The sequence below is a fragment of the Erwinia sp. HDF1-3R genome (assembly GCF_039621855.1).
Lineage (GTDB): Bacteria > Pseudomonadota > Gammaproteobacteria > Enterobacterales > Enterobacteriaceae > Erwinia.
The window spans coordinates 2873393-2931063 of the sequence record NZ_CP155071.1 but is presented as its reverse complement, the minus strand read 5'-3'; the positions used below and the strand labels follow the sequence as shown (position 1 = coordinate 2931063).

Genomic DNA, 57671 nt, shown 5'->3' with positions numbered 1-57671 from the left:
ATTTTCCACTACCTTGCTATTCCTGAAAATAGTTGATAAAAATAACCCTTGGCAGTAAGAAGGATTGAAAGTATGCGTGCGTATGGAAATGTATTATTCTCTTTTTATTCTGAAAACCTATTTTTTAAAAAAGGACTATATGAATTATTAGATGAAGTGCATTCATTATCAAACTATAGCGATAGCACAAAAAAGATCCTTAATTATGGTATTTCAAGTGATTACTATTGGATTGATATTGTTGTATTGTCATCGAAGAGTATTTTTGAGAAGCTGCCACAAAGGGAAACATCATTGGGTGATGATAGCACGGGCGTAATTGTCTTTTGCTCTGAGAACATGAAACATGTTGTCAAAGGGATAAGCGGTTACGAGAATGCAATATTTTTCACCGATAATCTGAATTTAGTAGAAGTCAAAAGAGTCTTAAGTAATATCATCTTTGGTGGCAGTAATAACCGGAGAGGGATTTTTGAGAAGACTAAGTTCGATCAGCTGACAGATAGAGAAAAACTGGTATCAGTGCTTTTAAAAAAGGGCATGAGCCATAAAGAGATAAGCAAGCTCACCGGGATTAATGTTAAAACGGTAAGCTCACACTTACGCTCTGCTATGTCAAAGTATAAAGTCAATAATGTTTTAGAGTATTGGGCGAAGCTCCTATACATTAATGATGTAAACTGTAGTTAGCTAAGACGCTTATCCTGATTAATATCATAGAAAGCAATCATCACTTACTCACCTAAGGATGATTGCTTCTATAAGAAGCCATTACCCGCCTAAGCGGAAAATCGCAGTAGCCTCCCCTAAAACTCCTCCATTCTGGCGCCGCTGTCATGTCATGTCATGTCATGTCATACCGGATGTCACTGTTCCCTGTTGTTGCTCAACGGATTATCGCAACGCCGATAAGAAAAGCCTCTCTTCTAAAGACGTTAACCGCTACGGGTCTTCTGCGCGAAATGTCTCACATGGGGTCGTGATGACTCGCCCTTTACCCAGATGACGGCCGGTGAACACCTGTTAGCCCGGGCAAAATGCTTTTTCCTGGAAACATACCCGCTGTTTGCTTATTACACAAATTTACAAATATTTTAAATAGCTTCAATGAGGAAATATCCTATACCACCTGATTCTACGATAAACGAAATGTCCTAATTTAAGATAAGCCTCATGCCTGAATATAATGATAACGACCCGCTGGTGGCTCTCTCGATCTTTGAAATATCCTAAAGCCACGGTTCTGTCAGAATATTATCATATAAGAAGATTCTGACACGTATTTAATGGGTATGCGGAACCCCCTCTGGTGCCCCGTTGCTATCAACTTGCACGTAAAGTATTATTTTTTCGATCTCGCGAATCTACTGTGGTTTTGTGTTTTCATCAGAAGCGCATTCAACCCGAACGGAATTTTCGAGAGTGTTCATTTTTACTAAATTTGATTTATCAGACGAATAAAAGGGAAATTCACTATGTCTATTTCAATTTTTAAAACAGCACCTGTTGCCTGTTTATTTTTGGCCGCGGCTGGCACGGCTACAGCGGCAAATAACGCACAGATTACAATCACGGCAAACGTTGTTGCCGCAACCTGTGATGTTTCCCTGTCAACCAATAACCTGGATTTAGGCAACTTCACACCATCGCAATTTACCACTGTCGCAGTACCGGTCACTTCCAGCGTAAAAAAATTCACTGTTGGTATCAATAACTGTGAAACGCCAAAAGCGGCCTCGGACACTGCCAGCCTGGTCGTCTCTGGTCAGACATTGGGTGGGAACGCGAATATGTTCAACAGCACCGGAACCAATACAGGGATCATGATTAGCCAAACGAATGCGCCAACAACATATCTCAATAACGGCGACAAAATCCTGATAGCCACCGCCGCAAGCAGCGACCCTTCTTCAGCCGATCTGAATGGTAAAACATTAAGCTTGCAGGCTGGCCTGGCGTCAACATCCACTACTGCGGATATCGGTGCGGTAAATGCACCCGTCCTGTTCAGCTTCGCTTATAACTGATTAGCTGAGCATTTTTACTTTTCAATACGCCATTTTATTGATTCTGAAGCGGGTTTAACGGCTCGCTTTTTTACTCTGGAGTTAAGTATGACACGCTATATTTGCTTCTGCTCAGCAAGCGCGATACTCCTTTTATCGGCAACGGTAGCCCAGGCTGAAGGCTTTGGCATCAACGCAACGCGCCTGATCTACCCTGAAAATGAAAAAAGCATTAGCGTTACGCTACGTAACACCATGAGGAACAGTCCTTATCTTGTACAGACGAACGTGAGTGCTGAACAAAGTAAAATGGTCGCGGCACCCTTTATTGTCACTCCGCCATTATTTCGATTAGAGCCGCAAAGCACCAATCAGGTTCGTATCACTTTTAAGGGAAGCGCGCTCCCTCAGGATCGCGAATCCGTTTTCTATTTTAACGCTGCCGGCATACCAGCCAGTTCTTCACCCGCGAAAGAACAGCAAACGGCAGGAGTACGGGGCATGGCTCAGTTCGGTGTCGGCAACATAATTAAGCTTTTTTACCGTCCTGATGGTTTAAAGGTGACATCGGCGGAAGCACAGAAAAATCTCATTTTCTCCAGAGACCTGAAGGGTCTTAGAGTAAGTAATGAATCACCCTACTTTGTCAGTTTTGCCAGTATGAAAATTGCAGGAAGAGGGGTGGCGCTTGATACCCCACAGCAAAAAATGATTGCCCCATTTAGCAGTTATGTTTATCCAACATCAGCTAAATCCGGAGATATATCCTGGGAGACGATTAATGATGTTGGGGGTATCGGTGCGCATACAGGACGTTTTTAAAATAAAATGGATATCTGGTCTGTTTCTTATCCTGTCAGTCATTTATATGCCACCCGCTGTAGCGGTTACCTTAAATTTCTCCGCAATTCTGACGGACGGGACCTGTGAAATTAGCGTAAATAAGAGTGTGCTTTCATTAGGCGACGTGTCGGCATCGCAGCTAAAAGCCAATAAAATGGTTGCGGCACAACCCTTTCAGCTGAATATCCAGAATTGCGTGTCGGTTAGTGCAAGCACCGCCTTCTCAATTAAGGTTTCAGGAACGGGACGTCTTCAGGATGGCAAGTGGTTATTTGGAAATAGCAACGGTGCTGAAAATGGCCCAGGGATTATGCTGGTTCAAAGTAGTACCTTGCCTGATTATTCAAATTCAGAGATACGCGATGGAAGTACGATTGCATTTGGTGAAAAAGGGATCACGCCACCCGACCAAAGTCTGACGTTTTATGCCGGAGTGAGCTGCGGCGGCAATACGGGGTGTGCAACGGTGACCCCGGGAACGGTATCTGCAACCGTCATGTTTGATCTCGAGTATCGCTGAGAGAATGAAAATGTTAACTATCACAAGAATAATATTTATCAGTGCTCTTTTTTTGTCTGTTAGCACGAAAACCAGCGCTCAGCAGAACGGGATCAGTCTGAGCCAGACGCGAGTGGTATTTACGGAGGGGGAAAAAGCGCAGACATTGACCGTCTATAACCGTGGCGCCAAAAGTTACCTCATTCAAACACGGGTCTATAACGATAAAAACAGGCTAAAGGCTGCTCCATTCATTGTCACGCCTCCGCTATCTTTACTCGAAGGCGACAGCCAGCAAATACTACGGCTGGTCAAACAAGACGGGGCGTTACCTTCAGATAGAGAGTCTGTATTTTATTTATCGGTTCTGGCAGTGCCCTCCCACACCGAAGATGAAAACCGGGACAAGGGTAACGCTAAGGTATCTGTGGGGTTCAGGTTTGCTGTGAAGTTATTCTATCGCCCCGAAAGATTAGCATCATCCTCTATTCAGGATGAATGTAATCTGAATATTACAGGGAACAGGAAGGGATATTTTATTAATAACCCAACGCCTTATTATCAGACATTGGGTATGCTTTCAGTCAATAACAGAGCGGTGAATCTTGATGATGTGTCGGCAATGATAGCTCCCCACGGTCATCAGCAATATCAATTTAAGGAAAAAGTTCAAACGCTTAAATGGAACATCATTAACGACTATGGTGGGTTTTCGAAAACGTGCGAAATAACAATCTGATGAGCTGCTATTTAAAAATGATTAATTTTCCTTTAAGTCGATGGGTAATAACTGCATTAGTCATCTTCTTTATGAGCATTTCTGCGAGGGCTAAAGCCTATACTGAATCCGGGAGCAATGGCATCTCATTCTATGTCCTGCGAGTTATCTACCCGCAGGTAGAAAAAAAAGGCGTGACACTTAAGGCGGAAAATAAAACTGACTCGCCATTTCTTTTTCAGTCGTTTATCCGACCCGTGGATCCGAATACCGGGGGTGTTGACCTTAATTATAGTGGAGAATCAACGATGCCATTTATTGTCACGCCTCCGCTCGCACGATTAGAACCCCACCAGACGTTAGATTTGCGCATTCGCCGGAACGATCAGCCTCTTCCGACCGATCGTGAATCTGTTTTTTATATTTCAATGAAAGCCATTCCTGCCCAGGAGAGATCCCTGAAGGATGGTCAGTTAGTCATGACGGTGGTGACGAATATGAAAATATTCTATCGCCCGGAAGGCCTGAAGAAAAGAGCGGTAGCCGATGTGGCGGATAGACTGACATTTGATTTTGATGGAAATACGCTTATCGCGTCTAACCTGACACCCTATTGGTTAACATTTTCTACGCTTCAGGTTGGACGTTTTTCTCTGGATAAACAGGCGCTACGTATGATGGTTCCGCCTTATGGAAAGCAGCGATACCCCCTGCCTGTAAATACAAGAGGGGATATATCCTGGCAGTTGATCGATGAAGACGGATGGAGCACCCCTTCCAGGGTTCGATCGATGTTGCCCTCGCAATAATCATACAAATCACAAGTCAGACGTGGACATTGTAATAATGAATAAAAACCATTTACATCTTGCTTTATCACCAACACTGGTGGTTTTGGTGATGTCATCCAGGATATTATCAGCTGATGCAAAAGATTACTTTGATCCTAATTTATTAGCCATTAATGGCGCACCCTCCGGCGTGGTTGATTTGAGCGCATTTGAGCAACCAGGACAGATCCCACCGGGAAGGTATATGGTTAATGTGTATGTTAACCAAAATGACTATGGGCAGCACAACATTCAATTTTCAAAAGGAGAGAGAGGGGAAGTTTACCCGGAGTTAACCCCCGAGTTTCTTGATAAAATCGGTGTTAACCTGAATGCTATATCAAATATCGCGCATTTATCGAAAGATAAAAAAATTGGAAATGTACAGGATGTTATTCCTGAATCGAGGGTTAAGTTTGACTTTCCACAGCAGAGACTCGATATAAGCATACCGCAAATAGTTATGCAGCCGAAGGCAAGAGGATATGTGGATCCCAGCCTTTGGGACGAAGGTGTGCCCGCAATTTTGATGAATTATACATTAAATGGCGGTAGAAATTGGCAATCAGGCCAGCATAGCTCTTCAGGCAGTGAACAAACGAATTTATTCGCTAACGTTACTGGCGGACTGAACTGGGATGCATGGCGTCTGCGTAGTGATATGACCTATACCTATAATGATAATAATACAAAGGGTTATAATAATACCAGCCAACAGAAAACGCGTTTTAATAACACTGACTTACAACGCGACTTGCAGGCCTTACGCTCAGAATTTTTAGTGGGTGAGAGCAATGCAGGTAACGATATCTTCGACAGCATTCCATTCAAAGGAATCAAAGTTAATTCCAGTGAGGATATGCTTCCTACCAGTCTGAGAGGCTTTGCTCCACTCATCACCGGCATTGCGCAGAGTAATGCCCGGGTCACCGTGACCCAAAACGGCAACGTAGTCTATCAGACCTTTGTTCCACCCGGCCCCTTTCGAATTGACGATCTCTACCAAACGGGCCAGGGGGGCGATTTGACGGTAAAAATTACCGAGGCTGATGGCAGTGTCCGCACGCAAACAGTAGCATTCTCTTCTTTGCCCTTAATGCAACGTCCTGGCGGCTATAAATATGAGGTGACCACCGGTCGTTATAACGGTGGGATCACTCATGACTCAAGAGAAGCAGATTTTGTTCTGGCCACATTAATCTATGGCCTTCCATACGATATTACCTTGTATGGAGGCAGCCTGTTCGCTAAAGACTACAACTCTTTTGTTTTCGGCAGTGGCCTGTCGCTGGGGGTATTAGGTGCCTTATCTGCTGATATTACCACCTCTAAAACACAATTTCAGAGTCAGGATCCCAGTAAGAGTGGGAATTCATACCGCGTTCGTTATTCGAAGAGTTTATTAGAAACAGGGACGTCTGTTGATTTAACCGCTTATCGCTATTCTACGAAAAATTATTACAGCTTTGCTGATTATAATAACACCGGTTATCAGCTTAATGATGACCAGGTTCCCTGGGCCATGGGCAGGCAGCGCTCAAACTTCCAGATTCATGTCAGCCAACAACTGGGAGACTACGGTGCGGTCTATTTATCCGGATCCCGAAATGACTATTGGGAAAATACGCAGGTCAATAATACGCTTTCTGCTGGCTATACCAGCAGATTCAAAGGCGTAAACTATAGTGTTGCCTACACAATTGATCGCATTAAGGGCGACGGTAACTGGCCTCAGAACCGTCAGCTTGCTTTTAACATGCAGGTGCCGCTGAGCTTATTCAGCCCTACGTCACTGGCGAGTCAGAGTTATGCAAGTTACCAGATGACACATAATAACCAGGGCCAGGTGCAGCAGCAGGCCGGGATAAATGGCACGGCCTTGGATAATCGCTTCTCCTATAACGTCATGCAGGGATGGTCGAACACAAAAAATAATAATAACAGCAGCACGCTCAATCTGGGATATCAAGGCAGTCAGGGCGCTGTCAACATGGGCTATGGTTATAGTGATCAATATCGATCTCTGAATATGAGCGCGAACGGTGGAGTAGTGGTTCATCCCCATGGCGTCACCTTCAGTCAGACTCTCGGAAGCGCTGTCGCTATTGTGGAAGCCCCCGAGGCGGCAGGAACCAGCGTGATGAGCGGTAACGTCGAGACCAATTCACGTGGTTACGCCATCGTTCCTTATCTGTCAAATTATCAGCGCAATACTATCAGCCTCAATCCCGCTACGCTGCCTGATGACGTCGATATCACCCAATCGAGTCTGGATGTATATCCGACTAAAGGTGCCGTGGTGATGGCCAAATTTGCAACACGAGTCGGTTCTCAGGCGCTTATCACCCTCAGCAAGAATGGAACATATCTGCCATTTGGTACCCTGGTCAGCGTTGATAGCGGATCGGAAAATAATACGGGAATAGTCGGGGATGCGGGCCAGGTGTATTTAAGCGGTTTGTCCGAGTCCGGGCATTTGACGGCCAAATGGGGCCAGAGTCAATCTCAACAGTGCCAGGCGAAATACAGCCTGAAAGGGCAGCCTGCACCTTCTTCAAATAATCCGATCAGATCCCTAAATGTGCAATGTGAAACGCATTAATGGTCCGCGGGTGGCGTGATTTAAAAAATAGAGTAAATGGGAAAATGTATTATGCAGAATAAATTATTTTATTTCTTCGCGCTGAGCTTAGCGTTGACGGTACCTAAATATTGTGCGGCCGAGACGATTACAATAGGAAAAGGATCGGGTGTACTGTGGGAGGGCCTGCCGTTTAATGTCACCCTAAGTGGTGCAATGACTCACGCATCATTAGGTTCCGCGTATGGTTTAATGAATATTGGCAACAGTAACACGAAATGTATGTCATCTACCGACTTGACGACGATTGCAGGCTATAAAGCGTTACAAATAGCCCCCGGGGTAGGGCTTATTCCAAGGGCCACGGGGCAGGCCACTTACACGGCCTATGACGGTTCGACAAAAAGTTTCACCGGGACCATCGGCCTGCCTGAAACCCGGGGTGGGAACAGTGGAGAACTGACCTCGCCAAACGGCTATGAGTGGTGTTTACCGCCCAGCATGACCTCTGGGGGTAATTTTTATAGCGCCTCCGGCTCCCGCGTTGTCAATATAACAGGAACCTGGGTTTTAGTTGCAGATGGGACTCAGACATCATCGAACGTTGCCATACCCACCATGTGGGCCTCGAGTTTCTCTGTACTCCGGACAGGGGATCGCTATCAGTCAATATCACCTGCCAGTTTGGATTTACGTATAAGTACCATAGAGTGCTCAGTTAATACCCCTACCGTGATTAACTTTGGCACGGTCACCCGTAACTTAACGGCAAATACTGAACTCGGTATACAAACTAATTCATTCAATGTTACGTGCACGCAAAAATCAAGTCTGGTGACTGCAAATATCTCGGTTCAATTTCGCCCATTAACCAGCTTATATGAGGGTTCAAAAAATCGGTTAGCGTTAGCGCAGGGCGGCGGCTACATCACGGGAGAGATCCCCGGGGTCACGGACAGTGGAACATGCAACGCAAACTCAGGCATTAATTTTAATAATGAAGCCATTAAGATTGGAAGAATGCCTATGCAATTTATAAACACGTTTAATAATCAAATCACCTGGCGTTTATGTTCTGGCGGTAACGCGCTTCCTTCTGGCGCCGTGTCTGCCTCCACGGAAATGCTTGTTACCTTCAACTAAGGATACTGCCATGTCGTTAGAGGTCATACGGCATGGTGGACTCTGACGTGTCTCGTCATTTCCGCTGTTGCAGCCGGTTATTTCTGGCTATGACGGGATCCGCCCTGGCATGACCGGACGGACAGGCCGGTGCCGGCAGGGCTGCGATTGCAGAGTCGCGCTGACGGGGGGGCGACAAAGGCCCGGACGCGGGCCGGGGTATTCGATCCACCGACAAAAACAGCGTGCACATCTTCGGCGTAGCCGGGATTGAAGTCCTGCAGGATCGGCACGAGCCTACCTGAGGGCGTTTAGCGGGTTGAAGCTGATACCAGTCTGACGCTTATCCGTCTCCCAGATAGCGGGCAATTTTTAGCTATATCCCTTACACCCTGAACCCCCACCACGTGAGAAAAATCTTAATTCTTAAAATTCAAAAATCTGATTTCCGCATCACGTATCAATTTTGTAAAAATTAAGAGTGGAAAGAATAATATTTAAAGCAAAAAGAGCCTTCCCTGCTTTTTAAATAATATATTTTTTTGGGGGTTCATTGTGATGAATTACATCAACTTAGAATAAAAATCATGCTTGTTTTTTCGCCTTTCACGGTTTGGGTTTATTTTTGTAAAAGCGCTTATGGGTTTCTCACTGCAATTTTCCGTACCCGGTCCGTATCAGATGGAAATTGCAGACGGCAAAGCGGTTTTTTTGTAACGGGCTACACTTCATTCTGGCTTAAATGTTTTTGAGGCTCTTTTTTAAACCCTTTATTACTGGGTCTGGTATGACAATTAACACCCTTGAAGACTTATTTAACCGTGGTTTATCGGGCAGTTATAGTGCCGCATAGAATGCCTGGAACCACTGGTTATGTTTCGGAGAATCCTGGGATAGCCAGTTATGCCTCACCCATAGCTGACCTTAACAGGTAGGTGATCTTATGAGTATGCGTAGTGTTGAGCAAATACCCGTGCAGGAATGAGTAAAGTCACACTGTTACCTGGTCCATCTTCCAGATGTGAGGGTGCAGTTTACGATCCGACCGTAAACGCCGGGTGTTGAAGCGAAAAAATAACTAAACCTACCGGCGGCAGTTCAGCCACCTTTCCGATTACCCGTTCGCCTTATACGGAGTGAGCTATGTTCAGACATGTGAAGCAACTGCAATATACCGTACGTGTGGCAGGCCCCAATCCTGGCCTGGCCAATCTTTTACTTGAACAGTTTGGTGGCCCTCAGGGCGAGCTGGCAGCGGCCTGTCGGTACTTCACTCAGGGACTGGGTGATGAAGACCCGGGACGGAAGGATCTGCTGATGGATATTGCTACTGAAGAACTGAGTCACCTTGAAATAATCGGTTCTCTGGTGGGAATGCTGAATAAAGGCGTCAAGGGTGAACTGGCCGAAGGTACCGAGAAGGAAGGGGACCTGTACCGCTCCATTACCGGCGCCGGAAACGACAGTCATCTGACGTCGCTGCTGTATGGCGGAGGACCCGCCTTAACCAATTCGGCTGGCGTTCCCTGGACTGCGGCTTACATTGATACTATTGGTGAGGTGACAGCTGACCTTCGCTCCAATATTGCCGCCGAGGCGCGGGCTAAAATACTTTATGAACGCCTGATCAACATGACAGACGATCCGGGCGTGAAGGATGCCCTGGGATTCCTTATGACGCGTGAAGTCGCACATCAGATTTCGTTTGAAAAAGCGCTGTACTCCATTCAGAACAACTTCCCACCGGGTAAGCTTCCACCCATTGAGAAGTACGCCACCCTGTATTACGACATGTCCGAAGGTGGGGAAGTAAGAGGCAGCTGGAATTCAGACGAGAACTTTGACTATGTTACCAACCCTACGCCGGCTGTAGACGGCGGCGACGGAACAGCCAGCGTTCAGCTTCCGGCAAAACAGCAGGCGGCTCTTGACGATCTGGCCAAACGAACGGCTTCCGACCGGGAGGTAAATCCGGTAACGGGAACGGACATAGGAGCCGTCCCGCCCATTGAAAACGCAACAACAGCGTCTCGTAAACCAAAAAAATAGACGTAAAAGTGATTATACGTTGCCTGCACTCCGGGCCGTTTTTTCCAGTATCAGCTCTGGAGCGGCCCCCAGGCAGAGAGCCTGCTCAACGCCAGGTTTGTCGGTAACCTCATACAGGACAGGATTAATATGAAAGCTCTGACTTATCACGGTCCGCACAAAGTCAGCGTGGATACCATGCCTGACCCGGTGCTTACGGCATCTGACGATATTATTCTTCGCGTGACCGCTACGGCTATCTGCGGTTCTGACCTCCACCTTTATCACGGAAAAATCCCGGGTACTCACCACGGAGATATTTTTGGCCATGAATTCATGGGCGAGGTGGTTGAAGCCGGCTCAGCAGTGACGGCCGTCAAAAAGGGCGACCGGGTGGTTGTGCCATTCGTGATTGCCTGCGGCGACTGCTTTTTTTGTCATCTCAATCAGTTTGCGGCCTGTGAGAATACCAACAGCGGGCAGGGGGCTGCGCTTAATCGTAAAAATATCACGCCTCCGGCCGCGCTTTTTGGCTACAGCGACCTGTATGGCGGGATACCCGGCGGTCAGGCTGAATATGTCCGTGTGCCAAAAGCCAACACCGGCCCGTTTAAGGTGCCCGATACGCTGTCGGATGAGAAAGTCCTGTTTTTGTCAGACATCCTGCCAACGGCGTGGCAGGCGGTGAAGAATGCCCAGGTAAAAAAAGGCTCAAGCGTGGCCATTTATGGTGCGGGACCGGTGGGACTTCTGAGCGCAGCCTGTGCCAGGCTGGAAGGCGCAGAACAGATATTTATCATCGACCATAATGATTACCGGCTGGCTTTTGCCCGTGACCGCTATGGCGTTATCCCCGTAAACTTCGACAGGAATGACGATCCGGCCGCGTGGATCATTGAAAATACTGTCGGCAAACGGGGTGTGGACGCCGTAATAGATGCGGTGGGATTCGAAGCGAAAGGCAGTCTGACTGAAACGGTGATGACCTCCCTTAAAATTGAGGGCAGCAGCGGGAAAGTACTGCGCCAGTGCATAGCGGCCGTTCGCCGTGGTGGTATTGTCAGTGTGCCGGGAGTCTATGCCGGCTTTATTCACAGTTTTATGTTTGGCGATGCATTCGATAAGGGCCTGACCTTTAAAATGGGCCAGACGCATGTGCATGCTTATCTGCCTGACCTGTTGGCGCTGATAGAACAGGGGCACCTGAAACCAGAAGAAATTGTCACCCATCATCTGCCACTTGAGGAAGCGGCACGCGGGTATGAAATTTTTGCAAAACGGCAGGAGGAGTGCAGAAAAGTCATCCTGGTGCCGGGGATGTCTCCCTCACAGGCGACGCTCTGATAACCGATTGCGCCTCCGCCTCTTCGGGGATGAAGGGAGAAAAGGGGCCTGAACGCCTGCTTTTTGAATACCCAGGCTTTCAGGTTGCTGATTTTTACAAAAAGCACGGCGGGAAGGAGTTTTTCCAGGTTTTCTTCCTGAACGAAATGCCGCTACTTTCATGCGATTGCCGCAGGTCGCCATGCTGCACCAGCGGCGGCGGTGAGATTTACTAAGATCGTGGAACAGCCCGGTGGAGTTAGCAAAGGTATTCCTGGCCCAGGCAGACGTTGGCGCTTTAGGTCACAAGACTTTAGGGTAAATTAACGTAAGTAGCTTCAGCTTGGATCTATTCTCACCCACAGAGCGGTATATCCTCAACGTGAATGGCACAATCCAAACGCCCCATCGGGAAAGGTTCCATATGTATATGACAATGAAATACTATCAGCAGAGGATTTATCGTATTACTACGTAAAGCATCCAAAGAGGTTAGGGATATGGATTTAGAAACTGAGCGTCTCAAATTGGAACCATACCATCCTTCACATTATGAGGGCTTGAGAATCATGGAAGGCGATCCTCAAATTATGCGTTATATCAGCAATGGTAAAGTTAAGACACCTGATGAAACATGGGATGGTATCAATCGTGTCATGCAACGCTGGGAAACATATGGCTTTTCCTGGTGGGCAATCAGAGAAAAAATGTCAGGTATGGTTGTTGGGGCAGCCTGCTTACAGCACTTAGCCAATGTAGAGGGCGCCCCCTTAGAGATCGGCTGGCGCCTGATTGCAGACTATCATGGCAACGGGTATGCAACAGAGGCCGCGAGAGCAATCATTGAATTTGCTGCCGGGCACGTTGGTGCGACGTACTTAGTTGCGGTCGCCGACCCCAAAAATAGCGCATCACAACGTGTAATGCAGCGGCTGGGTATGACTTTTAAAGCCATTGAGCAACATTATGATGTGCCATGCGTGGTTTATGAATTACAACTTCATAGGGGGGAGCAAAGTAATGGCCAATCTACTTAAGCGTCAGGAGTGATCTGCCGACGTAATAACCCGAAACTTGTGCATTTCATGTGTTTGCTTGTCGTTGATAGCGGACGTATGTCAGCCTTACTGTTTCTCAGCAATAAATATATAACCCGGCATTTAGGCAAATACCGGGGATAGTCACACCGGCAGTTTAGCAATACTCACCAGCCACTCCCTGACTATGCTTTCCTCTTCAGGGGACATCCCCATGAGCAGATCGGTTTCTGATGATCTGACTGCCTTTTTACTCCTGAAGAGCGTGTCATGACCTGAATCAGTCAGTTCAATGACCTGAATTCTCCCATGCTCTTCATGCGGGTGTCGGCAAATCATTCCATCCCGTTCAAGGTTTGCGACAATGACGCTCATCGTTTGGGGTGTCAGCAACGACAAACGAGCCAGTTCTGCGCCGGAGGCTCCCGGATAGGCTGCGAGCATAGTCATCACCGAAAACTGAGGCAGTGTTAGCCCCGTTTGCTTCAGAGCGTTTTCCATTCTCATCCTGTGGACAGCATGAGCCTGTCGTAGCAGATAGCCTATATGGCCTTTCTTACCCCGCTTTCCCTCACCCGGCACGGGTATCGACATATTGTGCGATCCTGCCTTGCGCATCTCAGCTAAACGGTTGTGCGTTCTGCATTCAGTATCATCTTAATGTGGCGCGTAAAGCGGGTTTGGCTTCTGCCAAAATTGATCTGGTCGCAGCATGGCGTGATGCTGGCATCTACTCTGCGCGCGAGCGTGCCGCTCTGGCATGGACGGAAGCACTCACGCTGATGTCTCAGCGACACGTGCCGGACTCACTCTATGAAGATGTCCAGGCCACCTTTACACATCAGGAAACAGTCTTCCTGACGTCAGGATTAGAGGCACACTGCCTGCACGCCAGGTTATCAATTAACTCTACATGTATATATCATCTTTAGACCCGCAAACGCGAAGCAGCACGCCAATAGCGCGTCAAGCCCGCGGCGGATACGACGATAAAATGCGCCCATGACTGCTGTAGAAAACAGCAACGCATAGCCGCAGAATACCACCACGCAAATAGCCGCACAGCCGAAGATGATCATGGGTAAAGTAGAAGCTGACAGGTCCGGTTTGAGCGCAACGGACATGATTGCCACCCAGGTGAGGATGGCTTTGGGATTGCCAACGTGCATCAGGATACCCTGACGGAAAAGTTTACCATACGCGACTCTCTCATCGCCGGCCTCAAATTCAGTCACACCAGAGCGGGACAGCGCGGATTTACCCGATTTAAATGCCAGCCATAACAGATACAAACCCCCACCGATTTTTAACACGATGAGTAACTCGGCAAAGGTCGCCAGTACCGTTAGCACGCCGCAGGTCGCCAGCAATGCCCACAGCATGGAACCGCCAATAATACCACCCGCGAGCGCCAATGCAGCGCTACGGCCCTTTTTCATTGCCGTACCCATAATAGCCATATTACTTGGCCCAGGGCTGGCAGTTGCGACAAAGTAAGTGGTGTAAATCAGGATTAATTCGTGCGAAATCGCCATATTTTCCTCTGCCAGCGGGTGGTGAGGAAAAGCGCTCCCAACCCCGCGGTGACTTGCCGCAATACTTTCAACAAAGTCCAGTCCAGGTCGCAGGACTGCGTGCTCACCGAACGACCTGTTTACTTATCTGCTGGCATGCCTGGTAACATCTATAGCTTATAGCTTATAGCTTATAGCTTATAGCTTATAGCTTTTGGGCGGACTTCAGGTGCTGCTCAACGACCGGCAGGTGCGCGTCGGCCAGGGCCTTCACATCCGGATCCTTAATCTTCCTGGCGTCACTCTTCAGCGTCGACAGCACCATCTTATGGTCCTTAGTGCCGGCATTTTCCATATACACTTTGTCAAATGTGGCGCCGCTTTGTTTTTCCAGCCTGGCGGCCATGGCCTTGTGACTGGCGTCCGGCTCAGTCGGCAGTGCCACGCCTTTTTGCTGAGCAACTGCCTGTACTTTGGTCAGAGCACCACCATGGTCATCGACCATTTGCTGAGCGAATGCTTTAACTTCGCTGCCGTGGGCTTTGCTCAGCGCGATTTTGGCGGCGGCGACTTCATTGATATCGGCCTGCGCCATGTCCTTCAACGCCTTTTCGTCACCGGAGCTAAGCCTGGCGCTCGTACCGCTCTGACTGGCGGCGCTATTCTGCGCGGCGCTCGTCGGCGTCTGGGCTTGCACGCCGACAGCGCAGAACATGGCTGCCACTGCCGAAACGGTTAGCAGCCCTTTTAAGATTTTATCTTTTTGCATGTTGTTCTCCTGATGGTCATGGGTAAGGCTGGTCTCAGGTAATTAACTTCAGCCTTGTATGTGAATGACACCTGCAAAGATCAGTATAGTGGATCAACGATTTGAAGCAGTTTAAGTTAGGGTTCTCAACGGAGGAGGGCGGGAATGACGGAAGTTTATGTCCTGATTTCATAAGCGCGCTCCCAGCGGCCAGGGTCCACTATTCGCCTATAGCAGACCTTGAGAATATAAAGGAAAACTCCCCTTATTCGATGCGCCTTTCAAAAAAATATCGCTTTAGCCGCTGGCCATACAGACCTAAAACCAACCCGATGAGAATCAGGAACAGAGCGACGATCTTCATCGGCGGGATGTTTTCGCCAAATATCACCGTTGAGCCCAGAATGCCGAAAACCGGCACCAGCAGGGAGAGGGGGGCCACCGTGGAGACGGGATATTGTTTAAGCAGAGAATTCCATATCCAATAACCAAATAAGGTATTGGGATATACCTGAAAAAGTATGGATATCACAGCACGAGCATCAATATGGCTGAATAGCGAGCTATAGCCAGAGGTGCCATTCACCCACCCATCCAGCAGAAAAAGGGGGACTGGAGAAAAGGCGCTGGACCAAACTAAAAAAGCAAACACCTGTTTTGTATCTGCTTTTTTGATAATAATGTTGGCAATACTCCATGCTATCGCCCCCATAAGCACAAGCAGCAGCCCCGAGAGGGTGACGGAACCATCAGTGATAAAAAATATGCTTAGTAATCCTGCACATGAGAAAGCAAAACCAGCAATTTGATAGCGGCTGAGGCGCTCTTTAAACACCCAGCTTCCAGAGAAGAGGGTGAAAAAGGCACTGAACTGTAGCAGAAGCGAGGCAATTCCTGCAGAGAGCCCGGTTTTTATACCCAGATTGACCAGCCCCCATAGACCAATACCAAAAACCAGACCATAGCCTATAAGATAGCGCCATGGAACATTCGGTTTTTTAATAAATAGCATCGCCGGTATGGCACACAAGGTAAAGCGAATACCTGCCAAAATAAAAGGATCGACCGAGTGCAGCCCTAACTTAATAACGGAAAAGTTTACGCCCCAGACTGCGGTGATCAAAACGGCGAGTAGCAAATGGTGTAATTTCATGATTGACGGGTTCCAAACCAAAAAATTAGGGCACAGGCACTTACGAATGCGCCTGCGTAGCAGACTGAATACCATCCCCATAGCGCATAAAGCTGGGTTGCGGCTATCCCGCCCAGCGCGCTGCCCAGAGAATAAAAACACATGTATGCCCCGACCAACCGACTGGCTGCATTTGGTTTGCCAGCAATAATTAAGCTCTGATTGATCACATGAACCGTCTGTACTGCGAAATCCAGCATGATCACGCCGATAACCAACAACAATAAAGACACCTGGAGACAGGCGATGGGCAGCCAGGACAATGTCAGTAAAGCCAGTGCTAATCCGCTGGCGCGTTGCCCCATGCCTTTATCAGCCCATAAACCTCCTCTTGAAGCCGCCAGTGCTCCGGCAATCCCCGCTAAACCAAACATACCTATTTGAGTATGTGGCAGGGACATGGCACTGAGCGGCATAACCATTGAGGTCCATACCATGCTGAAGTCAGCAAAAATCAGCAGCGTCAGAATCCCTCGCTTACGCAACTGCGGCTCAGTGATGAAAAGTTGAAAAACAGACAATATCTGGGAAAGGTATGAGGTACGCGGCAACTGCGTTGCTGTAGCAGGCATCACTTTTGCTATCACCAGGGAGATAAGCAACATCAGGCAGGCTGCCGTCAGATAAACCGCCCGCCAACCAGCCATATCGGCAATGGTTCCTGATACGAAGCGAGCTAACAGTATTCCCGTCACAATGCCGCTGGTCACGCTGCCAACGACCTGGCCACGCTGCCCGGGTGCTGCCAGCATTGCGGCCCACGCCACCAGCAGCTGTGCTACCACAGCCAGCAAACCAACCAGCAGCATAGCGCACAGCAGAGTTATCAGATTAGGTGCTAGCGCTGCCGCTGTTAACGCCAGAACTGAAAGCAGCAGATGGGCAATAACCAGCTTTTTACGATCAAACCGATCGCCAAGCGGTACCAGGAAAAGTAAACCTATTGCATAGCCTGTCTGCGTCGCGGTGACAACAGTGCCCATTATTCCGGGCGAGACATGCAGGCTCGCGGATATCGACTCCAGTAAGGGCTGAGTGGCATAAACATTGGCCACCGCCAGCGCACACGTAAGTGAAAACAGAAATACTATCCGAGATGATGGCATCGAAGCTTCTACTGAAAGCCTGTCTGCCCGGGAGCCAGAATCCTTACCTGCTGCACAGCACATATTGGTTTCCTTTTTGGTTTTTTTTTGCAACCAGAAAGAGGCATAATTATCAGTAACGGTTTTTTTTTGCAACTACTTTTCAGACAGATTATGCTGGCGTCACTAAGCGTGAGTATGGAGAGAGTAAAGATGGCAAAGCAGGAATCGCTGAGAACCAGTGAATGCCCCGTCGCCAGGACCCTGGAATCGATAGGCGAGCGCTGGTGTTTAATGATCATTCGTGAGGCGTTTGATGATGTACGCAGATTCAGTGAGTTCCAGAAGAATCTGGGGCTGGCGAAAAATATTCTGGCTTCACGCCTTAAGCACCTGGTTGAGCTCGGCTTGTTTGAGATTTGTCCTGCTTCAGATGGCAGCGCGTATAAGGAATACATCCTGACCGAAAGGGGCCGTTCTGTTTTTCCAATTGTTGTCGCCATGCGGCAATGGGGCGAACGTTATATGTTTGAAGAGGGCGAGACACATTCTGTATTGCTGGATAATGTGAATGGAGAGCCTTTGCAACCGTTAGAAGTATACTCATTGCAGGGGCATAAACTTGAGCCAGCCGATTGTTATCGTCAGCGCGTGATATCAGGAAAAAAACAAGAGTGACCTTAATATTTCCTGATGAAGAATTAACCAGAGATAGCGTCCGTTTTGCGCCAGGTACTGTTACAGGCAAAGCTACATGCCAGCAGCATAATTTCGGCTATCTTTATTTTTTAAGCATGAAGACATTCTCATGCTAGATATGTTATTTAAACAGATCCGGACCCGGTTTAAATTCCCGAAAGGCATCATCGACTGGATGATAACCCAATACCTTTCTGGTATGTGACAGATCAAATCGTTTAAACCTGTTATCTGAAATCCCATAGCCGACAAAAAAGGTTATATCTGCAGCTTCTATAGCGCTGGTTATCAGGCTAACTGCATCCTGCGGGCTGAGCCAGGCGCTGTAATCCCGGGCAGTCTTAAGCGCATCGGCATCTTTGGGTTCAAAAGCGCCTATTCTGAGCGCTACGCAGGAAAGCCCATGCTGAGTGGCATAAAAGGAACAGAGCGCCTCACCATAGCATTTCGTGACGCCATAGATATTGGCTGGTGCCACGGGCAGACCCGGATGGATTTGTATATCAACCGGATAACCCTCAATCGTCTGCGCACTGCTGGCAAAAACAAAGCGTTGGCAAGATGTGGCAGCAACCGCTTCAAGCAGCCAGGTAATGGACAAAATGTTAGCCGGCAACAGCTGTTCGAATGGGGCATCGGCGTGAGGGATCCCTGCCAGGTGGACTATTGCGTCAGGCTCCGACGCATTCAGTAGCGCCTCTGCCGCATTCGGCTTTGAAAGGTCTGCCTGAAAAAAGAGGTGAGGAGAATTGATCTCATAATCCGGCCTGTTCAGGTCGGTAAGGATGAAGTCATAGGTATTGCACATCGCCTTAAAATAAGTTCGTCCAATACGGCCGCTGGCACCTGTAAGAAGTATTTTTTTCACTGTCATAACGTCGGGATCCTTATTTCATTAACGGCATCGTCGGGTTGATAACTAAACGCAGTAAAGCTATATCATATTGGCCTGAAAATGTATGTCGCCTGGGCTTTATAACGAGTAATTCGCGGGCAGGGTTTGCCTGTGAGACGTTCTTTCCCAACAATTTTTTAAGGCATACGTACGCTGTTCGCTCACGGCAGACCCTGACGGTAGGTGATGAAGAATAGCGTTATAAATGCGGATAGCTTAAGACGACGTAAAGTTATTGATCAATAAACCTACACCACCTGGTGATGCCCAGGCCGACGGGAAGTATGCACACCCAGCGTTCAGTAAACGTGTCGGCCTCTCCCCAGCACACACGTTCTGCTTTTTACCGTTGTCGGCTGACAATGGATTGCGGATGCATTTGAAGCAAGCATGGCGAAATTCATGCCGAAAGGGATGGCGTACGAAATGCGTCCGATGGCTGAGAAACGGGAAATCTAAAAAAGTGCGTGGAACTAAAACGGGTATGCTTACAACTCAAAGGGCAAAGAATATATCAACACAAAATTAGCGTCACTACCCAATTTTTAAAACTATATATATAATATATTTTAGCGAAATTACCTTCACCTAAAATAATTAAAGCAGGTTGGTAATTACACGAAAAATCACAAATTAATTTCCTATTATCGTAATATCTTGAGGTCATTTAAATTATTTTATCTTATGGATTAAGGGGGTGTCCAGGTTGATAGGTAACTTGTTTAATATTTCCTTTTTCGCAAAGTTTTATACCGAAAGGAATTTGAATACTCTTTTCGTCTGACGTTGCTATTTTGCTGCAAGTGATTGTACATAGAATGACTAATTCCTGCCTAAATGGCAAGATACTTCGTGATAGAGCTGGGAAAAGAGCTAAAAGTTTACATTACAGCCCACTAGCATAGAAAACTATGTGCAGGCTGTCTGGGTAAATATCAGAAGTCTAGAAAATCATCATTTTCAAGATAATAGTTTAGAGCATCAATAAAATCTTGGTTTTTCGCAGAAGGTTTTTGTTCCATTACCGATAAGATTACATCAGCAAACTGCTCTCCAGAATAGATATATGATAAACCTTTGGTAACTGCGTCCTGCGGATATACTTCATTATCATTTTCATCTACCTGCGGATAACCGGAGACCAAATATTCTTTGTCTTCGAATAACTTTCCATCTAAACCATAAATACAAAAATTATCATCCTCGCAACGCGTTTCAATCATTATTTTTATTATGTCATCCAATTTTACATGGTTACCTTTAATCGACATAGTATCCTCTTTTATATTTAAGTCTTAGCTACAAATTTTCCTACCACTATGGCCATCAAGCTTTCCTTGTCGCCCAGCTTTTCCACCTCCCCATATATCACGTCCACCTTTACCAGTTGGATGATATAAAGCATGGTTAAATCTATGATCTGCTCTATCAACCAGAGTCAGTCTGTTTATATCTTCATGATGATGCCATGTTAATCCTGAAGGACTTCTACTCATATCTCCATCTTTGAGCCAGTCATCCAGTTTTGGATATCGGTTAAGCATATCTTTTCGGAATGCCGGGTCCGCTTCCATTTTCTGAACAAAATCTACATTGGCCCTGTTAAATTGGACTGCATCACTAGAATACCTATATTGAGGATCAAGTGAATAATCATGAAAAATATGATACTCACCATTATTTGGCCTATTAGCTAATCCCCACGGATCAATCCAGCCCAGCGGATTCGGCGCATACTGATAAAGGTTCCAGCCACCCGCCAGCCCAATCGGATCCTGCACCGTAAAGCGTCCAATCTGCGGATCGTAATACCGGAACAGATTATAGTGCAGTCCGGTCTCGTTGTCAGCGTACTGCCCGGCGTAGCGGAGTGGCTGATGGTGCAGGGCGGCCTGCCGTGCAAGGCGGTGAAAACCTTCCGTCTGCCGGGTAACTTCGCCAAAACTGCCGTAACGTCCGCTCCACCGGAGCTGGCCTTGTTCATCAGTGACATCCAGCGGTGCACCGTTAAGGTCGGTACTGAACCAGAGAATATCTCCATGACTGTCGTCGCGTAAATGATCAACCCGCGCCAGCGGGCTGTATGCCTCTTTGGGGTCGTATATGTATGTCTGATACTGACCGTTATGCTGCTGTTCCTGTAACAGTCGGAAGCCCTGCCACAGGAAGCGGGTCTCTGTGGTGCCGTGTTGCGTGGTAACCGCTTTACGGGTGCGTCTGCCCAGCACATCATAATGGTAGTGCGCCGTGAAGCCACCTTCCGGTCCGCTGCCTTCTGCTTTTATCAGCCGGTTTTCCGCGTCGTATTCGTAATGCTGTTCATGCAGCCCGCTACAGCGGCTGACCAGGTTGCCCCACCCGTCGTATTTCATAAACAGATTTTGCCAGTGCGTCAGGCGGTTCTCCGTCAGTGGCAGGGCAGACAGGTCATTATCCGGCAGCAGATTATCCGCAGCGTCGTAGCGGAACGTCCGGGTGCTGTGCTCCGGGCGGGCTTCGTAGTGCCTGAGAAGACGACCTTCCCCATCATAGCCATAAATCGTGCTGCCACGCAGTGTGTCACTGACGTCAGACACTTCTCCGCGCCCGGTGTAGTTAAAGGCGCGTTCGAAGATTGCCTGTTCCGGCAGGTTGGGTGCTAAGCCGCCGATACTGCGTTGCAGGGTACGTCTGCCCATACTGTCATACTGGCGGGTCTGTTCACGGGTTCCCTGAGTGCGTGAGACCTCCCTGTGCAGGCGGTCGCGGGTGAATTCGCTGATGGTCTGCTGGTTAAAGCGGATGGCGCTGACGTGACCGGAGCCGTAGTGCAGCCAGCTTATCTGCTGCCCGCCGGGCAGGGTCAGCGCGGTAAGATTACCCAGAACGTCATACGCAGAATGCAGCTCACCGTTCACCCCCTGTTCAGTGAGCAGTTTTCCTGCCGCATCAAACGTAAACTGAACGTCATCTGCTTCGATACCCAGCGCCAGGCCTTCAGCAGTCGGTGTGCGCGTCAGGCCGGTAAGCTGCCCGCTGTTGTCACGCTGGTAATGGTACCGGGCATCGCGGGTTGTCCGGAAGGTCAGCAGGCCGCTGCTGTCATAGCTGAACTGCTGAACACGCCGGGGAATGCCGCCATCGTTGTCCGGTCTGCCGCTTTCCAGCAGGGTGATGAGCAGTCCCCGTTCGTTCCATTCCATCTGCCGGGTTGTGTGGTCCGGGCGAATCTCATTTAAAGGACGTCCTGAGGGGTCATAGGTAAACCGGTACTCACCGCCGTTGCCGTTTTCCAGACGCAGCAGATTGCCTCGTGCATCATAGTGCCAGCGACGCATGATACCGTTGCGGCCGGTCTGACTGAGCGGCAGGCCCAGGCGGTTATACGTCCAGAGCACGTCGCTTTCCAGCGGGTCACGCCAGGCGGTGAGCTGTCCGTGCTCGTTCCACAACAGCGTTTCCTGACTGCCATCGGCGCGGATAAGAGCTGTAAGCTGGCCTGCATCGTTCCATTTGCGGCGTGTGACGTTGCCTTCTGCGTCCTCGCTGCTCAGGAGTTGCCCGAAGCGGTCATAGGTGAAGCGGGTCATGCTGCCGGAGCAGTCGGTGCGCTGTGTCATCAGCCCCTGGCGGTTCCATTCCAGTAGCACGTCACCGCCACTGGCATCGGTGATGCGGTCCGGCAGCGTTTCTTCTTCATCAGGATAGTGGTAAGTGCTGGTGTGATTCAGTGCGTCGGTTTCCGACAGCAGGCGGCCGTTTAAATCATATGTCGCCTGTGTGGCTGTTGAATCCGGGTAAACCGTGCGGGCGATGCGGTCAGTGTTGCGAAACCAGTAATACTCTGTGGTGCGGCCTGCCGGGTCAGTCTCTGACGTCAGGCGGCCATAGCGGTCCCACTGGCTGTGCCGCATGGCTCCGTCAGGCAGGATGACATCGCATAACTCACCGTTGTGGTAAACAAAGCTGGTCTGGCGACCGTCATAATCTGTGAAACGGGCGACGTTATTATCGTCGTCAACCAGCCAGTCTGCCTGTACGCCATCCTCGCGGGTGGCGCGGCGGGTGCCATTTTCAAAATCGTATTCAAAATCAAGCTGCTCACCCGCGCTGTTGCGGTACGCCACCACGCGCGGCAGACCATCAATGTTCTGCCACAGATATTCATTCACAAGCCCGTTGCCGTCCTCATGACTGCGCAGTAAATCCATTCCGTCCCCGTCGTCATACCAGCCAAAGCGGCGGCGTACCTGACCGCCGCGTCCGGTGACGCTAATCACCCTGGCCTTATCATCGAAGCCGTAGCTGACCAGGCAGATTTCATTATCCAGCCAGGCCCCGGTCAGGCGAACCTGTCCGCTGACGGTTGTGTAGCGGCAGACCACGCGCTGCCCGGCGCTGTCGGTGAGTGAATGCAGGGTATGGTCGTCGTTCCAGTCAAAAAGAATATCGTTACCACAGGGTTCTGTGAGGCGTAGCGGCAGGGAAGGGGCATTTTCGCGTAATGGCTGGTAATGACAGCGTTCGCCGCTGATATCATACACTGACCATGTATCGTCCTGATGGTGTTCCAGACAGCGCTTCTCCGGTTCACAGAAGGTTCGCTGACCTTTCGGAACAGGAGGAAATGACACGTAATCGCCGGACGGTGCACGCCACACCAGCCCGTCCTGATACCGTTCAAGCCGGGTTTCCCAGAAAAGTGACCAGCCACGGCCCAGCACGCTGTCGCCGGGATTGCCACTGCGCCAGTAACGCTGCCAGACCACCGGCAGACGGGAGGGTAATACGAAATCCAGCTCGTCATCACCCGAGAGAAACTTCTGCCCACTGACGATATCCACCGGACGCGCGATGATGCCCACGGCAGCGGCACCGGTCATCAGCACGCCAGCGCGGCAGGCGATGCGGGCCAGCTTGTTGATACCCGAAATTTTACTGAACAGTCTGCCCAGTGCACCGACTTTGCCAGCCGCTCCACCTGCGCCACCGATAAGCCCGGCAAATAACAGCGTCAGGTCAGAGGCTTTATACAGTTTTTCAGGGACTTCAGACTGTATCGGCAGTGTCTGTTCCGGCTCCCCGCCAATGCGGACGTTATCTGAACCCGTCATCACTTTGCCGCCACAGGTGGTCTGGTCACCTGTACGGGCAGCCGGCAGGCCGTTGATATACACCCGGGACGAACCTTCTGCCATCTGCTGTGAACCACCGTCCTTAGCGCATTCCACCATGCTGTTGGTCGCAATGGCGGCAGGTCTGCCGTTAATGAACACGTTATGAGAGCCGGTGGCGATAACGCCTTCCTTCTGCATGCTGGCCGCGCCTGCATCCGCGATACTGTCCCGTGCTGCCGTCGCCAGTTCGCCTGTCAGGTATCCCACCGCCAGGCTGGCCCCGACCAGCAGCACACCAATGCCGAGACAGGACGCACCGAGACCGGCAATCATCATTGCCCCGGCGGCAATGCCACCGGCAGCCGCAATCAGTCCACCGATAATCGTTCCGGCAATCATCCCTGCCAGCGCATGAGAATGGCCGATATCATCGCCCACGCGTGCCGCTTCAAACATAACAACGTTCCTTATTGTCAGGTGTTAAAACAAAAGCCGGAGAGCAGCGCCTGAAATTGTTGATTGTCCCCGTCCGTCAGTATCGCGGTGCAGGTCATAGTGAACACCAGAATATGGTTATCTGCTGAATTAAAGACAGCCTGCTGCTGAAAGACCCGTTTACCTTCACGCAGGTAGCTGGCATGCACACAAGATTTTCAGACATCAAGCAGGTTCCGTATGCTTCAGAAAGGTTTAAGTGTGCCACAGGGGCAGACAGCTTGCTATACAGAGGTCTCATTTACTTACGGAAGGTACGTATTCTGAGATAAGTACCGGTTCAGAAACAGACTGATCCAGCAGATGCCTGCTTTCGGAGTGCAAAATCAGTCAATTAATTTTAATACCTGGCCCATTGATGATTCTGAAATTTAAAACCAAAGATAAAATCAGTTGGGTTCGTCCGACTGCACCTTAATGGCTTTGCCGACACCAGGGAAAACAACACGACTAACTGTTCTGAATGAAAATCTCAGTGTAGTGAGTTTTTTGATCCTACACAGTTTCAAAATGAATAAACGATTACAGCATTACTAGTATCTGCCACTTTTACGCTGGCAGGCTGCAACTGAGCGACGCAACAGGGAAGATGGGGCAGTCGATTAATTCCTCATTATCTTCTCTGAATGGGACTCTAAGCCCATCAAACAGTAAGAGTACAACTCTGGCTTCAGATAATCTTCCAGTGAACACCGTTACGGTCTGAGGACAGTCCAGAGAAGGGATAACCAACTGATAGAAAGCAAAAAACCAGACGTCAGTAGACATCTGGTTTCTCTAATTTGGCTCCTCTGACTGGGATCGCCTTTACCAGTAAATGGCTAATAATTAAGCTAAACATGAATTCCCTTTCTGTCAAGACCCCCAGAATGACCACCTTCCGTGAAAGCTGTAATACAGTAGCATTGTGACTATGGTTGTAGAAAGATCAATGAAATGTCAGGGAATTGAGCGTGGGCTACAGGGTATTACCTAGCTTTTCTCTATTGGCTTCTTGTAAAGTGTAGCAAAATGTGTGAGTTGGTATCTATTTGGAGGAAACAGGATGACGACTTCAAGAACGAAAGGTCAATCTCGAGTCAAGCGTAGAACCGAGGTTCCGGGCCAGGCGTTAGGATACAGCCTCCAATTTACACGACTTACTCATTTGTTGCTTCAAGCGCCCGAGGGTAGTTTGTGTAGTTTGGAGCTTCTTGACGATGTAGCCCAAGAGGATGGCGATGGCGGCGTTATACTGGTTCAGAGTAAAAGCGCACTTACAGCTAATCCTGTGGCTGACCGAGCAAAATCACTATGGAAAACGCTTTCAAATTGGATTGAGCTTGCAGCATCACCAGGGTTTGAAATAGACAAAGCTATTTTCGAGCTTTATGTTTCTCGCCCAGTTGAAGGGCTGATCGTTGAAAGTTTCGCAAAGGCTGATACTCCTGAAAGTGCTAGATTAGCCATCGCACAGGCTCGCACTTTGTTATGGGGGAGTGCTCCAGATTACGATATGAAGAAAAGTGTCTCTGTAGAAATTGCTACATACGTCGAAAAGGTGTTTACAGCCGACCCGGATCTTTCAGAACGACTTATTTGCAATTTTCAACTGACGCAGGGCAGCGGCAGTCCTCAGGCAGATCTTGAGGCGCTAGTTCGAAGTCACCCCGTATCACCATCTAAGGTTGGAGATATCACCAACCATCTTTGCGGTCAGGTGAAGCGCCACATCGATATGCTACTCGAGACGGGAAAGCCCGCAGTCATTGCACGCAATGACTTCCATGTCTGGTACACATCGTTCGTACAAAAAATTGATCGACAAACGGTCCTATCGAGCCGTGCACATCCACCATCAGAGGAAATATCACGGGAATATCTTCCTGATAATTTCATTCGACAACTAGATATTATTGGTCTGCCATACGAAGAGAAACTCGGAGCTGTTAGTGATTACTTAATGGCTTCCTTCGATCGGACAGATTGGGCTGTCCGGGGAGAAGTTGACGAGAGCTCTTTTGACGATCTAAATGATGTCCTTAAGCGCTCATGGAAGAATAAACAGCGGGTTTGTAGGTTGAATCACAGAGAAAGATCCGAGCAGGAGCAAGGGCAATTTCTTTATTCAGACTGCATGCAGTTCGCTGCTCCAGTTCAGGCAATGTCTACGCCGGGGCACTTCATTCCTGGTTGCTTCCACATGCTTGCCGATGAGTTGGTTGTAGGCTGGCATCCTAACTACCAAACTCAGTTGAAGGGCAAGAAGGTGGCGTAATATGCTGGCAAGAGAAGTTCAAAATGTTCAGAATCCGGCACTAGGCGCAGCAATCGTCTGGCGTTTTTGTTGTGGATATGTCGAGACAAATCGTATAAGTGCCTCACCCCCTCTACCTCTTCTATTTCTAGTGCTCCCTATTATTCTTCATCAAGCAACCTCAGAATTTGTAAAGCGTACCTTCAAAAGTTCGGGCTTACGGGCGTTTGCGGCAAAGTTCGGGGACTCATCTGTATCCAAACAGGACTTGTTGTTGCAAATTCAAGAGCGCGCTATTCGTTGGCGCAAGCTCAGCCTGCTGTCCATTGAACTCGCGGTTGCTGGAAAACTGATCAAACTTGAAGAAAACGGCGAGGTAATTCCATTATCGCAGACTAAGGCGAGGGGGTTATCCGATGAGGTGAGGCAACTTATGGATTTGGCAGAAAAACTTGGTGCTTGGTTCGGTGAACTCACCGTGCATGAAGTCGTAACAACATTGAGGGTGAAGCTCTAATGTATTTTCAAATTCGAGGTATCGTACTTTGGCCGCGGAACAAAAAATTCCAACCTCGCAAGTTGCGTTTTGAACTTGGTAAAGTCAACGTCATTAGTGGAGCCTCACGTACGGGTAAATCAGCGGTCATTCCAATCATAGACTACTGTCTCGGCGCAAGCACTTGCTCTATTCCTGTAAATACCATTCGCAAATACTGTGAATGGTTCGGCATCGTTGTGGCGACCGAGCAAGGTGACAAACTCTTGGCCCGAAAGGAGCCTGGGTCTCAGCGTAGCACCAATGATATGTTCCTGCTGGAAGCAGAGAATATAACCAAGATTCCCAGCCGTCTTAGTAAAAATACAAACGTTATAGCAGTCAAAAGGCTACTTGATGACCTAGCCAATCTGTCTAATCTTGATTTTTCTGGTGGAGAGGATGTCTCGGGGTTCGATGGGCGTCCGGCTTTTCGAGATTTGGCTGCTTTCACATTTCAACCACAGAACGTAGTTGCCAATCCGGATGTTCTATTTTTTAAGACTAACACTTACGAGCACCGTGAAAAGTTGAGGAAGATCTTCCCCTATATACTTGGTGCAGTCACATCAGCATTGATGGCTAAGCAGTTCGAGCTGAACAGAGCCCGCCAACTTCTACGTCGTAAAGAGCGAGAACTCAGGGATGCCCAAGATGTCTCCGCGCGGTGGCTTGCCGACTTGAGATCTAAGTACAGTGAGGCGCAGGAACTTGGTTTGATCCCCAAGCTGGAGGATGAAATATCGCGAAACCAAATGATTAAACATCTTGACGAAATAATCGCTCGAACAGACCTAACTTTGGCTGTTAGCACATTAACGATCTCAGATGCACTAAGTGAGCTGAATGATTTGGAAAGTGAAGAGCGAGTTGTTTCGCGCGAACTTACTACGCTTCGTCATCGCTTGGAAGAAATGAACCGAATGCGAACAGGTGTGCAACAGTATCAGACGGCATTATCAGTGCAGAGGGGGCGGCTTCAACTATCGAGTTGGTTGGTGTCGCATGCAAACGATGAATCGGATTGTCCCATGTGTGGTAGCCATAATGATTCAGCCAAACGAAAACTGCGGGTTCTGGCTCATCGTCTGGAAGAAGTCGAGTTAGCTGCGGGAGCAGATAAGGACAAAGAAGTACCTGCCGCCTTCGATCGTGAGTTTCAGCGCGTTACTGCAGAGGTTGATAGCGTGACCGAGCGACTGAGATCCGTACAAATCCGCAAAAGAGCGTTGACGAGTAGATCGAAGGAAGCTAATGACCAGCAATTTTCTGCGAAGCGTACCGAGCGTTTTATAGGCAACATTGAATCGTCATTGGATCTACATCGCAAATTGGGCAGCGACAGCGAACTTGTCGAAGAGGTGCGGATGCTCAAGGAATCGGTACAAACATTAGAAGGGGAACTCCGCGAACAAGATATCGAGGCTCGTAAGCATAAAGCTCTGCGAATTATCAACACAAACGCTGGGAAGCTTCTCCCCTATCTAGATGTTGAGAATCCACACGACCCGATTTCTTTAGAAGTCAATGATCTAACTATCAAAGTCCTTGGGGCTGAGCGCGATGACTATCTTTCAGAAATAGGAAGCGGTTCAAATTGGCTTTCCTATCATTTGGCAGTATTGCTCTCTCTTCACCAGTTCTTTCTGGGCCAACGAAGCAGCCCTGTACCAGGATTTCTTGTGCTTGATCAACCTAGTCAAGTTTACTTTCCCAAACCCACGGTGCATCAAGACATTATTTTAGACGAAGAACCTAAGGTTCGGGATGAAGACGTGGAAGCTGTCCGGAAGGCATTCGAAGTTATGGGCAATGTCGTGCTTCAGGAAAATGGAAATCTCCAACTCATCGTTCTAGACCATGCTTCGAGTGTAGTGTGGGGCGAAATTGCTGGAGTTGTCGGCTTGCCGGAATGGCGTGATGGTACCAAATTGGTCCCAATGGAATGGTTTAGTGAAATTTAGCAGCGAAAATTTCCACTTCGAAGAAAGATGTCATTCGTATATATGAACATAGGGCTTAACGATGATGATATATCGGTGTTTATTCATAGAGTAGATTTTTTAGGATGTCCATGTAGTTACTTTCCTCTTCTTTAGTCAGTTGGATATTATTTCACTATGCCGCTGAATTTTAGTCGGAGCCAATCAAGTTAAGGAGCTATTTTGATCGAATCGCTGATAAAAAATTTAAATCAGGATATTGCTATTCTTCAACTTCGTGTCGAGAGAGATAAGGACACGGGTTTTAATGATATGTCACGGCTACTTGAGGCAATTTCTATACAGTTATTCAAAGCATTAGGTATTGCCAACCTCAAAAGTAAAAACCAGATTAGAGTTAACTTTCCAGCCATTGATGCTGCGGATGATAACATGAATGGCGGAATAGCTGTCCAGGTTACCTCAGTAGCTAATGCAGTAAAGATAAAAAAACAATTGAGACTTTCGAGAAAAAGGATAAAAACGGTAAATCCTTGAGGGACAGATACGCGGTTCTATACATTTTTGGTTTCTGTAAGATCTCAAAGGGTGTGATAGTTCCAAATTATTGTAAGGTTGTGGAGCCGGGTTTTTTCCTTAACAGGCTTATTGACTTTGATGATGAAGAAAAGATACAGGTTGTTATTGATTCTATGCGTCGCCATGTAGACTATTCTTCTATCCACCCCTACGATGATATTGACTGTTTGAAAATCATATTAGGTTATGTGAGTCGAAATGCGGTCAGGCACTACATGTCCTGTGAAGGAAGTATTGAATATATGACAAAAGGCCTCAAGGAAATCTCGGAGCTAATCGGAAAAGGTACTGTTAATGGTAGACAGAAGTCAAAGGCCCACCACGAATTTGAAGATCAGAATATCGCGAGTTTTTTGAGGCAGGTGATGAGCAAAATTGGTAGCATAATTGCGATTATCAATCATGCGAGCCGGGATGGTTTTGTCTTCCTTGACGAGCATGATATGAAGAAAATTGATAATCAGAAACGGGAAATGATAATAGCAGCCCAGCATGTAGCTGTTGACTACGGTATTGATATACAATTGGGGATGCATGAAATAGATTGATTTTCGTTGACGTATATAACAATAAGCTAAGCCCAACTCTAGAGGGGGCAGGTCATCTAGATGGTTATATAATAATCTTTGTAGAAGAGTGAGTGATTTTTTCTTATCCAAGAAATAGATTATTCAACCTAGGTTTCAATAAATTATAGGGTTTATCTAATGTTCTTTACCGTTATCGAAAAGAATGAAAAGATATCATATAATAATCTATTAAAAGCGTATCTTTTAGTCGATTATTGGGATGACTGGGCAAAATACCGAACAATGTTCACCCTAATTGTAATCGATGAAAATGGGGATAAGCATACTATTGGTTCAGTAAAAATAGGACAGAAAGGACTTCTTCCAGCGCAAAAAAAATCAGATAACCATCGCTGTCCAATGCTTGATAAGCATTTTGATATTTTAAATGGTGATTACTTTTCGCTGGGACAAAGCGAAGATTATTATGAATCACTAAATAAATTAAGTGAGTCACTTCGGACAAGAGTTTTTTCAGGATTACGCGATTGTGCAGCGAATTTAACAATATTTGAAAAATATATCAATGAAACTGTTATGGTTGAATCTTTATTGCGGGATATTCGGAAAGAAAATGTGAGAGGGAAATTAAATCGTTTGAGTCGTGGTGATGCTCAATTGACAGAGTATGCTTTCACGTATACATTCCCTGATTTTAATGAAGAGAAGCAGCCTAAAATTTTATTTGAGGTCATACCTGAATCCAAACCACCTACTAACGTTCATGTTTTGATCGGGCGTAATGGTGTAGGAAAAACACGAGCTATGAAAAATATAGCTCTATCCATCTTGGGAAGAAAAACAGAAGAAAATACATCACCAGGTTTAATTGAAATGAATCATAGTAGCGCAATAGGAGAAATTGCGTTTTCAGGGTTAATATTGGTTTCATTTAGTGCATTTGATGATTTTGAGTTAAAAGCATCAGAAAAAGACAATTTTATATTTCATCAAGTTGGCTTAACATCGATCATTTCGACAGAATCATTATCCCCATCTAAAAAGGACAATTCGATAAGCTCCGATTTTGCGAAATGCCTGCAGCGCTGTAAATCGGGTGTTAAAGCACAACGATGGATAAGAGCGATGAAAACGCTGGAGGAAGATGATCTTTTTGCGGAAGCAAATGTTACATCTTTACTAGAAGATGCAGAGTCACCAGCACAATGGCGAGTACGAGCAAGAAAATTATTTAAGAAACTCAGTTCTGGACATTCAATTGTACTTTTAACTATTACTCGATTAGTTGATCTTGTAGATGAAGGTACGCTTGTATTGATTGATGAGCCCGAAGGGCATTTACATCCTCCTCTACTCTCATCTTTTGTTAGAACACTTTCAGACCTTCTGATTAGTAGGAATGGTGTGGGTATAATTGCAACTCATTCGCCGGTTGTTTTACAAGAAGTACCGCGCTTATGCGCATGGAAATTACGTCGTAGCCATGCCGTTACAGTTGTTGAGCGTCCTTTACTTGAAACATTTGGTGAAAATATCGGCATACTGACGCGAGAGGTTTTTGGATTGCAAGTAACCCAGTCAGGCTTCCATAGAATTTTGCGCGAAGAGGTTAATGATGGGAAAAGTTACCGTCAAATTATTCGTGATTTTGATAAACAGTTAGGCGAAGAAGCTAAAGCTATTATCCAAGCATTAATAATACAAAGAGATGGGGAATTGTAATGAGGAAACTACCGATTCCAACTATAATAGCAGTTGATATATTAAGACTATGTTCCTCAAGTATAAGAAATGAGACATTGAAAGTAAACCTTCGTTTAATTGAAGGTGACGTAGACAATGCTGAAGTGGAATATAGGAAGCACGCAATTGCAGAAGAGTTGTATTTAATTAAAGCAAATGAAAATATTGGAGAGCATTTTACTGGGAAACAGATGGAACGTGTTTATAATAATACATTTGTTAAAAGTAAAAAAACACGTCTTATATATGATCAGCTGAAAAAAGCATGTGAAAATGACATATGCCCCCTGTGTGGGCAGGGAACTGTTTACCAGTTAGATCATTACCTACCAATTTCTTGTTTCCCGATTTATGGGGTTAGCCCAATTAATTTGATACCAGCTTGCGCAGACTGTAATAAACGAAAATCTATCTATGTAGCTGATGCAGCGGATAAACAGACTCTACATCCATATTTTGATGATATAGATAATGAAAGATGGCTTTATGCTTCTGTTATTGAAACACAACCTCCTGCGCTCCAGTTTTATATTGAGCCTCCAGCACATTGGGGGGGCGTTATATCTGAACGCATTTTAGCACACTTCAAAACATTTGGATTAGCCGCGCTTTATGCAACTCATGCTGCTGTGGAAATTACTAACATACGATATTCTCTGCAAAGAATTGCGGTTGGTGAAAATTCTGCAAAAAACGTTAGAGACCATCTCATAGACAAAGCTCAAAGCTGCATGCATGCGCGACTTAATTCATGGCAAACTGCAACTTACTATGCATTAGAAAAATCGGATTGGTTTTGCAATGGTGGGTTTAATGTTACCTAATGGAATTAATTTATTTCTAATGCTCAACTGTTCTCACAAATACATACTTTTATAAATTATAAGCAAAGGGTTTTTATTATTGTTCTCATTTATGCTTATGATTTAATTTTGCTGAGTATGGAAACGGTCGTTTTACACTCAACTATTAAAGAGCCACATTATTTACAAATAAAGTGACTCTTAAGTTTGAACTGTCCTTTGATTTTTATTCTTCCGGCATCAGTTTAAAAATAGTATCACATATATTTTGCACGACGGTTATCAAATGCGGGCATAGTGCCTTCAAGGACATTTACAACCTTATTATTAATCACATTACACTCTATTGCTCCTGAGGTATATGTAATGTTATGCCCATTTTTTCGGTCAAACTCACAGTGAATTATTTGCTCCGCATCGCAAACAACGGCAAGGTTTGGATTATGCGTAACCATAATGATTTGCCTTTTTTGCTTTGCTTCCGTTAAAACAGGTACAAGCAAACTGACAATGGTTTCGTTGTCTAAGTTTTCTTCGGGTTGGTCGAGTATTATGGGAGTATTACCTTTATCCACCAGCAAATAAAAAATTAATAATAATGCACCACGTTGCCCATGACCTGCCCCCAATAATTAAGCCGACACTTAACTAGTAACATCGTTTTGAGCCGTATCATTTTTGCCACTGCGATAGTTTGCAGCGAATTCCAACGGCGTCAGGTAATTAAGCGCAGAATGTGGTCTTCGCTCGTTATAGTCCTGTCGCCAGTCGCTGATGATCTCGCGTGCCTGATCAAGATCCTTGAACCAGTGTTCATTCAGGCATTCATCCCTAAACCGCCCGTTAAAACTTTCGATAAAACCATTTTGTGTCGGTTTTCCCGGCTGGATAAATTTTAACTCAATGCCATGATAATGAGCCCATTGGTCCAGCGCATGGCCGGTAAATTCTGGCCCCTGATCGGTGCGTATCGCTTTGGGATAACCCCTGAATAACGCCACATTATCGAGTATCCGCGTCACCTGTTCGCCAGAGATCCCGTGCGCAACAGCGATATCGAGGCTCTCTTTGGTGAAATCATCCACGCACGTCAGGCATTTTATCCTTCTGCCACCGGCGAGAGCGTCCATGACAAAATCCATCGACCAGGTCATGTTTGGAGCACTGGGCCGAACAAGAGGTTGACGCTCCACGGACAGCCCTTTACGACGCTTTCTCCGGTGAACAGCCAATCCATTTTCATGATAAATACGGTAGACTTTTTTATGGTTTACGTCGACGCCATCGCGTCGCAGCAGTTGCCAGATACGACGGTAACCAAAGCGTCGGCGCTCATGCGCCAGCGCTTTTATCTGTTCCGACAGCGCTTCATCTCGTTGTGCCCGAAGAGAGCGATAACGACAAGTTGCTCTGGAAAGCCCGGCAAGATGGCAGGCACGACGTTCTGAAATACCTGATTGCTGGCACATCTGAGCAACCGCATTGCGCTTGTGAGACAGTGTTAATACTTTACCCCAAGCGCTGCCTGCAGGGCCTCCTTGTCCAGCATGGTTTCAGCCAACAATTTTTTCAAACGTGCGTTTTCATCTTCAAGCGCTTTGAGACGCTTGACTTCGGAGACTTCCAGACCGCCAAATTTTTTTCGCCACGTATAAAATGTCGCATCGGAAATATTATGCTTACGGCACAACTCCTTAGCTGCCATGCCGGCCTCAGCTTCGCGCAGGATGCCAATGATCTGTTCTTCAGAGAAACGCTTTTTCATGGGTAATGTCCTCATCGTTCAATGATAAACATTACTAGCCTGGCGATGGATTAACCAGAGGGGAGCAGGTCACCCAGGCGAGAGTTGTTCAATTTGCGCATCCTGAAACATTAAGGTATATCTAGGATCAATATATTCTAATCCAAAAATTAGGTCATATACCTCATTGGAGGTGCGATCCTTCCGTAATAAGGATGCTATACCAACATTATTTTTAGAAGAAGCTTCGAGTTTACGATGAAGTTCATCTATGAAACTAAGTGTAGAATCTATATCGTTTAGATCATGTTTATCTATAAGGTCTTTAATAACTGATAAACTTTCCGACTCACCTCTAAACTCTCCAGAGGTTTGCTTAATGATAGAAAATAATTTGTTATAAATTTGATCGGCTGTGCAACTTAGTTCTGCCATGAACTGTAACTTATATTCGTCACGTATCAATGAGTTATTTTGTATTAATGATTGTACGGGTTCAAAGAGGGCTTCGCGGTTAGCTTTTTGTTCATTTAGTATTAAGAGTATTTGATTAGCTAATGATAATCTTTGTTCCATAAGTTGAAGTCGTTGGTTTGGTAAAGTATCCAATATATTTTTACGGTGTTTCAACCCCTCGAGCGTATCTGGTTCATCTTTAGAACCTTGTAAAGATATGATTTTATCTTCCCATACCTTTAGTTGTTCTTTATATTCTTGAAAAGCCTGCTGTGGTGCATTTAACTTTTCACTAAGACTTGATTTCTGTTTTAAAAGAGATTCTTCTTCACTGTTCAGATTTATATTGATTTCTTTAATTGAGTCATCATGAACAATCAAACTGTCCTCAATCTCATCGATTATGTTCTCGTTGATATCAAGACTGATTAATTGTTGAGGCTTTAAGTTGAGCAACTCTATTGCAGACTCAAACTCTGAATTGAATTGTTTGATCGATCTCTTAACTACTTCGATTCCTTCTTTTATATTTTTGCATGCCTTTTTTTTGGCTGCTATTTTTGTTTGCTCTTCGGTATTAGATTCTTTATTACTAATAGCTTTTTCTAACTGAGTTGTTATAGCTAAAAGTTTCTCTGAAACTAATTGTTGCTCAGGTGATAAACTATTGGTTGGCTCAGCTATTTCTGCTGGTTTTATTTTAATGAGCTCTTCTAGAAGTCTTTCTTTTTGAACTAGTTGCTCAGCAAGAGCCTTTTGTGCTTCTTCACTCATTTGGTTTTCAAGAGTTTCGATTTGACGATTAAGTTTATGCAGTTCACTACGGAAGCTTTCTATTCGACTGCGTAACGGACTTTCTTGTTCTTCAATTAATTGTTCGAAACTAAGTGCACCTAAGCGAATGGCATCACTAGAATGAGAGAAGATTACAGACCTGAGTTCTTTCTCAAAGGCATCTGATTCTCCAGACACGTGAGCGTTGCATAATGACTCAAAGTGCCCTTGAGGTATATATTTTACAAGTTCCACTTTCTCTAAAGCGGGGTTCTCATTCAAATTTTTTGTTAATATTTTCTCATCACCCCAAGTCACTTTTGCTTCAAAACTTTTAGCTGGCTCACCAACTTTACCCCTAAATCTATTATTTTTAAGGAATGAAAAATGCTGACTTTGTTGGGAGTTACCTAGTAGCGCCGTAATATCAGCTAAAGCGCTTTTACCGCTTCCTTTGTTACCTATTATTGCCACAAGATCATGATTCAAAGTAATAGACGTTTGATCAAGCCATTTATCAGGTATCACTGCATCATTTTTTTTTGATACTTCAAGTTTATCAATAAAAAGGCTTCTATTTTCGCTGACTAATTTACGTTTAGGTGGGATTGCTCCTATATACGAACGTTTTGCTGGCTCTTTGATCGCTTGCTTCAAACCTTCAAATGTTGGATCTGCTTTTATCCACGTAGCTTTTCCCGATGGGTAGTCGCCATATCCTCGGCAATCATTACTGCCTTGTTTGCCATAGTATCGGTGCGCATCACTTCCTGAAACAGCAAGCCTTGGTATATTCTTTAAGGCATGCTGAAAATCTGAAATCCATTTTTTATTTGTATCAGTTTTGACTCCAGAAAAAGCAGCCCACAAATCTGGTGTTCTCGTTTCAAAAATAGGGGAGGTTTCAAATAACCCAAGGACATAGGCATAATGTTCTTGCCATTTTACATCAGCTAATCCATCGTTAGTATTAAATGGCATAAATCCCAAAGCCATGTTATCAGGAACATTTTTTATCGCTTGTTTGTAACTTTCATATGTTATTTCAGCGATTGTTGAACCAGCAAGCAATGCTGTATCATCAACGCTCATAACTTCCGATTTTTTAAAACCTTTTTCACGTAGTAAATCTTCACCTACTTGACGTGCAAGACATTTTAACGAATATTCAGATAATGGCCGTTCAATAAGTGCGACTCTCAATCCAGCAAGAAAATCTTTTAATACTTGATCATTTGTTTCATCTGAAAACAACACATGAGCATTGAGCCGACTCTCCATCGGTGACACTAATCGTAATTCAATTCCAGGGAAGACAGTTTTATTTAATTTAGGTGCGTCCGGGTCTAATAAACGTTTCTTTAGGGCAAACCACCCATCAAAAGTCCAGTAATCCATGATCGCAAATACGGCAGGTTCGGCTGTATTCAATGCCTGAATCATTTCATCTATAAGCCGTATATTATCAGCTGGGTTAGGGGTGGAGTTAAATTTTTGTCCTTCCCAATGAAATGATGCAGGAGTGTGGATATGTAAGTCCCATTTACGCCATTCTGAACCACGAGAATAATTATTGCTTTTCACTTTTTCGCTCTCACAATTATTTATGGTTAATCCTAATGCTTTGCTGGTTTGATCATATTTACTTTTTTAAGTTGGCTTACTTCCACATTATCCTTACTTATAGCTGCGTAACGTGTGAACAAAGATACACCCTAACTGTTGATGATGAGAAGATACTATTATTACTATACAGGTTCCAGTAGAATTTTTTTAATAAATGATTTTGTGTATTGTTAATCAATTGCTTACGTTAAGCATTGGATTGAACAGAGGTGATGTCAGTAATATAGCTCTCCAATCATAGCAATTGCCGCTTCAGAATTTGGTTTTCAGTTTAGATACTGTGTCATGTCTTAAGTCGTCGCTCGTTCCATTGAACGGCTGAGTCGTGAACATGGACCTACTACGACGATTACATTTCACCGCTACGAACCAAGGGGCGCTACGTCCGACTATGCAGGGGCATTTTTTCGCCCGCGTGATTTATCTTCCCGCATCAGCTTCCGGTTAATCGTTTTCCAACACAACCTGTCCCGCAAGGGTAAATGGCACGCATGCTGCGCCCTTGCAGGACAGAACGATGCCGTGAAAGCGAACCGTCAGGCGATACGAAGACGAAAATCACATCACTGACGGAGAAAAAATCATGACTATTTCCCTGCATAACAAGACTAGCGCCCCTAACACCGCAGCGGCGACCAGCGTATCCCCGCTGGAGCAGTCAGGCTCCTCAAAAACGAAATTTTCTCAAACCAGAACCGACATTTATCAGACCGTTACTGACAGCATCATTTCTGCGCTAGAAGCCGGTGTAAAACCGTGGTCTTGCCCGTGGCAACGTGTAGATGGCATGTCTGGTCTGCCTTCCAATTACGCCACTGGTGTGGCTTATAGTGGCATGAATATCATGTTGCTGTGGTGCAGCGCATCTAAACAGGGATTCAGCGATTCCCGCTGGATGACTTACAAACAGGCGCAAGCGGAAGGCGGGCAGGTGCGTAAAGGCGAACATGGCACAACAGCCATTTTCTATACGACCTTGGAAAAGGAAAACGACGCCGGAGAAGTTGAACATATCCCGATGCTGAAAACCTTCACCGTGTTTAACGTTCAGCAAATCGACGGCCTGGCCCTGACAACTGAAACAGTCAGCCCGGAAGCAACATTGGACCCGTTGCCGCAGGCTGAGAACCTGTTACGGAAGAGTGGCGCAAACATCATCGAGAAAGGACAAAACGCCTTTTTTATCCCGTCAACCGATGAAATTCGCTTACCGGAACGATATCTTTTTGCCGATGCGGCCAATTCTTACGCCACCGGTCTGCATGAGCTGGTTCACTGGAGCGGAGCCAAGAGTCGCTGAATCGTGAAATGAAAGGGAAGTTTGGCAGTGAGGGGTATGCATTTTAAGAGTTGATCGCCGAGTTGGGAAGCGCGTTCCTGACGGCAGACTTGGGGATTACTGGAGAGGTTCAGCATGAAAGCTATATCGCTTCCTGGCTGAAAGCACTGAAGAACGACAAACGCTATATTTTCAAGGCGGCCAGCGCGGCATCCAAAGCGCATCGTTATTTGATGGATAAAATTTAAGCAGGAAAAAGCCGCAAAGGAATGCGGCTATAGGCTTGACCAGTAACGCTGTAGATACATGAGTGAGGCGGAGCGCAGTCAGGCGAGCACCGAACAGTCATGTCTCTACAGTGGAATAAAGCAAGCCACACGGACAGGGCTGAATGTGCAGCTATTCTCTGTTACCAGCAACTGCCTGGAGCGTCTGCAGGCGCTGTTCCAGACTATCCAGTCTTTCTTCGAGGTGATGGCTCGGCTGCTCAATATCTTCCAGAGTTTCTGACAGAACATCACGCAGCAGCACAAAATTTGCTTGCAGGGCATAGACAAAATCGCTGCCGCGAGTCAGTAATGCTTCGCGCGGTATGTCCTGCAAAGCGGAATGCGTCATCCATGTGACCAGCGCTTTGGCGCTCATTTCAGTCAGTACATCAGCAAGTCGGTCAGTTTCTCGGTTCATTCTGGAGTCCTGTCGGTTCTGATATAGAGGGAGTATTTAGGAAGGGCATTACTTCCGGTCTTTGCGCTGCGGGTTGGTGGGTGGGGGCAGTTGGGTGATAGAGAAGAACTATATGCCGTGGTCTACATCGAGCCGTTGCAGCTCGTCGAGCGTATAGATACGGAATACATTCCGGTGGCGGGTTTCTAGCGGGATGTGCTGATGGTTAACGATGACGTGCCGGATGCTGTCAAACAGCCGTTCAAGACCGCGCTTTTTCTGGGGGTCCGGCACGATATAAAAAACGTAAATCCAGTCTTTACGGGTCCGGGCCAGTAAATGGCTGGCGATGATTGACTGGTATCGGGCTTTGGTTTTCAGACGACGCTCGGTCTCAATGGCGATCACGGTGCCGCCGGGCAGGGTGATCAGCCCGTCCGGGCGATGACCGACCTGATACCGGCTGAGGAAGGTCGTGCGATCGCCATTTATCCACTCGGATGCACCTTTTTGCTCAAGGATGATCCGCGCCGCCTGATTATCAAGGTGATGTTCCAGCGTCCAGCCGGTGATTTTTGACGGCTCAAACCGCGCCGGGAAAAATGAATCATCGGGTGTTAATACAACGGCCAGTCCGTCACTGGTTATGCCCCATAATGAAATTTTCATGGTGCGCGATACCAGTACGTGCTTTTGTATTAAGCCCATGCCCTCGACTTTTGAAAGCAGGGAATATAGCGATTTATGATCCCTGAAGCCGAACAGCAGCATCAGTGTTTAAAAGTCACTGTACGTTTCTTCTTTCAGGAAATTCAGCAGTCGTTGTATTTTTCCGCGGTGTCGCGTCTGGCGTTTGCGGTATGCGGTGATAAGCATCACTCCCCCTTTAAAAATCCATCAATGATGAGTTTTCCTCTTTATCGGCGTTCGGTGTTGTTGTGTCTTCTTCGTCCGTATTATCAAAAAAAAGATCGGGCTGCGTTATGGTGATATCCGGCGTTGGTGCCGTTCCGGGGAAGGTTTCCTCCTCGCTAAAATCCAGGGCGATGTTTATCGTTGCGGCGGTGGCGGCAATCGCGGGCGACACGGCACAGATCTCCAGTTCGCGTTTTTTCACCCTGATGGGCGAAATCAGCGAAGTAGAGGGGAGTGCTTTTGTCGAGAAGATGAAGCTGACAAAATCGGGTAGGTTCAGGATCATATTGCTGTCGGTAAAGAAACGCTCCGCCTGCCTGATGGTGCGTTCATCGTCGATAGTCTCTGTCAGTACGGCATCGGTTTTCGCTTTGCGGACCTCATCATCGACTAATATGGTGCCTGACATCCTCGCCACCCATTCAGCGGTGTCCGGATCCATGACCCGATAAACCAGTTTGAATTTAGCGTTCTCAACGACCGCGCCGACAACGGCGTCTCCTTTCAAATCTGCCGGGCAGTCTTTTAAATCGGCAATCGACTGATGGTCCATAATAATGTGCACGCCTTTATCGCGTGCTGCACCTAAGCCTTTCAGGGCTGGTTTTGAAAGAGGGTATTTCAGCTCGTAAAGAAATATGCGATAGGGCGGCAGAAACTGAAGAGCAAAAAGCCCGCTCAGGTTTCCCTGAGCGGGCTTCTCAAATTTGGCTCCTCTGACTGGACTCGAACCAGTGACATACGGATTAACAGTCCGCCGTTCTACCGACTGAACTACAGAGGAATCGGTTTCGATGGGGCGCATATTAGCGAGGGCGCCCGGGGCTGTCAACAGCAAAAAACACTTGGGCTTTCAACTGGCTGCGTTTAAAGCAACCCGCTGGCTTAATAGCCAACTTTGTCCGTATGGACCGTCGTGTTGAGCCCGAAGCGCGCCGCGGGATCCTGGCGGTAAAACCCGCTAAAGCGTCGATAGAGTGACGGGAACTGAGTATTCAGCAGATGCGGCGCGCTAAAAAAATATTCTGACAGCACCGCAAAGCACTCCGCTGGCTCGCTGGCGGCCTGGGCATCCATACTGGCCGCCGCTTCCCCCACCAGCTCGATCTCGTCCCGTATCGCGTTCATGGCCGCGTTAAGATCCTGCTCCCAGGCTGCCACTTCACTTAACGCGATAGCGGGAACGCCGTTGGTATAACCGCTTCCGCGTGAATCGAGCTTGTGAGCCACTTCATGAATCACCAGGTTAAACCCGGAAAGATCGAAGGAATCCTGCACATCCATCCAGTTTAAAACAATCGGACCCTGTAACCAGCTCTGACCAGCATGAACTGACTGCTCCCGGTGTACCAGACCAAACTCATCCTGCCACTCATCGTCGACCCGGAAGGGCGCGGGATACATCAGCACTTCATTAAATCCGTCGAGCCAGTGATAACCCAGGTTTAACACCGGCAGGCTAAAAAGCAGTGCCAGCCGGGCACATTGCAGCTCATCCAGGTTTACATCCTGCAGCGGCACCAGACGCTTTTGCTGCAAAAACCTGGCTGCCAGTGCGGTCAGACGCAGCTGTTCGGGCCGATCGAAGCCGCGCAAAATGGGAATAGCTAACGCCTCCTGCCAGGGCAGGGGGGCGATAGCAGCATCCGGTTTTTTCCACGGCCATTTGATCATCAACCCACACTCGTTTGTTATGGTTAATTTTGTACGCGCGTAAAATCAATGACCCAAACCCAGGGATTCACCTCCCAGCTGGTGCCGCCGTACTGCAAAGCCCACTGTTTACGGTAGGCATCTTTTGAAGAGACGGCCTCATGGTGCATGGTGAAAAAATTATTCAGAAAATGAGAGTCAGTCTGTACGCCCTCAGCAATAACGTCGTCGTCGCTGATATCCTGAATTTTTTCCACGCGAATCCCGGTAATCAGCAGATTGATGCGGCTTGCCCAGCGTGGCATATGAATGCCCGCCTGCCAGCCAAAATGCGGATCCTCGTCTTCGGCGTTAGAAAACTGGCTGGTATCTGCGCGATACTGACAGTAGCGCGGGTTTTTAAACTGCGCGGGCGCACGTTCGTATTCGGCTATTTCGCTTTGATCAATAAGCGGGCCACGCCAGGTTTCCCTCACCCAGAGCCTGTCGCCTGGCTGTCCGTAAGGGCAATGATAACTTAAGTTTTCCATACCCATCACCCGGTTTCCCTGCAGGTGATTACTGAGCACGTCAATACCATAACAGCCTTCATGGTTATCCTGGCCCGGCCCCAAAAACTGTGACTTCATAATGCGTCGGGTTTGTCGTTGTTGGTCAGAGAGCAGCGCTCGCACCCGTTGATCATTAAACAAAATCGGGCGTTCTTTCATGGTTTTACCCCTGTAACTTTCTGGTTGAAACGCTGATCACAGCCAAAATAAAAATACAATACAGATAAATCTGAACCTTAACCTGGCACTTAACGCTTTTGTGATGAGCGTAAATATACATTAATTATACTTCTTAATTGGCGTCTAACCAGGTTAGCACGTAAACGTTTACAATCCCCTGAGACGCTCAGTCTTATTCTTCTGCTGATATCCCTTGTTTGTGTAGGGGATTGTTCAGTCAACAGTTGCTTCTTTACAGTCCCTTACAGACGCGAAGGGCGTTATCAGCACTCTGCAAGAGATATGGTGCATCGGGATGCTATATCAAGTGCTTTGTGAGAATTCTAAAGCATTTTATTGAAGTAGCGGGAAACTTATTTCGCAACGTACATTATATCCGTTTAAGCATCTGCATGAAAAACAATCAAATAATTTTTTTAGCAATAAAAAATGCAACAACGAAAAAAGTGTGTAATGGTTTAATTTAGCGTTATAAACATGATGCAGGTCTCATTTTGGCCGCCGCTTACCGCTATACCACGCAGTCGCCTGCCCTGGTCCAATGGCATCTCAAAAAGTTCAAATAATAAGGAGAAGTCTGTGTCCCTGATACTCTGGCAAAACCGCTTTGAAAACTGGCTGCATGAAACCTGGCCTCAGGACGACAAGGCACACGATGTGGCCCACCTGCGACGCGTATGGCAGACGGCGCAGCGTATAATGAAGGGAAGCGAAGCTGATGAGCTGGTGGTGCTCACCGGCTGTTACTTTCACGATATAGTTAACCTGCCCAAAAATCACCCGGAACGGCACCTTGCTTCCGCTCAGGCTGCCGTGGAGGCGCGACGTATTTTGCAGGAGGTCTTTCCTGACTTTCCCCCACAAAAAATTGATGCGGTGACCCATGCCGTTCATGCACACAGCTTTAGCGCGGGCATAGAGGCCGAAACGCTGGAGGCAAAAATCGTTCAGGATGCCGATCGGCTTGAATCGCTGGGCGCAATAGGGCTGGCAAGGGTATTTTATGTCTCCGGTGCGCTGGGACGCTCGCTGTTTGACAGCACCGATCCGCTGGGGCGTGACAGGCCGTTAAATGATGCGGAGTGGGCGCTGGACCATTTTCAGAAGAAGCTTCTGAAATTGCCGGAGCAGATGCAAACCCCGGAAGGCCGTCGGCTGGCGGAATATAACACCCATTTTCTGGTGACCTATATGGCAAAACTGTGCGCGGAGCTGAAAGGCGATTTTTGTGGACTCGATGAGGATGTGCTGCAGGAATTTAGCCCCGGCGGGCAGCAGAAAATATGATGGGCGTCTGCGGATAAGCTTTTTATTTCTCTCCCCCCTTCCATAAAGGGTAGGGAGGAGAGAAGAGGCAGGACCGGGTTATTTTAGCGGGTGATTACTGCTCTTCATCACCGTAATAAAGTACGCCCAGTTTAATCAGGGGGCGGCCCTGGCTTTTACGATGAAGATTGGTATCACGCAGTGAGTAGACGCAGCCGCAGTACTCCTGCTGGTAAAAGCGCTCGCGTTTGCTGATCTCTATCATGCGGGCGGAGCCGCCCTTTTTGCGCCAGTTATACTCCCAGTAAACCATATCCGGGTAGGGCGCAGCAGCGCGTACGCCGCAGCCGTTGATCTGCTCCATATTTTTCCAGCGGGAGATCCCCAGCGAGCTGGAAATGGCATCAAAACCGTTCTCATGGGCATAAAGCGCGGTGCGTTCAAAGCGCATATCAAAGCACATGGTGCAGCGTACGCCGCGCTCCGGCTCCCACTCCATGCCTTTGGCTCTCTCAAACCAGTTATCGGTATCGTAGTCCGCATCCACAAAGGGAATACCGTGCTGTTCAGCAAAGCGGATATTTTCTTCTTTCCGCAGCAGATACTCTTTCTGTGGGTGAATGTTCGGATTGTAGAAGAAAATGGTGTACTCAATCCCGGCTGCCTGAATGGCTTCCATCACCTCGCCCGAGCAGGGCGCGCAGCAGGAGTGCAGCAGCAGCTTTTTTGCTCCATTGGGGAGGGTCAGAAGGGGACGTGAGATTTCGCTCATGGCGGCAGGCTCCAATAGTTTCTCAAAACAGCGCTAGTGTAGGGGCGCAGAAGGAAGATGTCACGGTCGCAGGTGCCGGGAATGGGAAAAAGGCGTTCCTGCGAACAAAAATCTCTCCTGTGGCGGGTGTTAAGCCCTGATTAAGACAGCAGATGATAGCAGTTGGAAGGTGAATACAGATTCAGGCAGCCTGGAACAGTTAAAGGATGCTTCCCCCTGGCTCCGGGACAGTTAAGTGATAGACTGTCACGCGTTTAACACTTAACTGAGTCATTATGAACGAGATTGATAGTGCAGCGTTGCTGCTGACCGGGCAGGCAAGCGAGCAGGATCGGAAGAAATTTGAGCAGGATGGTCTGCTGCTCCAGCGGGTGCTGGAGATCTACGACCCGCAAACCGTTGCCCGGGCGCTGCGTGAACCGGGTCAGCATGAGTGGACGCGCGAAGCGCTCAATCGCTGGGCGAAGGGTTACAGCGCGGCCAAACCGCTTACCGAAGCAGAAGTCAGCCAACTCCGGCAAATGCTGCCTTCGCCCCCGGCACATCACCCTGATTACGCGTTCCGCTTTATCGACTTGTTTGCCGGTATTGGCGGTATTCGCAGCGGTTTTGAAGCGGCGGGCGGACAGTGCGTGTTCACCAGTGAGTGGAATAAATTCTCGGTGCGTACCTATAAAGCCAACTGGTACTGCTGTCCCGAGTCACATACCTTCAATCAGGATATTCGCGATGTGACCCTGAGCAATGATGCCAGCGTCAGCGAACAGCAGGCTTACCAGCATATTGACCAGCAGGTTCCCGATCACGATGTTCTGCTGGCCGGTTTTCCCTGCCAGCCGTTTTCGCTGGCGGGCGTCTCCAAGAAAAATGCGCTGGGGCGCGCGCATGGATTTGAGTGCGAGGCGCAGGGCACGTTATTTTTCGACGTTGCCCGCATTATTACCGCCAAGAAACCGGCCATTTTCGTGCTGGAAAACGTTAAAAACCTTAAGAGTCACGATAAGGGTAAAACCTTCCGCATCATCATGGATACCCTGGATGAGCTGGGCTATGACGTGGCTGACGCGGACATCAGCGGCGCGAAGGATCCTAAAATCGTCGACGGCCAGCATTTCCTGCCGCAGCACCGTGAACGTATCGTGCTGGTGGGCTTTCGCCGCGATCTAAACCTGCCGTCCTTTAGCCTGGACGCGCTTTCGTCACTCTATCCTGCGCGCAGGACGCCGTTAAGGGCGCTGCTCGAACCCTCAGTCGAGGCAAAATACATTCTGACGCCGACGCTGTGGAAGTATCTTTATCAGTATGCGAAAAAACACCAGGCGAAGGGGAATGGTTTCGGCTACGGCCTGGTGGATCCGCAGCGGGAAAACGGCGTGGTGCGCACCCTCTCTGCGCGCTATTACAAAGACGGTTCGGAGATCCTGATTGACCGTGGCTGGGACAGGGCGCTGGGCGAACGCGATTTTGATAATGCCGAAAACCAGCAGCGTCGCCCGCGCCGCCTGACGCCGCGCGAGTGCGCCCGTCTGATGGGGTTTGAACAGCCTGACGGCTATCGCTTCCGCATCCCGGTTTCCGATACTCAGGCCTACCGTCAGTTTGGCAACTCGGTAGTGGTACCGGCCTTTGCGGCCATCGCCAGGCTTTTGCTGCCGTGGATAACACAGGCCGTCGGGCAGCGTCGGGATCGCCTTTAAGTCTGCGTCTATACTTAGCCTGGGCATAAGGAGATTGTGATGGCTGATGTACACTCCGCGGAAATTCGCACTAAAAATATGCGCGCAATCGGCACGCGAGATACGGCAATAGAAAACCGGCTTGCCGAACTGCTGGCAGACCAGGGTTTTAGCTTTGACGTTCAGGATAAAACCCTGCCTGGCCGTCCCGATTTTGTGCTGAGCCAGTATCAGGCCATTATCTTTACACACGGCTGCTTCTGGCATCACCATCACTGCCATCTCTTTAAGGTGCCGGCGACGCGCACCCAATTCTGGATGGCGAAGATAGGGGGGAACGTCGAGCGCGACCGGCGCTATATTCAGCAGCTTACCGACGAAGGCTGGAAGGTGATGGTGGTGTGGGAGTGCGCCCTGCGGGGTAAAACCCGACTTGAGCAGGGCGCGCTACAGTCCCGGCTGGAAGAGTGGATCTGTGCCGGGAGCGGGAATGCGGAAATCGACGCACTCGGCATCCATCAGATGTAACTCTGCCGCCAGGCGGCAGGTGAGTCATTCACAGCGACGGACTTCGGGCGCGGCTGGGAACAGGTACTTACCCAGCGTGACCAGGATAACCGCCAGGACAATTGTCGCCAGCGCCAGCCATTCGCGCGAGCTCAGGCTTTCACCGCCGAAGCCAATGCCAAGCAGCACGGCAACCACCGGATTAACATAGGCATAGCTGGTGGCAACAGCGGGTGTTACGTTGCGGATCAGAAACATATAGGCGTTAATCGCAATCACGGAACCAAACAGGCTCAGGTAGCCAAGCGCCAGCATCCCCTGTAGCGAAGGCGGGGCGCTAAGTTTTTCACCATACAGCTGGCTGGCTATCAGCAGCACAACCCCCGCCGTAAGCATTTCTATTGCCCCCGCCATCATCCCCTGCGGCAGGGTGATCCGTGAGCCCCATACCGAACCAAACGCCCAGCTGACTGAACCCAGCATAATTATCGCGCCCCACGGTGAGCTGCCCAGATGACCGCCGCTGTTCAGCAGAATTATCCCCACCAGCCCGACGGCAATGCCCAGCCATTCAATCCAGCGGGTCTGGATGCCGAAAAGGCGGCTGAAGCACAGGGCGAACAGAGGAACGGTTGCCACCATGACGGCGGCAATGCCGGATGGCACGTTCTGATGCTCCGCGACCGTTACGGTCCCGTTGCCAATCGCCAGCAGCATTATGCCCACCAGCGCAGCGTTCCCCGCTGCCCGCCATGAGGGGAGTTTCTCACCGCGCAGTAACAGATAAAGCGACAGCACCACCCCTGCCAGCAGAAAGCGCAGGCCAGCCATCATCATCGGCGGCCAGCTCTGTACGCCGATGCGGATCACGAAGTAGGTCGATCCCCAGATAAAGTAAAGCGCGAACAGGGCGATAAGTAGCGGGAGAAGAGTAGGGGAGCGGCGTAGCATGATTTTCTTCATAATTGTTAATGGTAGGTTAACTTAACGCTAATTTCTCAGTTCAACCAGATGAATTGCCGCTTTTTTTCCTCTTCAACAGATTCGGAGAAGACAATTTGCATCTCTCGTTCATAATTGCTTAGATCACACTCTTTAACATTCTCTCACGGTGGATGATGGGCAGTATCAAACTTACGGTGCGTCGGCTGTACAAAATCGACGGCGAGCGCATGGTCGGGACGCAGGCCACGGCGCGTATTTTTGTCGGCGACAGGCTGGTGGCGACGGAAGACGTCACCGGTATGACGGAAAGCCCGGTCAGCAAATATCTGCATCATCAGGAAGCCGACGGGCAACCGGTACGGGTCGAGTGGGAGTGTGACGGCATCGCCGATATGGCGGTGGTAGAGATGCAGGTATGTCCCTGCTGTCAACATGATGGACATGAATAAGGAAGGGTATTTTGGCAGGAAGTAGCTTACTGACGCTATTGGATGATATTTCCACGCTGCTGGACGATATTTCCGTAATGGGAAAAGTCGCAGCAAAGAAAACGGCTGGCGTTTTGGGCGACGATCTCTCGCTTAATGCGCAGCAGGTGAGCGGCGTTAAGGCTAACCGTGAAATCCCCGTGGTCTGGGGCGTGGCAAAAGGATCGTTTCTGAATAAGCTGATACTGGTGCCGCTGGCGCTGATTATCAGCACCTGGGCACCCTGGGCGATAACCCCTCTGCTGATGCTTGGCGGGGCCTACCTCAGCTATGAGGGGATGGAGAAAGTCATCCACAGCCTGAGTAAAGACAAATCAGAGCACTCGCCCGAGGCCCGCGAGAAACGGCTGCAAAATCTCACTCAGCAAAATGCGGCTGAGTTCGAGAAGAAAAAGATCAAAGGGGCCGTGCGCACCGACTTTATCCTCTCCGCAGAAATTGTTGCCATTACGCTGGGTATTGTCTCAGAAGCGCCACTCTTAAATCAGGTCCTGATCCTGTCTGGTATTGCGATACTGGTGACTATCGGCGTTTACGGTATCGTGGCCGGCATTGTCAAAATAGATGATCTGGGGCTGTGGCTGAAAGAGAAACCCTCATCGCTGGCACAGGGTATTGGTGGTGCGCTGCTGGCAATGGCCCCGTGGATGATGAAGATCCTCACCGTAGTCGGTACGCTGGCAATGTTTCTGGTGGGCGGCGGGATTATCGTGCATGGCGTTCACGCACTGGGGCAGCTTATTGAAGGTTACACCAGCGGCTTTAGCGGGTTGACCGCTTCTCTGCTAACCAATCTGGCCAGCCTGCTTGTCGGGATGGTGGTGGGGTCGATTGTGCTGCTGGTGGTAAATCTGATTGCCAGAGTACGCCGTTAATCAGTATAAAGAGCAGCTGAGCCGCTACCGTTTACGGAGAACCCATGAAAGACGATATTTTTGAATTTGATATTGATGCGCAGCTGGAACAGGCTGAGGCCAATGCCCGCAAAAAGGCCGCGGAAGTGCCTGAAGAGTTGAGTGATGAAGCGGACTGCGAAGGCTGCAAAATCTGATTGTTCTGGCGCCTGAGCGGACAAAAAAAAGCGAGTAAGGTGACTTACTCGCTTTTTTATCGCCGCGATTGATTGCAGCCTATATTCGCCATTCGCCATTCGCCATTCGCTATTTGCGCTTGCCGCAGCACCCTACACCTTGCCTGCGTTGTCCTCTTCAACGGCCTGATAGATACGATGCAAAATATCGGGGAAAGCAGACTGTACCCGGCTCCAGCTAGGGATAAACGGCTTCTCATTGGGCCGCTCGATAAACGACTGTCCCGCCTCCAGAATCGACTGGGTGAACATCTCTACCGCCGCTTCTTCCGCATGCTGGTCGAACTTCAGGCCATTCATCGTGGCCTCATGATGGTAAATTTCCATCATATCCAGTGCGTTGCGGTAGTAGGTCGCTTTCAGGACGCGGAACGAATCGCTGGTCAGATTCACCCCCATCGTCGCCATCTTACGCAGCAGGGACTGGACGATATCGTTACTCATTCTGCGCAGTCCGCCGGTGCCGTTCTCCTCCGACAGGGGCTGATGCTTGTGGTCATAGTTATCGGCAATTTCGACCTGGCAGCTCTGCCGGGTGGTGTAGTTACGATAAATTTCGGACAGCACGCCGATTTCCAGCCCCCAGTCCCCGGGGATTTTAATGCCATTCAGCACGTGGGTGCGCATGGCAAACTCACCCGAAAGCGGATAGCGGAAGCTGGTGAGGTAGTCCAGGTATTCAGAATGGCCATACACTTTTTGGAGCGATCGCAGAAGCGGGCCAACCAGCAGGCGGCCAACCCGCCCGTTAAGCTTGTTATCAGCGACCCGGGCATAGAAGCCTTTGCAAAATTCATACTGAAAAGCGGGGTTAGCCAGGGGGTAGAGCAGGCGGGCCAGCATACCGCGCTCATAGGTGACAATGTCACAATCATGCAGTGCCACGCAGGATGAGCGATCGGAAGCCAGCGTATAGCCCGTACAGAACCAGACATTACGGCCTTTACCTGGCTGGGCGGGCGACAGCCCTTCTTTATCCAGCTCGGCATCCAGCGCCTTCAGGCGGGGGCCATCATTCCACAGAATACGATGACGCTGGGGCAGGCGAGAGAAAAATTCACGCGCGTGGAGAAACTGCTCCCGATCGGCCTGGTCGAGGCCAATCACGATCTCCTCAAGGTAGGGAACCTTTGCCAGCTCATCAACAATATGACCCAGCGCCGGCCCTTCCAGCTCCGAAAACAGCGAGGGCAGAATGAGCGCCATTTTTCTTTTCTCAGAAAAACGGACTAAATCCTTTTCAAGGTCTTCAACGGGCCTGGCGGTCAGATTATGAAAATTAGTTATTACCCCATTCTGGAAAAAATCACTCATTGCATTCCCCTTAAAACGGTGCGAGCAGGCAACCTTAATCCCGGGTGATAAAATGTGTCAGCCCTTCGCTCCAGCCTTGTGGACCGAAGTGCGTACTGTGAAAGATATTCTCGCTATCGCTTCGTAACAGTCTGACGGGTGTTTTACTGTAGCCTTTGATAATGACGGCGTAATCGGTGTTCTCAAGCATTGGCGCGTCGTTAGGGCCATCTCCCAGCCCGACGGTAAGGTAGCGCGATGAGGAAGGCGGAGAGAGATGCTCAAGTAACCACGCCAGCGCGGCGCCTTTTCCGCTTCCCTGACTCATGACATGCCAGAACCGGCCTCCCTGTACCAGTTCAAGCCCTTCATCGGCAAGCCAGTGTTGAAACAGGGTGAATTTTTCGGGCGTGTCGCGCCAGATAATACTCTCTGAGCCCTGGCGCTGTTTCGCCAGCAGAGCATCATGCGGGCTGAGCCCCGTCCAGTCCGCAACCTCCTTTTGCGTGACATCGGCGAAGCCAATGAATTTAGCATTATACCGGCTTCGGAGCTGGTCCAGCCTGTCGCATAGCGCAGCGTACTCCAGACCCTGCCGGGCCACTGGCGGCACGCTACCCATGCTGCCACCGTCGACAATCGCGCCATTTTCACTGATAAACGGCATGCCGGTAATGCCTAACGCGCGCTGCAGCGGCGCGATTTCCGCCGCCGTTTTACTGGAGCAAATCACCACCGGGATCGCAGCCCCAATAAGGCGGTCCAGCCAGGCCTGTGCGGGCTCCCAGCTGTAGGTGTGGTGATCGAGCAGTGAGCCATCCAAATCGGTGACTATCATCAGCGGTTCTGAAAGTCTGGGCATAGCCATTACCTCCTCAAGCAGTCTGATGTAAAAATGCTGCATTATCATTACAGTATAGCGCCGACTGGCAATTGAGTAGGGTGGCTTTATCTCAGCGCGCAGGAGAAAAGGCCTGGGTATTAGGAATACTCTTAAAAAATTAACTCAGAGAGTGAATACCCCTTCTTTAAGAAAGTGTTTATCAGCTCGGGTGTGGCAAGGCAGAGAAAGGAAAAAGCTTTACAGGAAAGTACTCACTGTACAGTTACGGGCAGGTTATTCAGATTTATCTTAGTTGTGAAATTCGTTATCATTTTCAGGTCAGAGAATTTCTCTGTACCGAATTTCATTATCATGAATTTTCATTCCCGGCCACTGGCCGGGATTTTTTTGCCTGTTACCCGGGGATGAAAAAAATGCTTATTTGCAAGGGCGTCGCCATAAGGCTTTTACAGAACAGGCAGGTTTCGCCAGGCGAAAAAAAGCCCGCGCTGCGCGGGCAAAAATCCTTGTTACTTTTTAGGTTGACTGCGCCTTTGGGGTTGGTGCAGTGAATACAGTGTAAGCGCCCGCCCCGTCAAAAGTCTGCCTGCGAAACGTTAAGAAAACGAAAATCTCCGGGCCCTGCCCGGTAACGGCACCTGCCGGGTAGTTGGCGGCTTTGTCGTAAAGGTCTATAATTATCAGTGCATTATAAATTTCATTCAACGCTTTGGAGGTAAAATGGATTTTTTACGTATCGTAGTGGCTATTCTTCTTCCTCCGCTGGGCGTGTTTATGCAGGTCGGATTCGGCGGGGCTTTCTGGCTGAATATTCTGCTGACGCTTTGTGGTTACATCCCCGGTATCGTCCATGCGGTATGGATTATTGCCCGGCGCTAGGCGCGGGTATCCTGCGCTGTGTAAGGCGGTTGTAATAAGGTAAACTTCAGGGATTAACCACGGGAGAAACGAATGAATGTTAACGATCGGGTGACGGTGAAAACTGACGGCGGGCCACGGCGGCCGGGCAGGGTGCTGGCCGTGGAGGATTTCAGTGAGGGAACCATGTACCTGGTGTCACTGGATGATTACCCCATGGGCATCTGGTTCTTTAATGAAATTGGCCATCAGGACGGGATTTTTGTTGAACCGCACCCCGACAGCCCGTGAGTTAAAATCTCTCCCAGTTGCCCGCTTCAGCCAGCGCCGGACGGGCAGGGGTCGGTAGCAACGGCCTGTCAGACTTCATGACGACCGGTACAGTATTTTGCGTCGCGCTGTCGCTCAGATGGAAGGCCGCCACGGCCTGCGTCAGCCGCGAAGCCTGCTCCTCCAGTGCCGCCGCCGCCGCTGAGGCTTCCTCTACCAGGGAAGCATTCTGCTGCGTCACGTTATCCATCTCCGTTACCGCTAGGCTCACCTGCTGAATACCCCGACTTTGCTCATCGGAGGCTGCCGCTATTTCGGCCATGATATCCGTTACCCGGCGGACCGCGCCGACGATGCCGGTCATCGTCTCACCCGCCTGGCCCACCTGAGTAGATCCTTTATCAATCAGTCCGACCGACTCTGCAATTAACGCTTCAATCTCCTTCGCCGCACTCGCGCTGCGCTGGGCAAGGCTGCGGACTTCACTGGCCACCACGGCGAAGCCGCGACCCTGCTCACCGGCCCTGGCCGCTTCAACGGCCGCATTGAGCGCCAGAATATTGGTCTGAAAGGCGATGCTGTTAATGACGGTGGTGATCTCCGCAATCTTCTTCGAACTGCCGGAAATACTGTTCATCGTCCCTATTACGCCGGAAACGATATCTCCTCCTTCGCGTGCCTTAGTGGAGGCATCCGCTGCCAGCTGGCTGGCATGGTGGGCGTTGTCGGCGTTCTGCTTAACGGTGGCCGTTAACTGCTCCATACTGGCCGCCGTCTCTTCAAGGGCCGCAGCCTGCTGTTCGGTCCGGGAAGAGAGGTCGGTATTTCCGGCAGATATTTCGCCTGAACCCTGATAAATCGCGATGGCACCTTCCCTGACGCTGCCTACCGTTTTGACCAAAGCCTGCTGCATGGTTTGCAGATTGCTGCTGAGCGTGCCAATTTCGCTGTTTCCCCACTGCTGCAATGGCACGGTCAAATCGCCATGGGAGATGCGTTCAATACGATCCACGGCCTGTCGAAGTGGTGTAATAACAATACGACGCAGGAATACAAAGGTTGCCAGCGTTAGCAGCAGCGCCGCGCCAAAGGCACAGGCCATCATAATAAAGCTCAGGTGCGTCTGCGCCTGAGCAATCTGGTTAATATGCTCTGACCGCTGCGTGCGAATCTTTATTGCCTTCAGCAATATCTCGTTATAGGCGTCATCCATTTTACGGGTGTTATCTGTTTCCTGGGCGATAACCCCTTCAAAGCTGCCGTCTTTTGCACTTTTCACCATGGGCAGCAGGCCCTGATTAAGATAAGTATCAAAGCGATGGGTAAGCTCCGCGTCCAACGCCTGATCGTCTGCCGTTTTTACCCGACGTTGCAGATAGCTCTTGAAACTGTCTGACGCCAGCCGGATGCGGTTCTCGCTCTGACCCAGAGAAGCATTGAATGTGTCCATCTCGCCAATTCTCGCCGCAGCGGCAGCGTGAATAATATTAAGGCGCGCGGTGCGCAGGTGGCTTGAGCTGTTGGAGATGGCCATGCGAACCTGAATCTCTTCGGTCACGTCTTTTAACGAATGATTACTCTGGATCAAAAAATAGCTGGCGAGGGCAATACAGAGGGCAAATAACAGTAAAATTCCGCCAAGAATGGCAGAAAAGAGAGGAACGAGACGAATGTGCTGCCAGAAACTGACCCGGTTTGATTCAACACTGAGGTTAATTGGTTTCATATCCTTTGGCTCTTAGTTTGTAGTAAGCGAAGCGGAGCTTCGGTCTGTCTACAAATCATCGGCAGCGGAATGAAAAGGCTTAAGGCAGAAAATGAGACGCAGTTAACAAAATGAGGCGATAGTACAAAAGAAACTGCCGACTTTCGTCGGCAGTTTCCTGGCGGGACTATCTCACATTGACATAGATACCGCTGGTAACGTTATCCGTCAGGCGGACAACGTGGTAAATAACCTGTTTATTGTGCGTTTTGATTTTACGTTTAATATTCCCCTTATGAGAGGAAACGGTTTTGGCCTTAATTTGCATTTTATCCGATATTTGAATCGTATCGTGGCCAGACATCCACATCTTTAGCATATTCGACTCGGTCTGACTCAGCGTCAAGGGGTGAACCTCGAAAGCGGTTGAGTAGCGAGGTGAAACGTTCACGCGTTTTTGAAAATACGAATGTAATAATGTATCCAGCGTTGCAGGCTTAACTGATTTCGACGTAATGATCAGATTTTTGCGGACGTAAAGATACTCTTCAAAATGAATATTCGAAATAGCCATGAAAATGAAAAATAACGTATCAGGGTTTTGAAGAATAATATTTCTTATGCGCTGGCTGGCATCCGCCTCATGAATGAAACAGTCTTCATTAATAAATACCACGCCGGGCTGACTCTGTTCGCATTTATCCAGCAGCTGGTCAATGTCGCTTACAGTGGATATATTTTTCTTTTTTACACCTTTCGCTGACATGTAGTCCGTTAGCCCGAGCCGTGTATAGCTGCATGAATCCATTATAATTGTTGGCATTATTGCAACCCTCACCAAATTGTTATCCGTTTGAATCAACGATGAATTACGCGTTTGTGTAGTTTCGAGAGTAAATTATTCAAATTACGATCTTGTTATTATCACTCATTCAGCCTGTTTCCCTGCCTGCGTTGAGGCGTCGAAACGGGCCTTTTTGGTTACCTGAGTCTTTGGAACAGACGACAAAAATCCTGGCAGCACGATGAAAAACGCAGTTTTTCAGAGCAACTGATGGATAATTTGTTTTTATACAGCATACCGTCCGATTCCTGAGACGCTGGTCACTATCGCGCAGAACGCAAGAAATACTGATAGGATTAATCCTAAAAAACATTCAGCCTGCGAATGAGTGCCGCTGAAAAGTGCGTTGACAATGCCGCAAAACGCAGTTTGATACAAGAAAAACCGCATCAAATGAAATTTCCAGTAAAAACAGACGGTTGTTTGCCGCACCTTTGCTGTCGCTTAGGTCACGATCCACCCGTTTCGTTAATTAAAATACGCTAATTGCGTTTTAATAAGAATAATTTTCATTGCAGAGGGGGCTTTATCAGAATTTCCTTAAGTAAATTCTGATAAAGAAAGTCTGAAAAGCGGAATAACACATCTTCATGGCTTAACTATGAAACCCTGTTATAGAAGTGATAGTTAAGGTCGGGCTTGTGGTATTTCACTTAATATGCTGGAGAGTAAATCAAACACTTCACTGAACAGATGCTCGCAGAACGGGGCCAGCAGGGGCATCATCAGGCTCAGAAACACCAGACCCAAGGATAAGGTGACGGGGAAGCCAATAGCAAAAACCGATAGCTGTGGTGAAACACGGTTTAACAAACCCAGGGCCAAATTTAGCGTGAGGAGGAGAGTTATCAGCGGTAGCGCTAATCGTAGACCGTTAAGGAAAATTAGACTGGCCGCTTTGGTCAGCGCAAGGAAAGCATTGCCGTTAACCGGCTCGCCGCCGATGGGCAGAGTGTGAAAACTGTCTGCCAGCATGGATATCAGCCAAAGATGACCGTTAAAGGTTAAGAACAGCAGCATAACCAGAAGATCGAGAAAGCGTGCCAGTACCGGCATGTTTAATCTGCTGGCCGGATCGAAAAAGGTCGCGAAAGACAGGCCCATTTGCAGCCCTATCACTTCTCCCGCCGTTCTGACGGCAGCAAAGGCGAACTGCATGGTAAAGCCAATGGCGATGCCGATCAGAATCTGCTGGATCAGCAGCCAGAACCCGCCCGCTGAAAACAGGGTTACCGTGGTGGGGGGTAAAGAGGGGATCAGGGTCCAGGTGATCATCAGGCCCAGACCGATTTTGACCTTTTTACCGATCGATTTTTCGCTCAGCAGCGGCGCCGTCATGATGAGAGCCATTACCCTGGCTAATGGCCAAAACAGCTGGCCCAGCCATATCATCAGCTGACTGCTGTCAAAAGTTATCATTAGCCGATCATATTCGGCAGGTTGGTAAACAGGGTGCGCATATAGTCCAGCACCAGGTTCAACATCCACGGACCGGCGACAACCATGGTGGCGACCACGGCCAGGATTTTGGGAATAAATGACAGCGTTTGCTCATTTATCTGCGTCGCCGCCTGTAGCAGGCTAATAATCAGCCCGCTGGCCAGCGCGGCCAGCAGCAGCGGGGCGGCCAGCGCCAGCGCAACCTGCATCGCATCGTGACCAATAACCATTACCGATTCAGGTGTCATCGCGACTCCACATTAATAGAAAACTTACCGGAATAAACTGCCTGACGTTACTCAGCACCAGAGGCTGCGCGTTCAGCGTTGAATCAGGTATAGAAACTCTGTGCCAGGGAACTCACCAGCAGCTGCCAGCCGTCGACCAGCACGAAAAGCATCAGTTTAAACGGCAGCGAGATGGTGGCCGGGGGCACCATCATCATCCCCAGCGCCATCAGTACGCTGGCGACCACCAGATCGATAATCAAAAAGGGGATGAAAACGGTGAAGCCAATCTGAAACGCGGTCTTTAGCTCACTGGTAACGTAGGCAGGCAGCAGAATACGCATTGGCACGGATTCAGGCCCCTGAAGCGGTGGCGTATTAGCCAGCCTGGCGAAAAGCGCCAGATCGGCCTCGCGCGTCTGACGCAGCATAAATTCTCTCAGGGGCTGCGCACCTTTATCTATCGCTACCTCCATGCTGATTTTATCCTGGCTGAACGGCAGGTAAGCATCCTGATAAATC

At 48.4% G+C, this 57671-nt stretch carries 53 protein-coding genes, 1 tRNA gene and 3 pseudogenes (1 of these 57 cut by a window edge); 29 read left to right on the top strand and 28 right to left on the bottom strand.

Going from position 1 to position 57671, the window contains the following annotated elements; genetic code table 11:
- Positions 1 to 72 precede the first annotated feature (72 nt).
- The 10 genes from AAGR22_RS13405 to AAGR22_RS13360 all read left to right on the top strand — a co-directional run bounded on the left by AAGR22_RS13405 (position 73) and on the right by AAGR22_RS13360 (position 11971).
- Entirely contained in the window at positions 73 to 690 is a 618-nt protein-coding gene (locus AAGR22_RS13405) for a helix-turn-helix transcriptional regulator (RefSeq protein WP_067710031.1), read from the top strand.
- A gap of 785 nt (positions 691 to 1475) precedes the next feature.
- Positions 1476 to 2027, top strand: a complete 552-nt coding sequence (locus AAGR22_RS13400; RefSeq protein ID WP_067710029.1) for a type 1 fimbrial protein — start codon at positions 1476 to 1478, stop codon at positions 2025 to 2027.
- Between the two features lie 87 nt (positions 2028 to 2114).
- Positions 2115 to 2828: a molecular chaperone gene (locus AAGR22_RS13395; RefSeq protein WP_345827983.1), complete on the top strand. Its 714-nt coding sequence runs from the start codon at positions 2115 to 2117 to the stop codon at positions 2826 to 2828.
- A complete protein-coding gene (locus AAGR22_RS13390; RefSeq protein ID WP_345827982.1) occupies positions 2788 to 3369 on the top strand; it encodes a fimbrial protein in 582 nt (193 codons plus the stop codon). Before AAGR22_RS13395 ends, AAGR22_RS13390 begins: the two co-directional genes overlap by 41 nt.
- Before the next feature lie 10 nt (positions 3370 to 3379).
- Positions 3380 to 4087: a molecular chaperone gene (locus AAGR22_RS13385; RefSeq protein WP_345827981.1), complete on the top strand. Its 708-nt coding sequence runs from the start codon at positions 3380 to 3382 to the stop codon at positions 4085 to 4087.
- The gene (locus AAGR22_RS13380; protein ID WP_345827980.1) at positions 4087 to 4875 is read left to right on the top strand and encodes a molecular chaperone; all 789 of its coding nucleotides are present in this window, start codon (positions 4087 to 4089) and stop codon (positions 4873 to 4875) included. Before AAGR22_RS13385 ends, AAGR22_RS13380 begins: the two co-directional genes overlap by 1 nt.
- A 37-nt stretch (positions 4876 to 4912) precedes the next feature.
- Positions 4913 to 7498, top strand: a complete 2586-nt coding sequence (locus AAGR22_RS13375) for a fimbria/pilus outer membrane usher protein (RefSeq protein ID WP_345827979.1) — start codon at positions 4913 to 4915, stop codon at positions 7496 to 7498.
- 51 nt (positions 7499 to 7549) lie between these two features.
- Entirely contained in the window at positions 7550 to 8620 is a 1071-nt protein-coding gene (locus AAGR22_RS13370; protein WP_345827978.1) for a hypothetical protein, read from the top strand.
- Positions 8621 to 9742: 1122 nt separating this feature from the next.
- Positions 9743 to 10648 (top strand): manganese catalase family protein, encoded by a 906-nt coding sequence (locus AAGR22_RS13365; protein ID WP_345827977.1) that lies wholly within the window; start codon positions 9743 to 9745, stop codon positions 10646 to 10648.
- Between the two features lie 129 nt (positions 10649 to 10777).
- Positions 10778 to 11971: a zinc-dependent alcohol dehydrogenase gene (locus tag AAGR22_RS13360; protein ID WP_345827976.1), complete on the top strand. Its 1194-nt coding sequence runs from the start codon at positions 10778 to 10780 to the stop codon at positions 11969 to 11971.
- A 129-nt stretch (positions 11972 to 12100) separates the two neighbouring features.
- Here the strand turns inward: AAGR22_RS13360 and AAGR22_RS13355 are convergent.
- A pseudogene (locus AAGR22_RS13355) lies at positions 12101 to 12199 on the bottom strand (CGNR zinc finger domain-containing protein); the annotation flags it as partial.
- A gap of 251 nt (positions 12200 to 12450) precedes the next feature.
- On the opposite strand from AAGR22_RS13355, the gene AAGR22_RS13350 reads away from it, so the two are divergent.
- Positions 12451 to 12987, top strand: a complete 537-nt coding sequence (locus AAGR22_RS13350) for a GNAT family N-acetyltransferase (protein WP_345827975.1) — start codon at positions 12451 to 12453, stop codon at positions 12985 to 12987.
- A gap of 144 nt (positions 12988 to 13131) precedes the next feature.
- Here the strand turns inward: AAGR22_RS13350 and AAGR22_RS13345 are convergent, their stop codons facing one another.
- On the bottom strand, positions 13132 to 13488 hold the full coding sequence (locus tag AAGR22_RS13345) for a MarR family transcriptional regulator (RefSeq protein WP_231877672.1): 357 nt from the start codon (positions 13486 to 13488) through the stop codon (positions 13132 to 13134).
- Here AAGR22_RS13345 and AAGR22_RS13340 point away from each other — a divergent pair.
- A complete protein-coding gene (locus AAGR22_RS13340) occupies positions 13455 to 13919 on the top strand; it encodes a carboxymuconolactone decarboxylase family protein (protein WP_345827974.1) in 465 nt (154 codons plus the stop codon). The genes AAGR22_RS13345 and AAGR22_RS13340 overlap by 34 nt on opposite strands.
- On the opposite strand, the gene AAGR22_RS13335 is transcribed toward AAGR22_RS13340, so the two are convergent.
- The 4 genes from AAGR22_RS13335 to AAGR22_RS13320 all read right to left on the bottom strand — a co-directional run bounded on the left by AAGR22_RS13335 (position 13887) and on the right by AAGR22_RS13320 (position 17610).
- A complete protein-coding gene (locus AAGR22_RS13335) occupies positions 13887 to 14522 on the bottom strand; it encodes a LysE family translocator (RefSeq protein WP_345827972.1) in 636 nt (211 codons plus the stop codon). The genes AAGR22_RS13340 and AAGR22_RS13335 overlap by 33 nt on opposite strands.
- Before the next feature lie 184 nt (positions 14523 to 14706).
- A complete protein-coding gene (locus tag AAGR22_RS13330) occupies positions 14707 to 15270 on the bottom strand; it encodes a DUF4142 domain-containing protein (protein ID WP_345827971.1) in 564 nt (187 codons plus the stop codon).
- A gap of 244 nt (positions 15271 to 15514) precedes the next feature.
- Positions 15515 to 16402, bottom strand: a complete 888-nt coding sequence (locus AAGR22_RS13325; RefSeq protein WP_345827970.1) for an EamA family transporter — start codon at positions 16400 to 16402, stop codon at positions 15515 to 15517.
- Positions 16399 to 17610: an MFS transporter gene (locus AAGR22_RS13320; RefSeq protein WP_345831597.1), complete on the bottom strand. Its 1212-nt coding sequence runs from the start codon at positions 17608 to 17610 to the stop codon at positions 16399 to 16401. Before AAGR22_RS13320 ends, AAGR22_RS13325 begins: the two co-directional genes overlap by 4 nt.
- A 129-nt stretch (positions 17611 to 17739) precedes the next feature.
- Here AAGR22_RS13320 and AAGR22_RS13315 point away from each other — a divergent pair, with 129 nt between their 5' ends.
- A complete protein-coding gene (locus tag AAGR22_RS13315; RefSeq protein WP_345827969.1) occupies positions 17740 to 18204 on the top strand; it encodes a helix-turn-helix domain-containing protein in 465 nt (154 codons plus the stop codon).
- A 142-nt stretch (positions 18205 to 18346) separates the two neighbouring features.
- Here AAGR22_RS13315 and AAGR22_RS13310 read toward each other — a convergent pair whose 3' ends face one another.
- From AAGR22_RS13310 to AAGR22_RS13295, 4 genes are all read right to left on the bottom strand, one after another.
- On the bottom strand, positions 18347 to 19099 hold the full coding sequence (locus tag AAGR22_RS13310; RefSeq protein ID WP_345827968.1) for an NAD(P)-dependent oxidoreductase: 753 nt from the start codon (positions 19097 to 19099) through the stop codon (positions 18347 to 18349).
- 956 nt (positions 19100 to 20055) lie between these two features.
- On the bottom strand, positions 20056 to 20391 hold the full coding sequence (locus AAGR22_RS13305; protein WP_345827967.1) for a hypothetical protein: 336 nt from the start codon (positions 20389 to 20391) through the stop codon (positions 20056 to 20058).
- 24 nt (positions 20392 to 20415) lie between these two features.
- Positions 20416 to 24672 carry an RHS repeat-associated core domain-containing protein gene (locus AAGR22_RS13300; protein ID WP_345827966.1) on the bottom strand — a complete coding sequence of 1419 codons (4257 nt, stop codon included), beginning with the start codon at positions 24670 to 24672 and terminating at the stop codon, positions 20416 to 20418.
- A gap of 17 nt (positions 24673 to 24689) precedes the next feature.
- Positions 24690 to 24860, bottom strand: a complete 171-nt coding sequence (locus AAGR22_RS13295) for a DcrB-related protein (RefSeq protein WP_345827964.1) — start codon at positions 24858 to 24860, stop codon at positions 24690 to 24692.
- An 896-nt stretch (positions 24861 to 25756) separates the two neighbouring features.
- Between AAGR22_RS13295 and AAGR22_RS13290 the strand changes: the two genes are divergently transcribed.
- From AAGR22_RS13290 to AAGR22_RS13260, 7 genes are all read left to right on the top strand, one after another.
- A complete protein-coding gene (locus AAGR22_RS13290) occupies positions 25757 to 26968 on the top strand; it encodes an ABC-three component system protein (protein WP_217192280.1) in 1212 nt (403 codons plus the stop codon).
- Between the two features lies 1 nt (position 26969).
- Positions 26970 to 27464, top strand: a complete 495-nt coding sequence (locus AAGR22_RS13285; RefSeq protein ID WP_201499594.1) for a three component ABC system middle component — start codon at positions 26970 to 26972, stop codon at positions 27462 to 27464.
- Entirely contained in the window at positions 27464 to 29446 is a 1983-nt protein-coding gene (locus AAGR22_RS13280) for a DUF3732 domain-containing protein (protein WP_103826121.1), read from the top strand. The genes AAGR22_RS13285 and AAGR22_RS13280 overlap by 1 nt, the downstream gene beginning before the upstream one ends.
- Before the next feature lie 201 nt (positions 29447 to 29647).
- A complete protein-coding gene (locus AAGR22_RS13275; protein ID WP_345827961.1) occupies positions 29648 to 29962 on the top strand; it encodes an SMEK domain-containing protein in 315 nt (104 codons plus the stop codon).
- Entirely contained in the window at positions 29959 to 30552 is a 594-nt protein-coding gene (locus AAGR22_RS13270; RefSeq protein ID WP_345827960.1) for a hypothetical protein, read from the top strand. The genes AAGR22_RS13275 and AAGR22_RS13270 overlap by 4 nt, the downstream gene beginning before the upstream one ends.
- A 159-nt stretch (positions 30553 to 30711) precedes the next feature.
- Entirely contained in the window at positions 30712 to 32256 is a 1545-nt protein-coding gene (locus AAGR22_RS13265; protein WP_345827959.1) for an AAA family ATPase, read from the top strand.
- Positions 32256 to 33101: a hypothetical protein gene (locus tag AAGR22_RS13260; RefSeq protein ID WP_345827958.1), complete on the top strand. Its 846-nt coding sequence runs from the start codon at positions 32256 to 32258 to the stop codon at positions 33099 to 33101. The genes AAGR22_RS13265 and AAGR22_RS13260 overlap by 1 nt, the downstream gene beginning before the upstream one ends.
- Before the next feature lie 236 nt (positions 33102 to 33337).
- Here AAGR22_RS13260 and AAGR22_RS13255 read toward each other — a convergent pair whose 3' ends face one another.
- From AAGR22_RS13255 to AAGR22_RS13245, 3 genes are all read right to left on the bottom strand, one after another.
- Positions 33338 to 33709 (bottom strand): hypothetical protein, encoded by a 372-nt coding sequence (locus AAGR22_RS13255; RefSeq protein ID WP_345827957.1) that lies wholly within the window; start codon positions 33707 to 33709, stop codon positions 33338 to 33340.
- A gap of 15 nt (positions 33710 to 33724) precedes the next feature.
- Positions 33725 to 34845 (bottom strand): IS3 family transposase gene (locus AAGR22_RS13250; protein ID WP_345827955.1). Its coding sequence is split into 2 segments (ribosomal slippage): positions 33725 to 34593 and positions 34593 to 34845, totalling 1122 coding nucleotides; the frame shifts between segments, so codons are not numbered across the junction.
- A 69-nt stretch (positions 34846 to 34914) separates the two neighbouring features.
- On the bottom strand, positions 34915 to 37638 hold the full coding sequence (locus AAGR22_RS13245) for a TrlF family AAA-like ATPase (protein WP_345827953.1): 2724 nt from the start codon (positions 37636 to 37638) through the stop codon (positions 34915 to 34917).
- Positions 37639 to 38263: 625 nt separating this feature from the next.
- On the opposite strand from AAGR22_RS13245, the pseudogene AAGR22_RS13240 reads away from it, so the two are divergent.
- A pseudogene (locus tag AAGR22_RS13240) lies at positions 38264 to 39207 on the top strand (zincin-like metallopeptidase domain-containing protein).
- Positions 39208 to 39358: 151 nt separating this feature from the next.
- Here AAGR22_RS13240 and AAGR22_RS13235 read toward each other — a convergent pair.
- The 6 genes and pseudogenes from AAGR22_RS13235 to AAGR22_RS13210 all read right to left on the bottom strand — a co-directional run bounded on the left by AAGR22_RS13235 (position 39359) and on the right by AAGR22_RS13210 (position 42903).
- Positions 39359 to 39646 carry a hypothetical protein gene (locus tag AAGR22_RS13235; RefSeq protein WP_345827951.1) on the bottom strand — a complete coding sequence of 96 codons (288 nt, stop codon included), beginning with the start codon at positions 39644 to 39646 and terminating at the stop codon, positions 39359 to 39361.
- A gap of 108 nt (positions 39647 to 39754) precedes the next feature.
- Positions 39755 to 40501, bottom strand: a pseudogene (gene mobC, locus AAGR22_RS13230) (MobC family replication-relaxation protein).
- A gap of 10 nt (positions 40502 to 40511) precedes the next feature.
- Entirely contained in the window at positions 40512 to 41093 is a 582-nt protein-coding gene (locus AAGR22_RS13225) for a hypothetical protein (protein WP_345827950.1), read from the bottom strand.
- A 155-nt stretch (positions 41094 to 41248) separates the two neighbouring features.
- Positions 41249 to 41324, bottom strand: a tRNA-Asn gene (locus AAGR22_RS13220).
- Positions 41325 to 41425: 101 nt separating this feature from the next.
- The gene (gene mtfA, locus AAGR22_RS13215; protein WP_345827948.1) at positions 41426 to 42214 is read right to left on the bottom strand and encodes a DgsA anti-repressor MtfA; all 789 of its coding nucleotides are present in this window, start codon (positions 42212 to 42214) and stop codon (positions 41426 to 41428) included.
- 23 nt (positions 42215 to 42237) lie between these two features.
- Positions 42238 to 42903 (bottom strand): hypothetical protein, encoded by a 666-nt coding sequence (locus AAGR22_RS13210; protein ID WP_067700791.1) that lies wholly within the window; start codon positions 42901 to 42903, stop codon positions 42238 to 42240.
- A 600-nt stretch (positions 42904 to 43503) separates the two neighbouring features.
- On the opposite strand from AAGR22_RS13210, the gene AAGR22_RS13205 reads away from it, so the two are divergent.
- Entirely contained in the window at positions 43504 to 44211 is a 708-nt protein-coding gene (locus AAGR22_RS13205) for a phosphohydrolase (RefSeq protein ID WP_345827945.1), read from the top strand.
- Positions 44212 to 44305: 94 nt separating this feature from the next.
- Here the strand turns inward: AAGR22_RS13205 and AAGR22_RS13200 are convergent, their stop codons facing one another.
- Positions 44306 to 44962, bottom strand: a complete 657-nt coding sequence (locus tag AAGR22_RS13200; RefSeq protein ID WP_067700797.1) for an epoxyqueuosine reductase QueH — start codon at positions 44960 to 44962, stop codon at positions 44306 to 44308.
- Between the two features lie 275 nt (positions 44963 to 45237).
- Here AAGR22_RS13200 and AAGR22_RS13195 point away from each other — a divergent pair, with 275 nt between their 5' ends.
- Together AAGR22_RS13195 and vsr are read left to right on the top strand one after the other, a co-directional pair.
- Complete coding sequence (locus AAGR22_RS13195; RefSeq protein WP_345827944.1) at positions 45238 to 46659, top strand: DNA cytosine methyltransferase; 1422 nt, start codon at positions 45238 to 45240, stop codon at positions 46657 to 46659.
- A gap of 39 nt (positions 46660 to 46698) precedes the next feature.
- Positions 46699 to 47166: a DNA mismatch endonuclease Vsr gene (gene vsr, locus AAGR22_RS13190; RefSeq protein ID WP_345827942.1), complete on the top strand. Its 468-nt coding sequence runs from the start codon at positions 46699 to 46701 to the stop codon at positions 47164 to 47166.
- A gap of 24 nt (positions 47167 to 47190) precedes the next feature.
- Here the strand turns inward: vsr and yedA are convergent, their stop codons facing one another.
- The gene (yedA, locus tag AAGR22_RS13185) at positions 47191 to 48096 is read right to left on the bottom strand and encodes a drug/metabolite exporter YedA (RefSeq protein ID WP_345827941.1); all 906 of its coding nucleotides are present in this window, start codon (positions 48094 to 48096) and stop codon (positions 47191 to 47193) included.
- 167 nt (positions 48097 to 48263) lie between these two features.
- Here yedA and AAGR22_RS13180 point away from each other — a divergent pair, with 167 nt between their 5' ends.
- The 3 genes from AAGR22_RS13180 to AAGR22_RS13170 are packed head-to-tail and all read left to right on the top strand — an operon-like array spanning position 48264 to position 49629.
- Entirely contained in the window at positions 48264 to 48539 is a 276-nt protein-coding gene (locus tag AAGR22_RS13180) for a hypothetical protein (RefSeq protein WP_067700810.1), read from the top strand.
- Between the two features lie 11 nt (positions 48540 to 48550).
- Complete coding sequence (locus AAGR22_RS13175; RefSeq protein WP_345827939.1) at positions 48551 to 49453, top strand: DUF808 family protein; 903 nt, start codon at positions 48551 to 48553, stop codon at positions 49451 to 49453.
- A 44-nt stretch (positions 49454 to 49497) separates the two neighbouring features.
- Positions 49498 to 49629: a hypothetical protein gene (locus tag AAGR22_RS13170; protein WP_255362060.1), complete on the top strand. Its 132-nt coding sequence runs from the start codon at positions 49498 to 49500 to the stop codon at positions 49627 to 49629.
- A gap of 132 nt (positions 49630 to 49761) precedes the next feature.
- Here the strand turns inward: AAGR22_RS13170 and AAGR22_RS13165 are convergent, their stop codons facing one another.
- Together AAGR22_RS13165 and AAGR22_RS13160 are read right to left on the bottom strand one after the other, a co-directional pair.
- Positions 49762 to 50982: a glycosyl transferase gene (locus AAGR22_RS13165; RefSeq protein WP_067700815.1), complete on the bottom strand. Its 1221-nt coding sequence runs from the start codon at positions 50980 to 50982 to the stop codon at positions 49762 to 49764.
- A 34-nt stretch (positions 50983 to 51016) separates the two neighbouring features.
- Positions 51017 to 51823 carry a mannosyl-3-phosphoglycerate phosphatase-related protein gene (locus tag AAGR22_RS13160; protein WP_345827937.1) on the bottom strand — a complete coding sequence of 269 codons (807 nt, stop codon included), beginning with the start codon at positions 51821 to 51823 and terminating at the stop codon, positions 51017 to 51019.
- A 702-nt stretch (positions 51824 to 52525) separates the two neighbouring features.
- Between AAGR22_RS13160 and AAGR22_RS13155 the strand changes: the two genes are divergently transcribed.
- Both AAGR22_RS13155 and dsrB read left to right on the top strand, forming a co-directional pair.
- Complete coding sequence (locus AAGR22_RS13155; RefSeq protein WP_073980930.1) at positions 52526 to 52684, top strand: YqaE/Pmp3 family membrane protein; 159 nt, start codon at positions 52526 to 52528, stop codon at positions 52682 to 52684.
- Positions 52685 to 52756: 72 nt separating this feature from the next.
- A complete protein-coding gene (gene dsrB / locus AAGR22_RS13150; protein ID WP_067700818.1) occupies positions 52757 to 52954 on the top strand; it encodes a protein DsrB in 198 nt (65 codons plus the stop codon).
- Between the two features lies 1 nt (position 52955).
- On the opposite strand, the gene AAGR22_RS13145 is transcribed toward dsrB, so the two are convergent.
- The 5 genes from AAGR22_RS13145 to fliP all read right to left on the bottom strand — a co-directional run.
- Positions 52956 to 54659 (bottom strand): methyl-accepting chemotaxis protein, encoded by a 1704-nt coding sequence (locus AAGR22_RS13145; RefSeq protein WP_067700821.1) that lies wholly within the window; start codon positions 54657 to 54659, stop codon positions 52956 to 52958.
- A 166-nt stretch (positions 54660 to 54825) separates the two neighbouring features.
- Positions 54826 to 55461 (bottom strand): transcriptional regulator RcsA, encoded by a 636-nt coding sequence (gene rcsA, locus AAGR22_RS13140; RefSeq protein ID WP_067700824.1) that lies wholly within the window; start codon positions 55459 to 55461, stop codon positions 54826 to 54828.
- Between the two features lie 648 nt (positions 55462 to 56109).
- Complete coding sequence (gene fliR / locus AAGR22_RS13135) at positions 56110 to 56901, bottom strand: flagellar biosynthetic protein FliR (RefSeq protein ID WP_067700827.1); 792 nt, start codon at positions 56899 to 56901, stop codon at positions 56110 to 56112.
- A complete protein-coding gene (fliQ, locus tag AAGR22_RS13130) occupies positions 56901 to 57170 on the bottom strand; it encodes a flagellar biosynthesis protein FliQ (RefSeq protein WP_067700831.1) in 270 nt (89 codons plus the stop codon). Before fliQ ends, fliR begins: the two co-directional genes overlap by 1 nt.
- A gap of 83 nt (positions 57171 to 57253) precedes the next feature.
- Positions 57254 to 57671 carry the 3' portion of a flagellar type III secretion system pore protein FliP gene (gene fliP / locus AAGR22_RS13125; RefSeq protein WP_345827932.1) on the bottom strand. It continues 317 nt past the right edge of the window, so 418 of the gene's 735 nt are visible here — the last part of the coding sequence; its start codon lies off the right edge, out of view; it ends in the stop codon at positions 57254 to 57256.

What these genes read in the sequence shown, in the direction of transcription:
- AAGR22_RS13405 (WP_067710031.1), top strand. Translation starts at nt 73, where the DNA reads ATGCGTGCGTATGGAAATGTATTATTCTCTTTTTATTCTGAAAACCTA.
- AAGR22_RS13400 (WP_067710029.1), top strand. Translation starts at nt 1,476, where the DNA reads ATGTCTATTTCAATTTTTAAAACAGCACCTGTTGCCTGTTTATTTTTG.
- AAGR22_RS13395 (WP_345827983.1), top strand. Translation starts at nt 2,115, where the DNA reads ATGACACGCTATATTTGCTTCTGCTCAGCAAGCGCGATACTCCTTTTA.
- AAGR22_RS13390 (WP_345827982.1), top strand. Translation starts at nt 2,788, where the DNA reads ATGATGTTGGGGGTATCGGTGCGCATACAGGACGTTTTTAAAATAAAA.
- AAGR22_RS13385 (WP_345827981.1), top strand. Translation starts at nt 3,380, where the DNA reads ATGTTAACTATCACAAGAATAATATTTATCAGTGCTCTTTTTTTGTCT.
- AAGR22_RS13380 (WP_345827980.1), top strand. Translation starts at nt 4,087, where the DNA reads ATGAGCTGCTATTTAAAAATGATTAATTTTCCTTTAAGTCGATGGGTA.
- AAGR22_RS13375 (WP_345827979.1), top strand. Translation starts at nt 4,913, where the DNA reads ATGAATAAAAACCATTTACATCTTGCTTTATCACCAACACTGGTGGTT.
- AAGR22_RS13370 (WP_345827978.1), top strand. Translation starts at nt 7,550, where the DNA reads ATGCAGAATAAATTATTTTATTTCTTCGCGCTGAGCTTAGCGTTGACG.
- AAGR22_RS13365 (WP_345827977.1), top strand. Translation starts at nt 9,743, where the DNA reads ATGTTCAGACATGTGAAGCAACTGCAATATACCGTACGTGTGGCAGGC.
- AAGR22_RS13360 (WP_345827976.1), top strand. Translation starts at nt 10,778, where the DNA reads ATGAAAGCTCTGACTTATCACGGTCCGCACAAAGTCAGCGTGGATACC.
- AAGR22_RS13350 (WP_345827975.1), top strand. Translation starts at nt 12,451, where the DNA reads ATGGATTTAGAAACTGAGCGTCTCAAATTGGAACCATACCATCCTTCA.
- AAGR22_RS13345 (WP_231877672.1), bottom strand. Translation starts at nt 13,488, where the DNA reads ATGGAAAACGCTCTGAAGCAAACGGGGCTAACACTGCCTCAGTTTTCG.
- AAGR22_RS13335 (WP_345827972.1), bottom strand. Translation starts at nt 14,522, where the DNA reads ATGGCGATTTCGCACGAATTAATCCTGATTTACACCACTTACTTTGTC.
- AAGR22_RS13330 (WP_345827971.1), bottom strand. Translation starts at nt 15,270, where the DNA reads ATGCAAAAAGATAAAATCTTAAAAGGGCTGCTAACCGTTTCGGCAGTG.
- AAGR22_RS13325 (WP_345827970.1), bottom strand. Translation starts at nt 16,402, where the DNA reads ATGAAATTACACCATTTGCTACTCGCCGTTTTGATCACCGCAGTCTGG.
- AAGR22_RS13320 (WP_345831597.1), bottom strand. Translation starts at nt 17,610, where the DNA reads ATGTGCTGTGCAGCAGGTAAGGATTCTGGCTCCCGGGCAGACAGGCTT.
- AAGR22_RS13315 (WP_345827969.1), top strand. Translation starts at nt 17,740, where the DNA reads ATGGCAAAGCAGGAATCGCTGAGAACCAGTGAATGCCCCGTCGCCAGG.
- AAGR22_RS13310 (WP_345827968.1), bottom strand. Translation starts at nt 19,099, where the DNA reads ATGACAGTGAAAAAAATACTTCTTACAGGTGCCAGCGGCCGTATTGGA.
- AAGR22_RS13305 (WP_345827967.1), bottom strand. Translation starts at nt 20,391, where the DNA reads ATGTCGATTAAAGGTAACCATGTAAAATTGGATGACATAATAAAAATA.
- AAGR22_RS13300 (WP_345827966.1), bottom strand. Translation starts at nt 24,672, where the DNA reads ATGTTTGAAGCGGCACGCGTGGGCGATGATATCGGCCATTCTCATGCG.
- AAGR22_RS13290 (WP_217192280.1), top strand. Translation starts at nt 25,757, where the DNA reads ATGACGACTTCAAGAACGAAAGGTCAATCTCGAGTCAAGCGTAGAACC.
- AAGR22_RS13285 (WP_201499594.1), top strand. Translation starts at nt 26,970, where the DNA reads ATGCTGGCAAGAGAAGTTCAAAATGTTCAGAATCCGGCACTAGGCGCA.
- AAGR22_RS13280 (WP_103826121.1), top strand. Translation starts at nt 27,464, where the DNA reads ATGTATTTTCAAATTCGAGGTATCGTACTTTGGCCGCGGAACAAAAAA.
- AAGR22_RS13265 (WP_345827959.1), top strand. Translation starts at nt 30,712, where the DNA reads ATGTTCTTTACCGTTATCGAAAAGAATGAAAAGATATCATATAATAAT.
- AAGR22_RS13260 (WP_345827958.1), top strand. Translation starts at nt 32,256, where the DNA reads ATGAGGAAACTACCGATTCCAACTATAATAGCAGTTGATATATTAAGA.
- AAGR22_RS13235 (WP_345827951.1), bottom strand. Translation starts at nt 39,646, where the DNA reads ATGAACCGAGAAACTGACCGACTTGCTGATGTACTGACTGAAATGAGC.
- AAGR22_RS13225 (WP_345827950.1), bottom strand. Translation starts at nt 41,093, where the DNA reads ATGGACCATCAGTCGATTGCCGATTTAAAAGACTGCCCGGCAGATTTG.
- mtfA (WP_345827948.1), bottom strand. Translation starts at nt 42,214, where the DNA reads ATGATCAAATGGCCGTGGAAAAAACCGGATGCTGCTATCGCCCCCCTG.
- AAGR22_RS13210 (WP_067700791.1), bottom strand. Translation starts at nt 42,903, where the DNA reads ATGAAAGAACGCCCGATTTTGTTTAATGATCAACGGGTGCGAGCGCTG.
- AAGR22_RS13200 (WP_067700797.1), bottom strand. Translation starts at nt 44,962, where the DNA reads ATGAGCGAAATCTCACGTCCCCTTCTGACCCTCCCCAATGGAGCAAAA.
- AAGR22_RS13195 (WP_345827944.1), top strand. Translation starts at nt 45,238, where the DNA reads ATGAACGAGATTGATAGTGCAGCGTTGCTGCTGACCGGGCAGGCAAGC.
- vsr (WP_345827942.1), top strand. Translation starts at nt 46,699, where the DNA reads ATGGCTGATGTACACTCCGCGGAAATTCGCACTAAAAATATGCGCGCA.
- yedA (WP_345827941.1), bottom strand. Translation starts at nt 48,096, where the DNA reads ATGCTACGCCGCTCCCCTACTCTTCTCCCGCTACTTATCGCCCTGTTC.
- AAGR22_RS13180 (WP_067700810.1), top strand. Translation starts at nt 48,264, where the DNA reads ATGGGCAGTATCAAACTTACGGTGCGTCGGCTGTACAAAATCGACGGC.
- AAGR22_RS13170 (WP_255362060.1), top strand. Translation starts at nt 49,498, where the DNA reads ATGAAAGACGATATTTTTGAATTTGATATTGATGCGCAGCTGGAACAG.
- AAGR22_RS13165 (WP_067700815.1), bottom strand. Translation starts at nt 50,982, where the DNA reads ATGAGTGATTTTTTCCAGAATGGGGTAATAACTAATTTTCATAATCTG.
- AAGR22_RS13160 (WP_345827937.1), bottom strand. Translation starts at nt 51,823, where the DNA reads ATGCCCAGACTTTCAGAACCGCTGATGATAGTCACCGATTTGGATGGC.
- AAGR22_RS13155 (WP_073980930.1), top strand. Translation starts at nt 52,526, where the DNA reads ATGGATTTTTTACGTATCGTAGTGGCTATTCTTCTTCCTCCGCTGGGC.
- dsrB (WP_067700818.1), top strand. Translation starts at nt 52,757, where the DNA reads ATGAATGTTAACGATCGGGTGACGGTGAAAACTGACGGCGGGCCACGG.
- AAGR22_RS13145 (WP_067700821.1), bottom strand. Translation starts at nt 54,659, where the DNA reads ATGAAACCAATTAACCTCAGTGTTGAATCAAACCGGGTCAGTTTCTGG.
- rcsA (WP_067700824.1), bottom strand. Translation starts at nt 55,461, where the DNA reads ATGCCAACAATTATAATGGATTCATGCAGCTATACACGGCTCGGGCTA.
- fliR (WP_067700827.1), bottom strand. Translation starts at nt 56,901, where the DNA reads ATGATAACTTTTGACAGCAGTCAGCTGATGATATGGCTGGGCCAGCTG.
- fliQ (WP_067700831.1), bottom strand. Translation starts at nt 57,170, where the DNA reads ATGACACCTGAATCGGTAATGGTTATTGGTCACGATGCGATGCAGGTT.